52 protein-coding genes and 1 tRNA gene (1 of these 53 running past the window's edge) are annotated in these 57,671 nt (G+C 53.2%); 27 read left to right on the top strand and 26 right to left on the bottom strand.

Annotated features, from left to right (window positions below):
* The 5 genes from secD to G506_RS20930 form a co-directional block, all read right to left on the bottom strand.
* Positions 1-1,455: the 5' portion of a protein translocase subunit SecD gene (secD, locus tag G506_RS0110175; RefSeq protein WP_028116772.1), read on the bottom strand. 393 nt of this gene lie to the left of the window's left edge; only the first 1,455 of its 1,848 coding nucleotides appear in the window; the start codon lies at positions 1,453-1,455; the stop codon falls past the left edge of the window.
* Positions 1,456-1,490: 35 nt separating this feature from the next.
* Positions 1,491-1,814, bottom strand: a complete 324-nt coding sequence (gene yajC / locus G506_RS0110170; protein WP_028116771.1) for a preprotein translocase subunit YajC — start codon at positions 1,812-1,814, stop codon at positions 1,491-1,493.
* Between the two features lie 31 nt (positions 1,815-1,845).
* Positions 1,846-2,970: a tRNA guanosine(34) transglycosylase Tgt gene (gene tgt, locus G506_RS0110165; RefSeq protein WP_028116770.1), complete on the bottom strand. Its 1,125-nt coding sequence runs from the start codon at positions 2,968-2,970 to the stop codon at positions 1,846-1,848.
* 134 nt (positions 2,971-3,104) lie between these two features.
* On the bottom strand, positions 3,105-4,166 hold the full coding sequence (gene queA / locus G506_RS0110160) for a tRNA preQ1(34) S-adenosylmethionine ribosyltransferase-isomerase QueA (protein WP_028116769.1): 1,062 nt from the start codon (positions 4,164-4,166) through the stop codon (positions 3,105-3,107).
* A gap of 66 nt (positions 4,167-4,232) precedes the next feature.
* A complete protein-coding gene (locus tag G506_RS20930) occupies positions 4,233-4,415 on the bottom strand; it encodes a hypothetical protein (RefSeq protein WP_028116768.1) in 183 nt (60 codons plus the stop codon).
* 36 nt (positions 4,416-4,451) lie between these two features.
* Here G506_RS20930 and G506_RS19445 point away from each other — a divergent pair, with 36 nt between their 5' ends.
* Positions 4,452-5,039 carry an acyl carrier protein phosphodiesterase gene (locus tag G506_RS19445; RefSeq protein WP_051202045.1) on the top strand — a complete coding sequence of 196 codons (588 nt, stop codon included), beginning with the start codon at positions 4,452-4,454 and terminating at the stop codon, positions 5,037-5,039.
* Between the two features lie 91 nt (positions 5,040-5,130).
* On the opposite strand, the gene G506_RS0110145 is transcribed toward G506_RS19445, so the two are convergent.
* Positions 5,131-6,729 (bottom strand): isocitrate lyase, encoded by a 1,599-nt coding sequence (locus G506_RS0110145; RefSeq protein ID WP_028116767.1) that lies wholly within the window; start codon positions 6,727-6,729, stop codon positions 5,131-5,133.
* Positions 6,730-6,752: 23 nt separating this feature from the next.
* A complete protein-coding gene (aceB, locus tag G506_RS0110140; protein WP_028116766.1) occupies positions 6,753-8,369 on the bottom strand; it encodes a malate synthase A in 1,617 nt (538 codons plus the stop codon).
* 815 nt (positions 8,370-9,184) lie between these two features.
* On the opposite strand from aceB, the gene arrA reads away from it, so the two are divergent.
* From arrA to G506_RS0110105, 7 genes are all read left to right on the top strand, one after another.
* Positions 9,185-11,752 (top strand): arsenate respiratory reductase molybdopterin-containing subunit ArrA, encoded by a 2,568-nt coding sequence (arrA, locus tag G506_RS0110135; protein WP_028116765.1) that lies wholly within the window; start codon positions 9,185-9,187, stop codon positions 11,750-11,752.
* Positions 11,753-11,768: 16 nt separating this feature from the next.
* Complete coding sequence (locus G506_RS0110130; RefSeq protein ID WP_028116764.1) at positions 11,769-12,470, top strand: 4Fe-4S dicluster domain-containing protein; 702 nt, start codon at positions 11,769-11,771, stop codon at positions 12,468-12,470.
* A 153-nt stretch (positions 12,471-12,623) separates the two neighbouring features.
* On the top strand, positions 12,624-13,322 hold the full coding sequence (locus tag G506_RS0110125; RefSeq protein ID WP_028116763.1) for a spondin domain-containing protein: 699 nt from the start codon (positions 12,624-12,626) through the stop codon (positions 13,320-13,322).
* 12 nt (positions 13,323-13,334) lie between these two features.
* Entirely contained in the window at positions 13,335-14,048 is a 714-nt protein-coding gene (locus G506_RS0110120; RefSeq protein ID WP_028116762.1) for a spondin domain-containing protein, read from the top strand.
* Between the two features lie 46 nt (positions 14,049-14,094).
* A complete protein-coding gene (locus G506_RS0110115; RefSeq protein ID WP_028116761.1) occupies positions 14,095-14,796 on the top strand; it encodes a response regulator transcription factor in 702 nt (233 codons plus the stop codon).
* Complete coding sequence (locus G506_RS0110110; protein ID WP_169628097.1) at positions 14,777-16,267, top strand: sensor histidine kinase; 1,491 nt, start codon at positions 14,777-14,779, stop codon at positions 16,265-16,267. Before G506_RS0110115 ends, G506_RS0110110 begins: the two co-directional genes overlap by 20 nt.
* 102 nt (positions 16,268-16,369) lie before the next feature.
* Positions 16,370-17,146 (top strand): DsbC family protein, encoded by a 777-nt coding sequence (locus G506_RS0110105; RefSeq protein WP_169628096.1) that lies wholly within the window; start codon positions 16,370-16,372, stop codon positions 17,144-17,146.
* A gap of 35 nt (positions 17,147-17,181) precedes the next feature.
* Here the strand turns inward: G506_RS0110105 and G506_RS0110100 are convergent, their stop codons facing one another.
* On the bottom strand, positions 17,182-18,174 hold the full coding sequence (locus tag G506_RS0110100; RefSeq protein ID WP_028116758.1) for a LacI family DNA-binding transcriptional regulator: 993 nt from the start codon (positions 18,172-18,174) through the stop codon (positions 17,182-17,184).
* A 309-nt stretch (positions 18,175-18,483) separates the two neighbouring features.
* Between G506_RS0110100 and G506_RS0110095 the strand changes: the two genes are divergently transcribed.
* Genes G506_RS0110095 through G506_RS0110075 form a run of 5 tightly spaced genes read left to right on the top strand, consistent with a single transcriptional unit; the run spans position 18,484 to position 24,575 of the window.
* Positions 18,484-19,518, top strand: coding sequence for an NAD(P)-dependent alcohol dehydrogenase (locus G506_RS0110095; protein ID WP_028116757.1), 1,035 nt, complete (start codon positions 18,484-18,486; stop codon positions 19,516-19,518).
* A 3-nt stretch (positions 19,519-19,521) separates the two neighbouring features.
* The gene (xylB, locus tag G506_RS0110090; protein WP_028116756.1) at positions 19,522-21,015 is read left to right on the top strand and encodes a xylulokinase; all 1,494 of its coding nucleotides are present in this window, start codon (positions 19,522-19,524) and stop codon (positions 21,013-21,015) included.
* Positions 21,012-22,502: a sugar ABC transporter ATP-binding protein gene (locus tag G506_RS0110085; RefSeq protein WP_028116755.1), complete on the top strand. Its 1,491-nt coding sequence runs from the start codon at positions 21,012-21,014 to the stop codon at positions 22,500-22,502. The genes xylB and G506_RS0110085 overlap by 4 nt, the downstream gene beginning before the upstream one ends.
* 10 nt (positions 22,503-22,512) lie before the next feature.
* Complete coding sequence (locus G506_RS0110080) at positions 22,513-23,550, top strand: ABC transporter permease (protein ID WP_035387236.1); 1,038 nt, start codon at positions 22,513-22,515, stop codon at positions 23,548-23,550.
* A gap of 23 nt (positions 23,551-23,573) precedes the next feature.
* Positions 23,574-24,575, top strand: a complete 1,002-nt coding sequence (locus G506_RS0110075; RefSeq protein ID WP_028116753.1) for a substrate-binding domain-containing protein — start codon at positions 23,574-23,576, stop codon at positions 24,573-24,575.
* Positions 24,576-24,672: 97 nt separating this feature from the next.
* Here G506_RS0110075 and G506_RS0110070 read toward each other — a convergent pair whose 3' ends face one another.
* From G506_RS0110070 to G506_RS0110035, 7 genes are all read right to left on the bottom strand, one after another.
* Entirely contained in the window at positions 24,673-25,197 is a 525-nt protein-coding gene (locus tag G506_RS0110070) for a D-lyxose/D-mannose family sugar isomerase (protein ID WP_028116752.1), read from the bottom strand.
* Between the two features lie 185 nt (positions 25,198-25,382).
* Positions 25,383-25,814 (bottom strand): nucleoside-diphosphate kinase, encoded by a 432-nt coding sequence (gene ndk, locus G506_RS0110065; protein ID WP_028116751.1) that lies wholly within the window; start codon positions 25,812-25,814, stop codon positions 25,383-25,385.
* Between the two features lie 141 nt (positions 25,815-25,955).
* Positions 25,956-26,522, bottom strand: a complete 567-nt coding sequence (locus tag G506_RS0110060; RefSeq protein ID WP_028116750.1) for a hypothetical protein — start codon at positions 26,520-26,522, stop codon at positions 25,956-25,958.
* Positions 26,523-26,886: 364 nt separating this feature from the next.
* Positions 26,887-27,432, bottom strand: coding sequence for an adenine phosphoribosyltransferase (gene apt / locus G506_RS0110055; RefSeq protein WP_028116749.1), 546 nt, complete (start codon positions 27,430-27,432; stop codon positions 26,887-26,889).
* A 390-nt stretch (positions 27,433-27,822) separates the two neighbouring features.
* Positions 27,823-28,560 (bottom strand): HvfC family RiPP maturation protein, encoded by a 738-nt coding sequence (locus G506_RS0110045; RefSeq protein ID WP_028116747.1) that lies wholly within the window; start codon positions 28,558-28,560, stop codon positions 27,823-27,825.
* Positions 28,557-29,390 (bottom strand): HvfB family MNIO-type RiPP peptide maturase, encoded by an 834-nt coding sequence (locus tag G506_RS0110040; RefSeq protein ID WP_028116746.1) that lies wholly within the window; start codon positions 29,388-29,390, stop codon positions 28,557-28,559. Before G506_RS0110040 ends, G506_RS0110045 begins: the two co-directional genes overlap by 4 nt.
* An 87-nt stretch (positions 29,391-29,477) precedes the next feature.
* Positions 29,478-29,861: an HvfA family oxazolone/thioamide-modified RiPP metallophore gene (locus G506_RS0110035; RefSeq protein WP_028116745.1), complete on the bottom strand. Its 384-nt coding sequence runs from the start codon at positions 29,859-29,861 to the stop codon at positions 29,478-29,480.
* Between the two features lie 218 nt (positions 29,862-30,079).
* Between G506_RS0110035 and dusC the strand changes: the two genes are divergently transcribed.
* Positions 30,080-31,018, top strand: coding sequence for a tRNA dihydrouridine(16) synthase DusC (dusC, locus tag G506_RS0110030; protein ID WP_028116744.1), 939 nt, complete (start codon positions 30,080-30,082; stop codon positions 31,016-31,018).
* 52 nt (positions 31,019-31,070) lie between these two features.
* On the opposite strand, the gene G506_RS0110025 is transcribed toward dusC, so the two are convergent.
* Both G506_RS0110025 and ycfP read right to left on the bottom strand, forming a co-directional pair.
* On the bottom strand, positions 31,071-31,415 hold the full coding sequence (locus G506_RS0110025) for a hypothetical protein (protein ID WP_028116743.1): 345 nt from the start codon (positions 31,413-31,415) through the stop codon (positions 31,071-31,073).
* Between the two features lie 54 nt (positions 31,416-31,469).
* On the bottom strand, positions 31,470-32,033 hold the full coding sequence (ycfP, locus tag G506_RS0110020) for an alpha/beta hydrolase YcfP (protein ID WP_028116742.1): 564 nt from the start codon (positions 32,031-32,033) through the stop codon (positions 31,470-31,472).
* 167 nt (positions 32,034-32,200) lie between these two features.
* Here ycfP and G506_RS0110010 point away from each other — a divergent pair, with 167 nt between their 5' ends.
* Positions 32,201-33,577 (top strand): L-serine ammonia-lyase, encoded by a 1,377-nt coding sequence (locus G506_RS0110010; protein WP_028116741.1) that lies wholly within the window; start codon positions 32,201-32,203, stop codon positions 33,575-33,577.
* A gap of 27 nt (positions 33,578-33,604) precedes the next feature.
* On the opposite strand, the gene cysB is transcribed toward G506_RS0110010, so the two are convergent.
* Positions 33,605-34,576, bottom strand: coding sequence for an HTH-type transcriptional regulator CysB (gene cysB / locus G506_RS0110005; RefSeq protein WP_028116740.1), 972 nt, complete (start codon positions 34,574-34,576; stop codon positions 33,605-33,607).
* A 153-nt stretch (positions 34,577-34,729) separates the two neighbouring features.
* On the opposite strand from cysB, the gene G506_RS0110000 reads away from it, so the two are divergent.
* Positions 34,730-35,497: a hypothetical protein gene (locus G506_RS0110000; RefSeq protein WP_028116739.1), complete on the top strand. Its 768-nt coding sequence runs from the start codon at positions 34,730-34,732 to the stop codon at positions 35,495-35,497.
* A 927-nt stretch (positions 35,498-36,424) separates the two neighbouring features.
* Here the strand turns inward: G506_RS0110000 and G506_RS0109990 are convergent.
* The 3 genes from G506_RS0109990 to G506_RS0109980 all read right to left on the bottom strand — a co-directional run bounded on the left by G506_RS0109990 (position 36,425) and on the right by G506_RS0109980 (position 43,203).
* Positions 36,425-39,271, bottom strand: a complete 2,847-nt coding sequence (locus tag G506_RS0109990) for an FAD-binding and (Fe-S)-binding domain-containing protein (RefSeq protein WP_028116737.1) — start codon at positions 39,269-39,271, stop codon at positions 36,425-36,427.
* 279 nt (positions 39,272-39,550) lie between these two features.
* Entirely contained in the window at positions 39,551-41,197 is a 1,647-nt protein-coding gene (locus tag G506_RS19440) for an L-lactate permease (RefSeq protein WP_051202043.1), read from the bottom strand.
* Between the two features lie 788 nt (positions 41,198-41,985).
* Positions 41,986-43,203 carry an outer membrane protein transport protein gene (locus tag G506_RS0109980; protein ID WP_028116736.1) on the bottom strand — a complete coding sequence of 406 codons (1,218 nt, stop codon included), beginning with the start codon at positions 43,201-43,203 and terminating at the stop codon, positions 41,986-41,988.
* A gap of 509 nt (positions 43,204-43,712) precedes the next feature.
* Here G506_RS0109980 and G506_RS0109965 point away from each other — a divergent pair.
* The 3 genes from G506_RS0109965 to G506_RS0109955 all read left to right on the top strand — a co-directional run bounded on the left by G506_RS0109965 (position 43,713) and on the right by G506_RS0109955 (position 45,466).
* Positions 43,713-44,249, top strand: a complete 537-nt coding sequence (locus G506_RS0109965; RefSeq protein WP_035387235.1) for a lipocalin family protein — start codon at positions 43,713-43,715, stop codon at positions 44,247-44,249.
* 138 nt (positions 44,250-44,387) lie between these two features.
* A complete protein-coding gene (locus tag G506_RS0109960) occupies positions 44,388-44,738 on the top strand; it encodes an MGMT family protein (RefSeq protein WP_240473410.1) in 351 nt (116 codons plus the stop codon).
* A 35-nt stretch (positions 44,739-44,773) separates the two neighbouring features.
* Positions 44,774-45,466 carry a DUF3108 domain-containing protein gene (locus G506_RS0109955; RefSeq protein WP_028116733.1) on the top strand — a complete coding sequence of 231 codons (693 nt, stop codon included), beginning with the start codon at positions 44,774-44,776 and terminating at the stop codon, positions 45,464-45,466.
* Between the two features lie 86 nt (positions 45,467-45,552).
* Here G506_RS0109955 and G506_RS0109950 read toward each other — a convergent pair whose 3' ends face one another.
* Positions 45,553-46,332, bottom strand: a complete 780-nt coding sequence (locus G506_RS0109950) for a class II glutamine amidotransferase (protein ID WP_028116732.1) — start codon at positions 46,330-46,332, stop codon at positions 45,553-45,555.
* Between the two features lie 211 nt (positions 46,333-46,543).
* Between G506_RS0109950 and fadE the strand changes: the two genes are divergently transcribed.
* The 4 genes from fadE (at position 46,544) to G506_RS0109930 (ending at position 50,981) form a co-directional block, all read left to right on the top strand.
* Positions 46,544-48,985 carry an acyl-CoA dehydrogenase FadE gene (fadE, locus tag G506_RS0109945; RefSeq protein ID WP_035387233.1) on the top strand — a complete coding sequence of 814 codons (2,442 nt, stop codon included), beginning with the start codon at positions 46,544-46,546 and terminating at the stop codon, positions 48,983-48,985.
* A 130-nt stretch (positions 48,986-49,115) separates the two neighbouring features.
* Entirely contained in the window at positions 49,116-49,481 is a 366-nt protein-coding gene (locus G506_RS0109940; protein WP_028116730.1) for a DUF3622 domain-containing protein, read from the top strand.
* 152 nt (positions 49,482-49,633) lie between these two features.
* On the top strand, positions 49,634-50,305 hold the full coding sequence (locus G506_RS0109935; protein WP_028116729.1) for a helix-turn-helix transcriptional regulator: 672 nt from the start codon (positions 49,634-49,636) through the stop codon (positions 50,303-50,305).
* Entirely contained in the window at positions 50,262-50,981 is a 720-nt protein-coding gene (locus G506_RS0109930) for a DUF3307 domain-containing protein (RefSeq protein WP_028116728.1), read from the top strand. Before G506_RS0109935 ends, G506_RS0109930 begins: the two co-directional genes overlap by 44 nt.
* Here the strand turns inward: G506_RS0109930 and G506_RS0109925 are convergent.
* Positions 50,978-51,835: an OmpA family protein gene (locus tag G506_RS0109925; protein WP_035387232.1), complete on the bottom strand. Its 858-nt coding sequence runs from the start codon at positions 51,833-51,835 to the stop codon at positions 50,978-50,980. The two genes, G506_RS0109930 and G506_RS0109925, sit on opposite strands and share 4 nt — an antisense overlap.
* Positions 51,836-51,966: 131 nt before the next feature.
* On the opposite strand from G506_RS0109925, the gene rnt reads away from it, so the two are divergent.
* Positions 51,967-52,662 (top strand): ribonuclease T, encoded by a 696-nt coding sequence (rnt, locus tag G506_RS19435; protein WP_051202042.1) that lies wholly within the window; start codon positions 51,967-51,969, stop codon positions 52,660-52,662.
* Positions 52,663-52,715: 53 nt separating this feature from the next.
* On the opposite strand, the gene G506_RS0109915 is transcribed toward rnt, so the two are convergent.
* Positions 52,716-53,324: a peroxiredoxin C gene (locus G506_RS0109915; protein WP_028116726.1), complete on the bottom strand. Its 609-nt coding sequence runs from the start codon at positions 53,322-53,324 to the stop codon at positions 52,716-52,718.
* Positions 53,325-53,606: 282 nt separating this feature from the next.
* Here G506_RS0109915 and G506_RS0109905 point away from each other — a divergent pair, with 282 nt between their 5' ends.
* The 3 genes from G506_RS0109905 (at position 53,607) to G506_RS0109895 (ending at position 57,053) form a co-directional block, all read left to right on the top strand.
* Entirely contained in the window at positions 53,607-54,941 is a 1,335-nt protein-coding gene (locus G506_RS0109905; protein WP_028116724.1) for a Na+/H+ antiporter family protein, read from the top strand.
* A gap of 78 nt (positions 54,942-55,019) precedes the next feature.
* Entirely contained in the window at positions 55,020-56,744 is a 1,725-nt protein-coding gene (gene radD, locus G506_RS0109900; RefSeq protein WP_028116723.1) for a DNA repair helicase RadD, read from the top strand.
* 45 nt (positions 56,745-56,789) lie between these two features.
* Positions 56,790-57,053 (top strand): GrxA family glutaredoxin, encoded by a 264-nt coding sequence (locus tag G506_RS0109895; protein ID WP_028116722.1) that lies wholly within the window; start codon positions 56,790-56,792, stop codon positions 57,051-57,053.
* Positions 57,054-57,113: 60 nt separating this feature from the next.
* On the opposite strand, the gene G506_RS0109890 is transcribed toward G506_RS0109895, so the two are convergent.
* Positions 57,114-57,362: a hypothetical protein gene (locus G506_RS0109890; RefSeq protein ID WP_156904864.1), complete on the bottom strand. Its 249-nt coding sequence runs from the start codon at positions 57,360-57,362 to the stop codon at positions 57,114-57,116.
* A 220-nt stretch (positions 57,363-57,582) separates the two neighbouring features.
* Positions 57,583-57,658 (bottom strand) — tRNA-Lys (locus G506_RS0109885).
* Between the last annotated feature and the right edge of the window lie 13 nt (positions 57,659-57,671).

Here is a 57,671-nt window from a genome sequence, read left to right as displayed (position 1 = left end):
ACCGGCCAATGCCACCACCGAAACCACACCGAACTTGCGGTAGTAGATCGCCATAAACAGCACTACCGCCAGCATGCCGTACATCAATGCCGCTTTACCGTTGTCGATATTTTCTTGACCCAAAGATGGGCCAATGGTGCGTTCTTGGACGATGGTGATTGGCGCAATCAGCGCACCGGCACGCAGCAGCATCGCTAGGTTACGCGCTTCGGCAGGACTATCGATACCGGTGATCTGGAACGAACGACCCAGACGCGCCTGAATGGTAGCAACGTTGATCACTTCCTCAATCTTATCGAACTTCGGACGACCTTCTGCATCACGCTCGCCAGTGGCCTTGTATTCGATAAACACGGTCGCCATACCTTTACCAATCTTGTCTTTGGTAAAGTCAGCCATCTTGTTACCACCAACGGCATCCAAATCGATGCTCACATTTGGACGGCTGTCTTCTGGGTTAAACCCAGATTGCGCGCCAGTGATGTGATCACCGGTCAGAATTACCGCTTGCTTCAGGATCACCGGCTGACCATCACGATCTTGGTAGAGCTTGGCATCTGGCGGCACAATGCCACGCAGCGCTGCAGCAACGTCGGCGTTTTCCGCTAACTCGCGGAACTCCAGAGTCGCGGTCGCACCCAGAATCTCTTTGGCGCGGGCGGTGTCTTGAATACCAGGCAGTTCCACCGTGATGCGATCAGCACCCTGGCGCTGAACTACCGGCTCGGCCACCCCAAGTTCGTTTACACGGTTACGCAAAATGGTGATGTTTTGCGATAGCGCGTACTCTTTAACTTCTTTGAGGTACTGCTCAGTAAAGCTGGCAACAAAAGCGGTGCTATCACGTTCGGTAAACACCAAGTTCTGGTTGTTCTGCTTCAAGTAGGCCAACGCTTTGCTGGCTACCTCGGCATCGCGAAAACGCACTTCTACGCCAGTTGGCGCGATCCGTACCGATGAGTAACGCAGGCGCTGCTCACGCAGTTGCGCACGAAAATCGGTGACAATCTGCTCTTGCTGCTTGTTGATCGCCTCGCCCATGTCAACTTCCATCAGGAAGTTAACCCCGCCGCGAAGGTCAAGACCCAGCTTCATCGGGCTGCCGCCAACCGCTTTCAGCCAATCCGGAGTGGCTGGCGCCAGATTGATGGCAACGGTGTAATCGTCACCCAATGCGTCTTTTACCAACTCCTTTGCACGGCTCTGATCTTCGACGTTGTTGAAGCGCACTTCAATTAGGCCGTTTTCCATCACCAAGTTTTTGCTATCAATGTCAGCCTCGGTCAGCGCGTCCCGCACCTGATCCACAGTCGAGGTCGACAAAGTTGCATTCCGTCCTGCAGAGATCTGCAGCGCCGGATCTTCCCCATACACGTTGGGCAAGGCATACAGCAAACCCACAGAGATCATTAAGATCACCAGCAGGTTTTTCCACATCGGGTATTTATTCAACACACCGCTGCCCCTTCTTCAATTTATCGTTATTGCGATTACAGCGACTGAATTGAGCCTTTCGGCAGAACTGCAGTGATGAAATCTTTCTTCAGGGTCACTTCGGTGCTGTCGTTCAGAGCCAGTACCACGTAATCGCTGTCAGCGGTTACTTTGGTCACTTTACCCAGCAGACCGCCAGAGGTCAGCACTTCGTCGCCTTTAGCCAGCGCTTCAACCAAGCTCTTGTGTTCTTTTACACGCTTGTTCTGCGGGCGCAGAATCATGAAGTAGAACACCAGACCAAAAATGGCCAGCATAAACAGTGGCTCTAAACCACCCATTGGAGCACCTTCAGCGGCGTAAGCGTTTGCGATAAACATAATCGAGCTTCTCTCTTATTTTATTGATGAATTAATCGTTCAGCGGCGGCACTTCGCGGCCGAGTTTGGCGTAAAAGTCGGCAACAAAGTCGTCCAACTTACCCTGCTCAATTGCACTGCGCAAACCTTCCATAACGCGCTGATAATAACGCAAATTGTGAATGGTATTGAGACGCGCACCTAAGATTTCATTGCACTTGTCCAAGTGGTGCAAATATGCGCGGGAATAGTGCTTACAGGTGTAGCAATCACAGCCCTGCTCTAGCGGCGAGACATCGTCACGGTGCTTGGCGTTACGGATCTTAATTACGCCTTCGGCAGTGAACAGGTGACCATTACGGGCGTTACGGGTTGGCATTACGCAGTCGAACATATCGACGCCACGACGCACCCCTTCCACCAGATCTTCTGGCTTACCAACACCCATCAGGTAGCGCGGTTTGTCTTCAGGGATCTTCGGGCAGATGTGCTCCAGAATGCGGTGCATATCCTCTTTAGGCTCACCCACAGCCAAACCACCAACAGCGTAACCATCGAAGCCGATGTTCATCAGGCCTTCTAAGGATTCATCACGCAGGTGCTCGTAAACGCCACCTTGGATAATGCCGAACAGATTGTTTGGGTTTTGCAGACGATCGAACTCATCGCGAGAGCGCTGCGCCCAACGCAGAGACATCCGCATTGAGGTTGCCGCTTCCTCTTCGGTCGCAGGGTACGGGGTACACTCGTCGAAGATCATCACGATGTCGGAGCCCAAGTAGTATTGGATCTCCATCGATTTTTCTGGGTCTAGGAAGATTTTGTCGCCGTTAATTGGGTGACGGAAGTGCACCCCGGCTTCAGTGATCTTACGGATGTGACCCAAGCTGAATACTTGGAAGCCGCCGGAATCGGTCAAAATCGGCTTATGCCAGTTCATAAAACCGTGCAGATCACCGTGCTTCTGCATCACTTCGTTACCCGGACGCAGCCACAGGTGGAAGGTGTTGCCCAAGCAGATCTGAGCGCCAGTAGCCTCAACCTCTTCTGGGGTCATGCCTTTAACGGTGCCGTAAGTACCCACTGGCATAAATGCCGGGGTCTCTACCACGCCACGTTCAAAGGTCAAACGGCCACGACGGGCGCGGCCATCGGTGCCTAACAGGTCAAATTTCATTTTCATAGTTACACTCTCTCACCAGAGAAACAGTCCAGTGATGGCAAAGTCTAGCGTTTAACGCTGGGGTTTAACGCTAGATGGGGACAGACAGCGGTCACTTCAACCGCCGCCCAACAAAGCATTAGCCGATGTTAGATCTCGCTATCATCTTCGTCACGGCGAGTGACAAACATCGCATCGCCGTAGCTGTAGAAGCGGTAGCCCTGAGCGATCGCGTGCTGATAAGCGTTCATGGTGTGGTCTTGGCCAGCAAACGCTGACACCAACATGATCAGCGTTGATTCCGGCAGATGGAAATTGGTCACCATCGCATCAACGATGTGAAAGCGTTTACCTGGGTAGAGGAAGATCGAGGTCTCAGAGGCAAACGGTGCCAGTTGTTCACCGTGCTTGCGCGCTTCGGCAGCAGCCGATTCCAGCGAACGCACTGACGTAGTACCCACCGCCACCACGCGACCGCCATTGGCTTTGGTGCGGAAGATGGCGTCCACCACCGCTTGGTCAACTTCGGCGTATTCCGAGTGCATGTGGTGATCTTCAATCTTATCCACGCGCACCGGCTGAAAGGTGCCGGCACCGACGTGCAAGGTCACGTAGGCGATCTCAACCCCTTTGGCTTTCAGCGCCGCCAGCATCTCATCGTCGAAGTGCAGCCCCGCAGTTGGCGCGGCAACGGCACCTGGGCGTTTGTTATAGACGGTTTGGTAGCGTTCACGATCGGCCCCCTCATCTGGACGGTCGATGTAAGGTGGCAGTGGCATATGGCCAATGCGATCGAGAATGTTAAGCACGGTGTCATCACCATCAAAGGCGATCTCAAACAACGCATCATGACGCTGCACCATCGTGGCGGTGACACCTTCATCGAACTGCAGTTGGTTGCCCGGTTTCGGGGATTTTGAGCTGCGTACATGCGCCAGCACGCGCTTGTTATCCAGTACTCGCTCCACCAACATCTCAAACTTACCGCCAGAGGCTTTTTGGCCATAAACCCGAGCTGGGATCACGCGAGTGTTGTTGAACACCATCAGATCACCATCGTGCAGCTGTTCCAACAGATCGGCAAACTGACCATCGACCAATTTGCCGCTGTTGCCATCGAGCCGCAGCAAACGAGAGGCACGGCGTTCAGCGGTTGGGTAACGAGCGATCAATTCGTCAGGTAGATCAAAAGAGAAATCAGCAACTAGCATCAACAACTCACAAAGCCTTCTATAGCGGGGGCAACATTGTAAATGAGCCCCCGTCAGTTGCAAGTTTCAGCCCGGTTCGGTAGTGGTGGTTTTTGGCTTGGTTGACGGCAAACTTTGTAACGAGCGGTGATAGGCGCTGGGCACAGGTTGTAATTCAAAGTGAAGTTGCAGCTGTTTCGCCTTGTTGGCTGGCGCTGGCGCCGACGACAGTCTTGCGCTCTGCTGGCGCTGATGTGGATTCGTTGCCATGATCTCCTCCTTGAGATTGACGATGTAAGGCCGCTGATGAACTTCCTCTGTCACTTCTATGTGGCCGATAAAACCAATACCGATTTTGCCGGTGCCATCGCTGCCGATTTTGTCCGCGGTTCTCTGGCCCATTGGCCGGAACCGCTGCGTACCGGCATGCAACTGCATCGCCAAGTCGATGGCTGGGTAGATCATCACCCGTTAACGCTGGCGCTAAAGCAGCAGTTTGCTAGTGAACACCGCCGAGTTGCCGGGATCTTACTGGATATGGCATTTGATCACTGCTTAGCAAAACAGTTTCAACGATGGCACCCGCTCTCACTTAGTCAGTTCAGTGAAAAATGCTACCGAAGTTTGCAAGATAGTGAGCATCTGCCTGAAAAGCTCCAACATTTATCCCCACGGATCGCCGCCGAAAACTGGCTTATGCAATATCGCCAGCCGGCCAATATCAACCTGGCGCTAACGAGAATTGCCTTGCGGCTTAAACAGCCACAACGGCTAGTCAATGCAATTGATGAGATCTGGCGACTGCAGGGGCAGATCAGCACCAGTTTTGACCAGCTACTGCCTGACATTGTCGAACGCGGGCAACGTTGGGTCGCCAACAAGCCAGTAACATAAAAAAGGGCTAACCCGAGGGTTAGCCCAAAACGCATGTCACACACGACACGGCGGGAACAGTTGCCCAAGCAATAGCGTGGGCTGATTTGGCTTAGCCGAACTGGTTCATGGTGTTATCACTGCCAGCGGCTTTCAGGGCAGCATCACCAGAGAAGTACTCTTTGTGGTCATCACCCATGTCAGAACCTGCCATGTTCTGATGCTTAACGCAGGCAATTGACTGACGGATCTCTTGCCGTTGAACGTTCTTGACGTAACCCAGCATCCCTTGCTCGCCAAAGTACTCCTTGGCAAGGTTGTCGGTTGACAGTGCCGCGGTGTGGTAGGTTGGCAAAGTGATTAGGTGGTGGAAAATACCGGCTTCTCGAGCCGCATCGGCTTGGAAGGTGCGGATCTTCTCATCCGCTTCAACCGCAAGATCAGTAGCGTCGTAATCAACGCTCATCAGCTTGGCGCGATCGTACGCCGACACATCTTTACCTGCCTCTTGCCACGCATCAAACACCTGCTGACGGAAGTTTAAGGTCCAGTTAAAGGATGGGCTGTTGTTGTAAACCAGTTTGGCGTTCGGCACCACTTCACGAATGCGGTTGACCATCGCGGCAATTTGGCCAACGTGGGGCTTCTCGGTTTCAATCCACAACAGATCGGCGCCATTTTGCAGTGAGGTAATGCAATCCAATACCACTCGATCTTCACCGGTGCCTTTGCGGAACTGGAACAGGTTGGAAGGCAGGCGCTTAGGCTTCAGCAATTTGCCGTTGGCTTTGATCACCACATCGCCGTTGGCGATGTCATCGGCGCTGTCGATGTAATCGCCATCAAGGAAGCTGTTGTATTGATCGCCCAGATCGCCCGGCTCGTTGGTAATCGCGATCTGTTTGGTAAGCCCTGCACCCAGTGAATCGGTACGAGCGACAATCACACCATTATCAACGCCGAGCTCCAAGAAGGCGTAACGCACGGCGCGGATCTTGGCGAGGAAATCCTCATGAGGCACCGTCACCTTGCCATCTTGGTGACCACACTGCTTCTCATCAGACACTTGGTTTTCAATCTGAATACAGCAGGCGCCGGCTTCAATCATCTTTTTCGCCAGCAGATAGGTCGCTTCTTCGTTACCAAAACCGGCATCAATGTCGGCGACAATCGGCACAATATGGGTTTGATGATTGTCGATTGCAGCTTGGATTTCCGCTTGCTTAGCGCTGTCACCAGCAGCACGGGCCGCATCCAACTGGCGGAACAAGCCACCCAGTTCACGGGCGTCTGCTTGGCGCAGGAAGGTGTACAACTCTTCAATCAACGACGCCACTGAGGTCTTCTCATGCATCGACTGATCCGGCAGCGGCCCAAACTCACTGCGCAGCGCTGCGACCATCCAACCGGACAGGTACAGGTAGCGCCGGTCGGTGCTGTTAAAGTGCTTCTTAATCGAGATCAGCTTCTGTTGACCAATAAAGCCATGCCAGCAGCCCAACGATTGGGTGTACTGCGACGGATCGTTGTCGTAACGGGCCATATCAGCACGCATGATATCGGCGGTGTAGCGGGCGATATCAAGGCCGGTCTTAAACTTATTCTGGGCCTTCATTCGCGCCGCAAATTCTGGGTTAATGGCATTCCATGCCGAACCCATTGAGCCAATCAAATTGGCGGCTGAATCGATGTCTGATTTATAGGTAGACATTATTTACTCCTTTAAACGATGACTTAAGCGACCGTCTGGCGGGTCAGAATTTGGTAACCGGGCAACGTGAGAAAATCACTCAGTTGCTCGGCACTGGTAAGGCTGCGGAACAGTTCGGCGGCTTCATCAAAGCGACCGCCATCAAAGCGGGTCTGACCGAGCTCTTGTCGAACCACGGCTAGCTCTTGCTCGAGCATCTGTTCAAATAGCGCCACGGTCACCAGTTGGCCGTTATCCAGATGGGTACCGTGCTTGATCCACTGCCAAATTGAGGCGCGGGAGATCTCGGCGGTGGCGGCATCTTCCATCAAACCGTAGATCGGCACACAACCATTACCGGAGATCCACGCTTCGATGTATTGCACCGCGATACGAATGTTGGCGCGCATCCCCACTTCGGTCGCTTGGCCATCACACGGCGCCAGCAGATCGGCGGCGGTGATCGGCGCATCCTCGCTGCGGCTGATGGCCATCTGGTTAGGACTGTCGCCAAAGTATTGATTCATTACCGCCATGGCGGTATCCGCTAACCCCGGGTGGGCAACCCAAGTGCCATCATGGCCGTTCTTCGCCTCCAGCTCTTTATCCGCCTGCACCTTGGTTAGCACCGCTTGCTGCTTAGCGGGATCTTTGGCGGGAATAAACGCCGCCATACCACCCATCGCCAAGGCGCCGCGGTTGTGGCAGGTCTTAATCAACAATCGTGAGTAAGCGCTTAGGAACGGCTTGTCCATGGTCACTACTTGGCGATCCGGCAATACCCGATCGGGATGATTCCGCAGGGTTTTGATGTAGCTGAAAATGTAATCCCAACGGCCGCAGTTGAGGCCAACGATGTTGTTGCGCAGTTCGTAGAGGATCTCATCCATCTCGAACACCGCCGGTAGGGTTTCAATCAGGCACGTCACTTTAATGGTGCCTGGCTGCAAACCGAAACGCTCTTCGGTGTAAGCAAACAGATCGGCCCACCAACGTGCCTCTAGATGGCTTTGTAACTTGGGGATATAGAAGTAAGGCCCAGTGCCTTGTTCGAGGAGCGTCTGATGGTTGTGGAAGAAGTACAATGCAAAGTCGACGAGCGCGCCGGTGATTGGCTTGCCTTGCCAATGCAGGTGCACCTCATCCAGATGCAAACCACGAACTCGAGCGATCAGCACCGCCGGATCCTCGCATAACTGATACTGCTTGCCGGTTTCGGGGTGAGTAAAGTCAATCTGTCGGCGGATGGCATCACGCAGGTTAGCTTGCCCTTGCACCACCTTATCCCACGCCGGCGCCAACGAATCCTCGAAATCCGCCATAAACACTTTGACGTCGGCGTTTAAAGCGTTAATCACCATCTTGCGTTCAACCGGTCCGGTGATCTCCACTCGACGGTCTTGCAGATCCGCCGGAATGCCAAGGATCTGCCAATCGCCCTGGCGAATGTGGGCGGTTTCCGGCAAAAAGTCTGGCAACTTGCCCGCGTCAATCTGTGCCTGACGTTCACGCCGCAGTTCCAATAATTGCTCACGTCGGCTTTGGAATTGGCTCGCCAACTCAGCAATAAGTGTTAATGCCTCGGCGGTCAAAATCGCGCTGGACTCAGGCTGTTCCGGCCCAATGATGTCGATGTGATCAGCACCTAATGGATTACTCATCGGATCTCCCCTTAATCGAACTTTCAGTTGTAACTAAAAAACTTCCAGCGGCGCCAACATCCATTACGCCTAATTCGCTGAGTAAACTGTAGCCTTAAAACTGCAACATCGAACAAACAAAATCAACATTCAAATAAACAAGCGTTTATAACTTTAAGCTATCTGCATGTTTCAAAAGAGAAATACCAAACCAACTTACGCTGAGTATTTACTTAAAACAAACGTTTCATTGAATTGGTCAGTTGGTAAAACCGATTCACTAAATAGCGTTTTTTTATTACGTAACAATATTACACTTGGTCGCAGACTTGACTTGGTTGTTTTATTAACAATGACTACCAGAAGTAATTAAAAAGCGGTCGCTATGTTTAGGATTACCAGTGCGTTAAGCCTAAATGCGTTAAAATTCATTGACTCCGATATTTCCTGCAACGAACAACGCGCTGCGTATGTTTGATTTTGACGTTAACGTCAACTTTTCACTGCACCATCAACAAGATTCCAGTTTGGTTTTAAAAAGACAGCAAATCGCTGCCAGCGCGACCAGCGTAGTCCCTAGCGTGTCAATTCAACCACCTCAGTGACAACGATTTGATTGTCAGCGTCAGCACCATAGGCAATCCCCTCAACCATCCATCCCCCCATTCGATGAGACCGCATTCACAGCAGACCGCACTTTTGTCGAACTACCCACAAATTGGTAATGACGCCATTCAATGGCAATGAAGATGCGAAACAGCGCACAGACAAAATAACTCGCGACTTTATTGTTATGTGATTATTTGGATAAACGCATGTACAAATGAGGTTCCGTGATGTCATCGTTACAACCATCCGTTAACCATAGCCGCCGACGCTTTTTGCGCGCATCTGCGACCAGTGCGGCACTGGCTGGGATCACCGGCAGTTTGGTGTTAACCCCTCTCGCTGAAGCCATGGCCGCCAACCTACCCAAAATCGATCTGCGCACCGGCACTGGCCAATGGCACCCGACTACTTGTCAGGGCTGCACCTCCTGGTGTGCCAAGCAGGTGTACGTCATGGATGGCCGCGCCATCAAAGTCCGTGGTAACCCGCACTCCAAAATTCACGATACCGCCAGTTGCCCTCGTCAGCTGCTAGGGTTGCAACAGGTCTACGATCCGGATCGGCTCACAATGCCGATGATCCGCACTAACCCGAACAAAGGGCGCGATCAAGATCCACAGTTCCTGCCAATCAGTTGGGATGACGCGATGGGCTTGTTGGCCGATAAGATCATCGCTTTGCGCAACAATGGTGAAAGCCATAAATACGCTCTGCTGCGTGGCCGTTACTCAATCTTAAACGATCTGCTGTACAGCAAGATGACCAGCATGATCGGCTCCCCCAACAACATCTCTCACTCCGCCACCTGTGCCGAAGCCCACAAGATGGGGCCGTACTTTATGGACGGCAACTGGGGCTACAACCAATACGACGTTAAAAACAGCAAGTACATTTTGAGCTTTGGTGCCGATCCAATTGGGTCTAACCGCCAGGTAAGCTTTTACTCCAGCGCCTGGGGGGAAACCCTAGACCGCGCCAAAGTGGTGGTGGTTGATCCGCGACTGTCTGCTTCAGCGGCAAAAGCCCATAAATGGGTACCAATTGAAACCGGCCAAGATAGCGCTTTAGCCCTGGCTATTGCTCACCACGCCTTAGTGAAAGGCCTATGGCATAAGCCGTTTGTGGGTGACTTTAACGACGGCAACAATCGTTTCGTGGCCGGCCAGCAGGTGGATCCACAACTGTTCAGCGAAAAGCACACCTACGGCTTGGTACAGTGGTGGAACTTAGCGCTAAAAGACAACACCCCAGAATGGGCTGAACAATACGTTGGCATTAGCGCCGCGGAGATCCGCACCATCGCCGAAGAAATGGGCGCCGCAGCGCCAGCAGTACAGGTGTGGACTGCCCGTGGTTCAGTGATGCAGGTGCGCGGTACCTACACCTCGTTGGCTTGTCACGCCCTTAACGGTTTATTTGGTGGTATCGACAATAAAGGCGGCTTGTTCCCTTACAACAAAGCACCGTTAAACAAATCATTTCCAGCGCCGACCGATTACATGGATGCGATTGCCAAAGCCGGTGTTAAGCATGAAAAGATCGATCAACGTGGTCGCCTAACCTTCCCTGCCCTGAAAAAAGGCAAATCCGGCGGCGGCGTAGTCACCAACAACGTGGCCGACGCCATTCTCGCCAGCGATCCGTACGACATCAAAGTGATGGTCTCGTACTTCAACAACTTTGCCTTCTCGACCCCAGAATGTCAGCGCTGGGAAAAAGCCTTGGCCAAAGTTGAATTTATGGCCCACGTCACCACCCACATCAGTGAGTCCAGCTGGTTTGCCGATCTGCTGCTGCCCGCCAGCCACCATATGTTTGAAAAGTGGGGGGTATTGTCTGCCGCCGGTAACGGGGTTAGCCACGTGTCGTTGCAAAAGCCAATGATCAAACGCCTGCACGACAGTCGCCAAGATGAATCGGAAGTGCCGTACCTGCTGGCACAGAAACTGGCTGAGCGTGGCTTTGATCTGCCATGGCGTTACATCAACGAAATGCTGCTGGACCCAGAAACCGGCAAGCCAGCCAAAGACATTAGCGAGTTCCCAGAACTGCTGACCAAATACGTGACCGCCCCACTGTGGCATCAAGATGCCTCTAAGTACGGTGAAAAGTGCAGTGGCTGGCAAGAGTTCCAAGACAAAGGGGTTTGGAACAGCCACTCATACCAGTATCAGTCTCGCTGGGGTAAATACAAAACCGTCACCGGCAAATTTGAATTTTTCTCCAAGACCTTAGAAAAGGCGCTGGTAGGCCATGCTGACAAGCATAAGGTGGACGTCAATACCGTGGTTACCGCCTGTGAATACAGCGGAATCGATCAGCTTGCCTTTGTGCCGCACTACCAAGCGCCAGTGCGCGATGGCGATGCCAAAACCTACCCGCTGCTGCTGGTGGATCAAAAATCGCGCTTAAACCACGAAGGCCGCTCTGCTAACTCGCCGTGGTACTACGAGTTTAAAGATATCGATCCCGGCGATGAGGCATTCCAAGATGTCGCTAAGCTCAACCCGATTGATGGCCACAAGTTGGGTCTAAAAGATGGCGACCGCATTCGTTTAGTCAGCCCAGTCGGTGCCATTGAATGCACCGCTAAGCTATGGGAGGGGGTTCGTCCAGGTTCCGTGGCCAAGTGCTTTGGTCAAGGCCACTGGGCCTATGGCCGTCATGCCGCCGAACTGTTTGGTAAGGTTGCCCGCGGTGGCAACAACAACGAACTGATCTCAACTCGTTATGATCGTTTCAGTGGTGCATCGGCGTTCTACGGCCACATTCGCATCCGCGTCGAAAAAGTTTAATTAGAGGATCACCACAATGAAATTTGGCATGGTCATCGATCTGCAAAAATGCGTGGGTTGCGGCGCTTGTAACCTTGGCTGTAAAGCAGAAAACAACACCCCAGAAGGGATCAATTGGTCCCATCATAAGACCGAAACCGTCGGTAAATTTCCGAAGGTAAGCTACCACTACACCCCAACCCTGTGTAACCACTGCGATAACGCCGCCTGCGTTAACGTCTGTCCGAAACAGGCAATGTACAAAGCCGATAACGGCTTAACCCTGCACGATCCAGACAAATGCATCGGCTGCATGAAATGCGTGCGCGCCTGCCCTTATGGGGTGATTGGCTACAACAAGCAGGTTCCACATCGGCACTGGCAAGACGACCAACCACTGGCAGCGGGGTTGAGCTCTGGCCACGAGCTGTTGCAAAAAACCGGCGCGAAAAGCTCGCCCCATGAAAACCCAGAGCGCGCTGACAGCTACCCGCTGGCGCGCCGCCGTCGTACCGCCGAGAAGTGCACCGGCTGTGATCATCGCCAAGCGGTTGGCCTTCAGCCTGCTTGTGTTGAAAACTGCCCGTCTGGCGCGCGGATGATTGGCGATCTCAGCGATCCCAACAGCGAGATCAACCGCCTGATCAAACTGCACAACGCGAAAGTGCTGCAGCCAGAAGCGGGTACCAAGCCAAACGTCTACTACATTCGCAGCTTCTCACTGCTGAATCAGTCGTAAGCCGCCTGAATCTTGCAAACCACGCCGCTAGCATCCCGCTGGCGGCGTTTTTATTGGCCGTGATAAAAACGTGACAAGTTCGTGAAAGGGGCTTGATAAAGCCGCCCTAGTCTCTTTGGTGACAGCACTTATCGTCATCACCAGGAGACCGTTATGAACCTTAAACCGCTGCTGCTCACTGGCCTTATCGCCAGCACCCCAATTGCCCACGCGGCCACCGTCGATTTCACCCTGACCAATCTCACCCAAGGGATCTACTTCACGCCGTTGCTGATCACCGCCCATGACGCCCAGTACCAGTTGTTTAATGTTGGCCAAGCCGCCAGCGACGAACTGGCGGCGATGGCCGAAGGCGGCAGCATCGATGGTCTAGTAACCATTGCCGACAGCATCAGTGCGATTTCGGTCGCGAACCCTGCTGGCGGGTTATTACCACCGGCACAAAGCACCAGCGGCCAAATGAGCCTAGATGGCGACTACGTGCTGTCGGTCACCGCCATGGTACTGCCCAGTAACGATGGCTTTGTTGGCCTAAACAGTTGGCCGATCCCATCAGAGCCTGGCAGCTACACCGTTTATCTGAACGCTTATGACGCCGGCACCGAAGCCAACAATGAACTGTTGGTTGACGGCGGTGGTGCTCCAGGAGTTCTAGGGATGCCGGCAATCCCTGGCGGCCTGGGTGGCAGTGGTGGCAGTGGGGTAACCAACGACGAAGCCACTCAAGTGGTGCACATCCACCGCGGCAACTTAGGTGACAGCGACAACAGCGCCGGCAGCAGTGACATCAACAGCCGTGTTCATCGCTGGCTCAATCCGGTGGCGATGCTGACCGTAACCGTATCTGAGTAATGAGGAGGCCCCATGAAACGCATTGCAGCAGTGGCCGCAGCCACTTTGGTGTTAGCCGGCTGTCCGGGAGATAACGACCACGATCCGGTGGTTATCGCCCCAGCACCAGCGCCCAGCGCGCCAATCAGTGCCAGCTACGACATCACCGTTACCAATCTAAGTTACGCCCAACCGATGTCACCACTGGCGGCCTATCTGCATGATGGCTCACTCTCCGGTTGGCAGATTGGCAGTCCCGCCTCAGTCGGACTTGAAGAGTTGGCCGAAGGCGGCAGCCCCGCGGCATTTCTGGCCGAAGCCAACAGCGCCATGGCCAGTGGCAGTGGCGACGGCATTCTGCCGCCGGGGATGAGCCAAACCGTTAGCTTAACGGTCGCCAACGACGAGCCACTCTATCTGACCTTAGCCACCATGCTGGTCAATACCAATGACGCCTTCGCTGGTCGCGCCGCCATTAAGTTGCATCTGGCAATTGGCGAACAACTCAGCGGCATCGCCCCCAGCTATGACGCCGGCACCGAAGCCAACAGTGAACTGGCGGCCACCATTCCCGGTCCCGCCGGTGGCGGTGCCGGCTTTGACAGCAGCCGCGATGACATCGCCGACTACGTTACTCGTCACGGCGGTATTGTCGGCATCGAGGATGGCGCCAGCGATTCCGCCCTGACCCAAGCGCATCGGTTTGATAACCCGGTATTGCATTGGTCTGTAACACGAAGCCAATAACCTCGGTCTGTTGTTTACCACTCGGTAGATAACGTTGCATCGAACCATGGCCAAAGTGTTAGTGATCGAAGACCAAGAAGATATCAATGCGTTGGTAACGCTCAATCTGGAGGCGCTCAACCACCAGATTGAGCGCTGCCACAATGGCCGTGTCGGCTATCACAATGCGCTGTCGCAACAGTTTGATCTGATTGTGCTGGATCTGATGCTGCCAGATATGGATGGCTTAAGTATCTGCCAAGGGCTGCGGCAACAAGGCTGCGCGACCCCGATACTGATGCTGACTGCCCGCAGCAGTGAAATCGACCGCGTAGTGGGATTAGAGTCCGGCGCCGATGACTACCTCACCAAGCCTTTTAGCGTTCGCGAACTGCAGGCTCGGGTCAAAGCGCAACTGCGGCGCAATCAACTGCTGGATCAACGCCAACAGCAAAGCGAGGCAATCACCCATGGTGAGTTGATGTTATGCCCGCAGCGGCGTTTAGCTCAGCTGGCCGATATTGTCCTTAACCTCACCAGCACCGAGTTCGATCTGCTGCTGTATCTGGCCAAGCACCCGGGCCGAGTGTTTAGCCGCGACGAACTGCTGAATCAAGTCTGGGGCTATCAGCACAGCGGCTATCAGCATACCGTCAACTCCCATATCAACCGCTTACGAGCCAAACTGGAGCAAGCCAAACCGAACCAAACCTATGTGCAAACGGTTTGGGGGGTGGGCTACAAATTCAATGATCAACCCAGCCACTGAATCTCGCGGCGGTGTGTCGCTGTTTGCCCGCCTTGCCATCGTGCTACTGGCCAGCTTTCTGCTGTTTGCCACGGTACTGCTGTGTTTAAGCAAGCAGCTTAATGGCAACTACCAAGATGAACTGACTCAACGGCTACATCTGAATCTGGCCCAGCACATCGTGCACGAAGGGCCGCTGTTTATTGATGGCAAGCCCGATCCCGCCGCGGTCGAGCGAGCGTTTCACAATATGATGATCCTCGGTAAAGGGTTCGAATTTTATCTGCTCTCCCCTACCGGCGAATTGCTCAATTTCTCTGCCCCCGCCGATAAAATTCAGCGACAACGGCTGCCGATGACCGCCATCCAGCAATTTCTCGACGGCCACTACCAACTGCCGCTGCGTGGCCCCGATCCCCGCAGTGTGGATCGCAACAAGATCTTCTCGGTTGCCCCTGTCAACATCGATGGCAGTTTGATGGGCTACCTGTATATCGTCATCAATGGCGAGATCTACGACCAGTTAGCGGCATCAATCGCGCCGCAAACCACGGTAAACCAAGCGATGATCTTTGCCAGCAGCAGCGGTGGCTTCCTGTTATTGGCGTTGTTGGGGCTGCTGTTTTGGCTGACCAAACCATTGCAACGACTGGCCAGCGAACTGACCGAACTGAAGCGCAAAGGGTTTAATGGCAGCACCCTGCAACTGACTGACGGCCGCAGCCGTGAACTGAATCAGATCAACGCCGCCTTCAATGCCTTAAGCGATGAACTGCAGCGGCAATACCAGCAGGTCAAAAGCGTGGATGAGATGCGCCGCGAGCTGCTGGCTCATGTTAGCCACGATCTGCGCACCCCATTGGCTGCGCTGCAGGGCTATCTGGAGACGTGGCAGTTAAAACAGCAGCAGGGACAAACGGCCGATCCTCAGTACATCGAGATAGCCCGCCGTAATGCCGATAAAATCTACAAAATGGTTGAGCAATTGATGGAGTTAGCCCGGTTGGAATCGGCGCAAGTGCCGGTGACTATCGAAACCGTGGCGATTGCCGAACTGGTACAAGACGTATTGCAAAAGTACCAAGTGGCCGCCAACGACAAACAGGTGCTGTTGGATGTGCAGCCCAAAGATCCCAACCTGAAAGTAGCCGCCGACATCGAAAAACTTGATCGAGTGTTAACCAACTTAATCGACAATGCCCTGCGCCATTGCCAAGCCGGCGACACCATCAGCGTCCGCATCACCCCCAATCAGCACGATCAGTTGGCGATCATCGTCGGCGACAGCGGCATCGGCATTCCCGCCGCGGATCTGCCGCACATCTTTGACCCGCACTTTAAAGCCGCCAATTCGGTTCGCGGCGACAGCGCCCACAGCGGCTTGGGACTGGCGATCACCAAACGCTTGCTGGCGTTGCAGCAAGCTAATATTGAGGTACGCAGCCAAGTGCAGCAAGGCACCGAATTTGAATTTGCCTTACCACGGGCCTAAGCCAAATTGACAGCTCGCCGCACTGCCGTTAATTGCTGATACGTTGCTAATCCACTTACGGCATGAAAAGCTTAAGCCAACCAATGGATAGGGATGATAACCATGAAACGGACGTTACTCGCGACACTATTAAGTTGTTCAATGCCTCTGCTTGGCGCGACCACCAGCGACACCCTGATTGCCAATTTAAAAAAGGTCGCCGATGGCCGCTTCGCTAATGCCGACATTCAGGTGATTAGGCCACTGCCCGCCGCCACTTTGGCTGGTTTTTATGAAGTCAGCATTGATGGTCAACCGCTGATCGTTCATGAAAATGGCGTCGACGCGCTGATAGGTGATCTCTACAACTTGGAACAGATGGTCAATCTGAGCGAGCAATATCGACTTTCCCGGCAGGCCGACCACGCTAAAAAGGTGATCGCGATGCTCGCGCCAGAAAACTTTGTTAGCTACAGCCCTAACGGTGACAAGATCGGTACCGTCTATGTCTTTAGCGATCCGACCTGCGGCTACTGCCGCAAATTACATAGCGAATTGCAGCAATACCTAGATAGCCAAATCGAGGTGAAATATATCCCCTACCCTCGCAGCGGCATGGTCGAAGGTGAACAAGGCTACGAATTAGTTAAACAAATTATGTGTGCTGCCGATCCAAGCGCCGCCATGGATGAGATTAAAAAAGGCAGTGCCGGCGATAAATATCAGCAAGCCAACTACCCGCAAGCCTGTTTAGAGGTGTTACATCGCGGCATTGTCGCCACCGAAGCCATCGGTCTACGCGGCACGCCATTTATCTATCTTTCCAACGGCAGCGCCATCCCCGGTTATCAGGCGGCGGCCACCATCATTGAGATGTTAAAGTCACAGGGTGTCCGCTAGCGGCTATGCACGGATCTTGCCCGCAGGCTATCAGGCTAAGCCATGACCACGCCGCGAATAATGATCTCGGCGTGCTTTTCACTGTTATCGGATTCGATGGTACGAATTAACTGGGTCACCGCGTGATAACCAAACTCTTCGACATCGTGCTTGATGCAGGGAATGGTAACCCCAAAGTGTTTAGCGGTGGCGATCTCATCAATGCTGTAAAACGCCACATCCTGATCCGGTCTAAGCCCATGCTGAACGCAGGCTTCAAGTGCGCCAAGTGTGATCTGGTTATTCAAGCCAATAACCGCATCAGGCTGATTACCCAACAAATATTCGGCAGTCAGTTGCTGCGCTAAGGCACTGTTAAAGTCGGCTTTAATGATATCTAACTGAGCACCACTGGCGCACTCTTCCAGCGCCATCTTGATCCCCGCCAGACGGCTATTAGCCACCTTCGAATTGGCTGAGCCTGAGACCAACAAAATCCGTTGATGCCGCCCCTTTGCTACCGTTTTGCCAAGCTTGTAGCCCGAGTCGACGTTATCGAGGTAGACCCCACCGCTGTGTGGTGCCTCAATTTGACGATCCAGCAGCACCACCGGAATATTAAGCTTGGCTAAGGTCGCAAAATAGCTTGGTCGGTAATCCTCATCTTCAGAGATCACGGCAATGATGATGCCATCAACGTTGTAGCTGATCAGCGTATTAACCGCGTTTTGCTCCATCGCCGCTGATTCGTCAGAGCTAAAGAACAGGCAGGTATAACCGGTCTTGCTGGCGCTGCGAATGATCGACTTCAGCGCATTGGCAAAAAACGGGTTGATGATGGTCGGCACGATAACGCCAATGGTTTTCGAGCGCGCTTTTAATCCCTTTGCCATCAAATTGGGAATGTAGCCCAGTTCGGCGGCAATCCGCTGGATCTTATCGCAGGTCTCCGGTTTGACCTTGTCAGGCGTCGACAACGCCCGACTAACGGTGATGGCGGATACATTGGCCAGCTTGGCGATATCCGCCAGTTTTACTTTCTTTGTCATCGCTTTGATTGCACTCAGGGCTGCACGCGTGCGGCAGCGGATCGCCGCCAGTGTATGCGCATTATGGTTGTTTCTAACAGCTATTTTGAAAAGATAACAGCGACAAAGTGATAGCGATGTCATAACCAAACGCCATTTCACACCTCATTCCTGCAACTCTCACGCAACACAACAGCGTTCTTGGCGGTTTTATTCGCAGCAACCGGTAAAAGTGCGCAAAAGATCACAAACCGCCGCCATCCAAATCAGTACCATGTGAAAAACTGTTAATGACAACGATAACATTAAATCGTGCAAGAGGATCATCCGATGAAAGCGCTGGTACTGGAACAGGTCAACCAATTGGCACTAAAACAGGTGGCCGCCCCAACCGAAGTGGGGGCTAATGATGTCCAGATTAAGATCCAAGCGGTCGGCATTTGTGGCTCTGACGTGCACTACCTAACCCACGGTCGCATCGGCCACTTTGTGGTAGAGCAGCCAATGATCCTTGGCCATGAGGCCGCCGGTATCGTGACTGCCGTCGGCAGCAACGTTCAACACCTAAGCGTTGGCGATCGCGTCTGCATGGAGCCGGGCATTCCAAATCCATCCTCACCAGAGGTGATGGAGGGGATCTACAACCTCGATCCGGCAGTGCAGTTCTGGGCCACCCCACCGTACGACGGTTGCTGCTGCGAATACGTGGTACACCCTGCCGCCTTTACCTTTAAGATCCCGGCCCACATGAGCTACGCCGAGGGCGCCATGGTTGAGCCATTGGCAATTGGCATGCAAGCCGCCGCCAAAGCCAACATCAAACCTGGCGATATCGGCTTAGTCTATGGCGCTGGCACCATCGGCGTAATGTGCGCCCTAGCAGCATTGGCCGGTGGCTGTGCGGAGGTGATCGTGGTTGATGTGGTTGATGAGAAACTGGCAACCGTTAACGCCTACGCTGGCATTACCGCCGTTAACAGCCTGCGTGAAGACGTGGCCGCTATCGTCGCTGAGAAAACCGGCGGTCGTGGCGCCAACGTGGTGTTTGAATGCTGTGGCGTAGAAGCGGTGATCACCAACATCTGCGCCAATGCCGCCGCCAACAGCACCGTGGTATTGGTTGGCATGCCAGTGGCGCCGGTGAAATTCGATATCGTCGCCGCCCAAGTCAAAGAGATCACCTTTAAGACCATCTTCCGCTACGCCAACATGTACCCGAAGACCATCAACTTGATCGCGTCCGGCAAGTTGGATGTTAAACCTCTGATCAGCCAGACCTTTAAGTTTGACGATGCGTTGGCGGCCTACGATCGTGCCCTTGAGGCCAATCCGTCCGACGTTAAAATCATGATTGAGATGGAGTAATCGATGCGGATCGTCGCCGGTGTCGATTGCGGCACTCAAGCAACCAAAGTGATCTTGGTCGACACCGCCAGTGCTACGGTACTGGCGGAAGCCGCGGCCAGCCATGAGCTTATCTCTGACAGCAATGGCCGTCGCGAGCAACAACCGCAGTGGTGGATCGATGCCTTAGTCAGCGCCTTTACCCAAGCGCTGGCGCAGGCCGGCATCGACGCCGAGCAGGTGACTGCGATCGGGATCTCCGGTCAGCAACACGGTCTGGTGGTACTGGACAGCAACGGCGAGGTTATTCGCCCTGCGAAACTGTGGTGTGATACCGAAACCGCCCCACAAAATGCCGAACTGCTGGCGCTACTCGGCGGCGAGCAGAGCTGCATCGACCAGTTAGGTCTTCGCATCGAAACCGGCTACACCGCCTCAAAACTGCTGTGGTTGAAGCAGCAACATCCTGAGCAGTTTGCCCAAATTGCCCAAGTGCTGCTGCCGCACGATTACCTCAACTTCTGGCTGACTGGGGAATACTGCGCCGAATACGGCGACGCCTCCGGCACCGGTCTGTTTGATGTTCGTAAGCGCTGCTGGGATCAGCGGGTATGCGATCTGATCGATCCGAGCGGCCAGCTATTTAACGCCCTGCCGCCATTGCGATCCGCCGCCCAGCGCGCCGGTATTGTCCGCGGTCACGCCAAGGAACTGCTGGGTCTGAATGACAACGTCATTGTCTCCGTTGGCGGCGGTGACAACATGATGGGCGCCATCGGCACCGGTAACGTCAAAAATGGTATCGTTACCATGTCCCTTGGCACCTCCGGCACCATCTACACCTACTCGGATCAGCCAGTGGCGCTAAACCACCCAAGCATCGCCAACTTCTGCGCCAGTTCCGACGGTTGGATGCCGCTGATCTGCACCATGAACGTCACCTCCGCCAGCAGTTTGGTGCAAAACCTGCTGCAGATGGATTTGGCCGAGTTCAATCAGGCGCTGGCCAACAGTCCAATCGGCGCTGGCAACATCACCTTACTGCCGTTTTTCAACGGCGAGCGGGTACCAGCACTGCCACAAGGTACCGGCTCTATCCATGGCTTAGATGCAGCCAACTTTAACCGCGACAATCTGGTTCGAGCGGTGGTTGAAGGTGCCAGCTACGGCCTGCGTTACGGCGTTGAACTGCTGCGCGACGCGGGCATCGAAGTGAATCAAATCCGCTTGATTGGCGGCGGCGCAAAATCGCCGCTGTGGCGGCAGATGATCGCCGATGTGATGAACTGCGAGGTGATCTGCCCAGTGATTGGCGAAGCGGCGGCCTTAGGTGGGGTGATCCAAGCCTGTTGGGCGCTGGGTAACACCATCGATACTGACATCGTTGATGCGCTTGTGGCCTTGGATGCCAGCACCGCCACCGCCCCTATTGCGGCGCATGTTGCCCAATACCAGCAGGCCTATCAGCGCTACCTAACCACCCTCTCCGCCCAATACCCACAGCAGGTGAACGCATGAGCCGCGCCCCGTTGTTAGCCGTCTCGTCGGTGAAAAAATCCTTTGGTGAAGTGCAGGCGCTAAAAAACGTCAACTTCACTTTAGAAGCTGGCCAAATTCACGCCCTGTGTGGCGGCAATGGCGCCGGCAAAAGCACCTTTATGAGCATCGTCATGGGCTTCTTACAGCCAGACTCTGGCAGCATCTGCGTTAATGGCAAGCAGCAACACTTTGCCAACGCCAAAGAGGCACTGGATGCGGGCATTACCATCGTCCAGCAAGAGCTCAGCTTGGTGCCGAATCTGTCGGTGGCGGAAAACATCTATCTTGGCCAAGAGCCGCGCAACCGCTTTGGCATAGTCGACTTTAAGCAGTTGAATCAGCAAGCGCAGACGCTGCTGGATGAGCTTGAGTTTGAGATCCCAGTCAACGCCAAAATCCATCGTTTGAGTGTTGCCCAGCAGCAGTTGGTGGAGATAGCCAAGGCGCTGTCGCACGCCAACGCCAACATCGTGTTTATGGATGAGCCAACCTCAGCCATCGGCGAAGAGGACTCGAAAAAGCTGCTGAAAGTGATTAAGTCACTGGCGGCGAAAGGCAAAGGGATCGTTTACGTATCCCACCGTCTGTCGGAAATCTTCGACGTTTGCAGCCACTACACGGTGTTTCGTGACGGCACCTACATCCAAGAGGGTGAGATTGCCGACATCAACCGTGAAGAGTTGATTGAGCAGATCATCGGTGGCCAAATCGATGAAGAGTTTGCCAAGTTCAATCAACCTACCAACGATGTGCTGCTCAAGGTTAACCAGCTTAGCTCGGCCAAATTCAGCGACATCTCGTTTGAGGTGCATCGCGGCGAAATTTTGGGGATCTACGGTCTGGTTGGCTCTGGCCGCTCTGAGGTACTGAACGCACTATTCGGCGTAGATGACTATGACTCCGGCGATATTGAACTGCAGGGTCAGTCGTTTAACCGCGCCAAACATAAACCACGCAGTGCGATTAAAGCCGGTATGGCATACGTCACCGAAGACCGTAAGCACACCGGTTTGGTGCTAAGCAGCTCGGTGGGCGACAACATCTCAATCTCGTCGCTGGGCGATGTCGCCAATGGCTACGTGGTGAACAAGCAACAGGAACGTCAGCGCATCCGCGAGATGATCGATCTGTTCCGCGTCAAAACCCCCAACAAAAAACAGCTGGTCAAGAACCTTTCCGGCGGTAACCAACAAAAGGTGGTACTGGGACGCTGGTCGCTGACCAACCCAGAGCTGCTGATGCTGGATGAACCGACCCGTGGTATCGACGTCGGCGCCAAAAAAGAGATCTACCGCTACATGTCAGAACAGGCACAAGCGGGCAAAGGGATCATCATGGTGTCGTCGGAACTGCCGGAAATCATCGGCATGAGTGACCGCGTACTGGTCTTTAAAAATGGCCAACTCGTCAGCGAAGTCAGCCGCGCTGACGCCAGCCAACAACTGCTTTTAAGCCTCGCTTCTTAGGATTTTTACCATGACTACCACTGTTGTTTCCGGTATGCGCAGCCGCCTGCCTGCAACTCAGATCGCCCCACTGCTGCACAAATACGGCATCGTCTTCGCGTTTCTGGCGCTGTGCGCCATCATCGCCGTGCTGGGTGAATACTGCATCTACACCGGCCTATGGGACAGCAACTACTTCCTGACCCAAAGCAATTTCCTGTCGGTGCTGCGTCAGGTCTCAATCAACGGCATTTTGGCCATCGGCATGACCTTTGTGATCATCATCGCTGGGGTTGACCTATCGGTCGGCTCGGTGCTGGCACTGGCGGGGATCGTCGCCGCCCGCTTTGTCACCAATACCGCCGATATGGCCATCGGTGGCTTTGATTCGCCGATTTTGCTGCCACTGATGATCGCCATCATGATTGGCGCCGTGTGTGGTTTTATCAATGGCTACATCATCTCTAAATTCCGCCTGCAGGCGTTTATCGTCACCATGGGGATGCTCTCTGCTGCTCGCGGTATGGCGATGCTGACCACCGACGGCAACCCAGTGTCCTCGTTGGACCGTGGTTTCCGGGCGATTGGCAACAGCTACACCTTTGGCATTCCTACCCCAGTGCTGATCTTTGCGGTGATCTTTATCGCTTGCTGGTTCCTGCTAAATAAAACCGTATTTGGCCGTTACGTCTTTGCCGTTGGCGGCAATGAAAAATCCGCGCAAACCTCCGGCATCGACGTCCATAAAGTGAAAGTGGCGGTGTACACCCTCTGTGGTGTGTTGGCGGCGATTGCAGGCCTGATCCTGACTGCCCGCACCGGCTCAGCGCAAACTAGCGCCGGTTTCGGTTATGAACTGGACGCCATCGCGGCCGTGGTGATCGGTGGTACCTCGATGGCCGGCGGCCTCGGCACCCTAACTGGCACCCTGTTTGGCATCTTAATCATCGGCGTCATGAACAACGGTTTGGATCTGCTTGGCGTGCAGTCCTACTACCAACAGATCATCAAAGGCGGACTGATTGTCGCCGCGGTGATGCTTGACCCATCTCGTAAACAGACTCGTTAATCCCCACTTGGTTATTTAAGCAAATGAAAAAGAACCTAATCGCAACGTTGCTCGGCACCACCATGGCACTTTCCTCGGCCTCGGCGTTTGCCAAAGAGGACATCAAAATCGCCGTACTGATGTACGGCATGAAAGCCGAATTTGTGCAGCTGATGGAAAAAGCCGCCTACGAACACCCAATGGTGAAATCCGGTCAAGTCAAAATCACCATGTACGATGGCCGTTACGACGCGCTGGTACAGAACAACCAAGCAGAAACCGCTATTCGCACCAACCACGATGCGATCATCATCAACCCAATGGATTTTGATGCCAACATCGACGTAGTGGACATGGCCAACGACGCTGGCATTCCAGTGATTGTTACTAACGCCCGTTTGAACACCACCGAAATGACCGCGGAAGTGGTTTCCGATGACGTTAAAGGCGGCTACCTAGAAGCCAAATACGTGATGGATAAGATCGGCTGTAAAGGCAACGTGGTGATCTTGGAGGGTCCAAAAGGCGGCTCTGGCGAGATCCAGCGTGGCCAAGGTAACGAACAGGCCATCGGCGAATGTCCAGAAGGTGCGGTTAAGATCATCGAGCGCAAGACCGCTAACTGGTCTCGCGCCGAAGGCATGACCCTGATGGAAAACTGGCTGATGAAACATCAAGGTCGCATCGCTGGGATCATCGGTCAGAACGATGAGATGGCACTGGGCGCGATTGAAGCGATCGAAGGCACCGGTGGCAACGTTAACGATTACGTGATTGCTGGCATCGACGGCGTTACCGACGCCATCCACGCGGTTAAAGCCGGTCAGATGACCTCTATCCTGCAAGACGCTAACGGCCAGATGCAGGGCTCTATCGACGTGGCACTGCGCCATGTAATTGGTGCTGAATACCAACCGGCTTCTGGCCTGTGGCAGCAATACGCGGGTGAGTTGGAGTGGAACGACGGTCAATCCAAGCGTTACAACATTCCATGGACCATCGTTACCAACGACAACGCTGATCAGCTGCTGGAAATGCGCAAGTAAGCGGTAAATCAACTTAAAGCAAGGACGCTAACCCATAATCCAAGCCGAGCTCAACGCTCGGCTTGTTTGTCTCTGGCCATTGGGTTTTGTCAGCCCGTTAAGCGCTAACTCGACTGGCTCGGTCAACAGCCGGATCGGTAAAGCGATCGGTATCGTCGTTGGAGTGAGTAGAAAACTCCGACAACACCGCCCCTTGTGGATGGGCTTTAAACCAGTGCTTGCTGTTCGGCGCTAGGGTCAACTGCTGCCCTTGACGCAGCACCACTTCGTGAAACACGCTGAAATGCTGCAGCGAGGCTGGCAACGCCACCTGCGGCGCGATAGTGGCTTCTCCTTCGATAAAGATACTGACCGCCCCATAACGGCAGCGGAAGGTTTCCTCTTTACCAGGCTCACTGACGCCATCAGGGTGGTCGTGTTCAGGACAGATCTGATCCGGCAACATGATCAGCTCTTTGGCACAGCAGCGAGCGCTATTGATATAGGTGTGGATCGCCAAGCCACACGCGGCAAAATCACCCAGACCAAAATCGGTCAGTTCCAGATCCGCCAATTCCTGTGGGCTTAGATAGATGCCGGCTTGGCTCAATAATTCCGTTAATCGCGTCCGTAGTAGCGTCATGTGTCATCAACCGATGAGATTACGTTGCAGCGGCTATGGTAGCCGATCACGTCTGCCGCTCCTCGCCTAACGCTGACAAATTGTGACGTTGAATCAAGCGAACTCGGCAGCGACTCGGCTGTATTGAAAGGCATAAAAAAACCAGCACTGAAGTGCTGGTTTTCGTAGCAAGCGAGATGCTGCAATTAGCGAGTGCGTGGGCACAGTTCTTCGTTAGTGAAGAAGTACGCGATTTCACGCTCAGCGGAGGTTACGGCGTCAGAACCGTGTACCGCGTTTTCGTCGATGCTGTTAGCGTAATCTGCGCGCAGAGTGCCGCGAGTCGCTTCAGCTGGGTTGGTCGCACCCATGATTTCACGGTTAGCCAGAACCGCATTTTCACCTTCCAGAACCTGCACCATGATTGGGCCAGAGGTCATGAAAGAAACCAGCGCGTTGAAGAAAGGACGCTCAGCGTGTTCGGCGTAGAAACCTTCCGCTTGCTCTTTGCTCAGGTGAACCATCTTGGAAGCAACGATTTTCAGGCCCGCGGCTTCAAAACGAGAGTAGATAGCGCCAATCAGATTCTTGGCAACTGCGTCAGGCTTGATGATTGAAAAAGTGCGCTCTAAGGCCATTTTTCCGCTCCATGTGATTGTTGTTAGTCATTTTTCGGTGCGGAGTATATGCCAAACCTCAAGCAAAACACCACCCCAGTCACAACAACCTTCAACATTCGATGCGCCGATCGCACTTTTGAACCTTAATTGAGACCAACATCACCCTTTAGGGCAGTATTTCACTCCAACCCATGCCGTATGTTTTTCACAAATGCGTCTAAATCGTGATACAAATCCCTGTTTGCTGGCGGCTTCAATCAGTTCATGTAGACGCTGGCCATACTGTTCACCGGCTGGCAATACCAACATCAATCGCCCACCGGATAGCAATCGGCGCCATGCTTGTTCGAGTAACGGTTGGTATGGTGGCATTAGCCGGTCTGGTAGCACTATCAACGCATCAGCACGCTGTGATTCTAAGGTTGGCCCTAACTTACCAACACTAACTTGCGGTCGTTGCTCTGCCAGTTGCGTAACTTGGGCCAAGTACTCGCCCCGTTGGGCTAACTGCGCTTCAGTAAGCAGCACACTTACCCGGCCGTCAACGCCAACCGATTCTGCAACTTGCCGCACTGCATCCAGTTCGGGGGTACCAATAACCACCACTATTTGATTGCGGCGTAGGCTTAATTTGCGCAGCAAAAAACGCAATTGCACCGGTGCCATAGTGCTGGTGCTTTGCGGTTCATTGGCGCGAGTAAAGATACTGCGGACGGTTTGAGTCATTGTTGTCTCCGCATCGGATTTCGCTCGTCATTAACTGTTCAAGCAGCAGTCACATTACGAGCTTGCCAAAGGCTAATATTTCGACTAGTGGGCTACCAACATAAAAGGTCTGTTGGCTAAAAAAAACCCCTACGTGACAAAAATATGGCGGCTTGGTTCTTTTAGTGACACTGTTGGCATTTATCCACTGCACAGCCAGCCCGTTATTCCAGCAAAAGCCCTGACCAAAGCCGCTCAGGTTTGCGCTAATGGTTACCGCTAGCGAAGCTGGCTTGCGCGTAGTTCGTTACCGCTGACCCATAAAAAAGGCCACAACCTGTCAAGGTTGTGGCCGATAAATTGATAAATACCGCAGTTGCCTGGCTTAGTCGCCGTCAAACTCGCACAGCGACAGGCAGTTGATGCCCATCGCTGACAGGCGCTGTTCACCGCCCAGATCCGGCAGGTTGATAACGAACGCCGCATCAACCACATCACCGCCGAGATCGCGGATCAGCTTGGTAGTGGCTTCGATGGTGCCACCGGTGGCCAGCAGATCATCAACCATCAGAACTTTGTCGCCCTGTTGAATCGCATCTTGATGGATCTCAAGGGTATCAGTGCCGTATTCCAGCTCGTAGGATTGCGCGTTGGTAGGACGCGGCAACTTACCCGGCTTACGCACAGGCACAAAACCGATGCCCAGCTCATAGGCCAGCGGAGCGCCAAACAGGAAGCCACGAGCCTCAGTACCAACGATCTTGGTAAAGCCATGATCTTTGTAATGTTGCGCCAGCAACTCAATGCACAGACGGAAGGCTTTGCCATCTTCCAGCAGAGAAGTTACGTCACGGAACATAATGCCCGGCTTTGGGTAGCCTGGGATGGTCTTGATGCTGTTTTTCAACAGATCCAGAGAAGCTTGATTCATGATTTAAGTCTTGTCGTCTTAGTCAGTGGCAACGCCACAAACAAAAAAGCCCAGCTTGCTAAATTGCAATCTGAGCTTTCCAAACCGTATTGCTGGCTAAGCTTAAGCACCTTGCTTGGCAGATGCAACCGCAATCGCAGCGAAATTTGCGTTGACTAAAAACCGGCTAGACCCGCGGTCTGGGTTACTGGGTGAGGATCTTTATCCAGGTCAGCGACGCCGGCAGTGTTGGGATCAATAACACCAACAAAAAGCCTAAAAAGTGATAAATATTATACGGTTCCTTGAACTCTTTAGACGCCATAGCCAGCTACCTCATTGATAAATATGGCGTCATTGTATTTTGACCAAGATCACACAAAAACCGATAAACCGTAGGGTTTTAGCAATTCAGACGGAATTGCCTCTAACAATCCCTTTTGCCGCTAAATCAAGCAGTAATTGCCCTGCCCCTTGGGCGATCTGGGCAGGTTCAAGCTCTGGCAGGCTCGGCAACATCGCCTCTATCAGTTGCTCGGCGGTTTGTCCTGGCTGCTCTGCCAGTTGATTTAACAACCGAGCGCTGAGCGGGTTGAGCGCCATAAAGGCAACGTCATCATCAAGATCGCGGTACACCAACAGATAGGTCGGTTGCGGCTCGGGTTGGCTGTTGTGCTGACCGATTTGATGGACTGGATAGGGGTACTGCGCCAAGTACGCGGCACCGTACAGCTGCAATTGAGAGCGAAACAGTTGCTCGGGCTCGCTCAGCAATGGCTGATCGGTGATCTCTGGTAAGGTATCAATCCGCAGCTCTAATTGTTCGTAATCCGCCAGCGCCACCGCATAATCCGGCAACCCTTGCGCGCCATTTAAGAAGCGCACAAACTCCGCTGAGATATCGACAAACAGCGGCGAGCTGCAATCATGCTCGGCGAAGAACTGGCGCAATAAACCTTGCCACAGATCTGTGGCCAACAACGAACGCAATACCGGAAAGGCGGCGTCAACAAAGCCACTGACGTTATTGAACATCAACTCGCGATAGATGTTCATCCGCCGCGCTTCTAACCCCAGCGGTGCTGGCTGTTGTTGCTGCGCCCGGATGTGCGACATAAATTGCTGTTGCATCTGCCGTAGTTCACTCATGCACGCTCCTTGTTGGCTGACATGCGCACAGCTTGACCGATCTGGTTAATCCGTTCGACTTCGGTCATCAGTTGCGGCAACTTCGGCAAGTTAAAATCTCGCTCTAGCAGGGTTGGAAACACACCATGGTAGCGATAGCAATCCTCGAGCAACTGCCACACCGGTTCAATCACATCGGCGCCGTGGGTATCGATAATCAGGTCGTCAGCCTCGTTATAGTGACCGGCGATATGCAGATAACGGATCCGCTCGGTTGGCAGACCGTAGAGAAACTGCTGAGGATCATAACGATGATTGACGCTATTAACGTAGATGTTGTTGACGTCCAGCAGCAGCTCACAGTCAGCCCGTTCTAACACCGCATTGATAAACTCAAGCTCGCTCATCTGCGCGCCAGGTTCGGCGTAATAGGAAACATTTTCCAGCACCAGTTTACGCTCAAGAATATCCTGTACTCGCCGCACCCGTGCTGCAACATGCTCGACCGCCTCTTCGGTAAAGGGTATCGGCATCAAATCGTATAGATGAGCATTGCCAGAGCAGTAGGACAGGTGCTCGGAATAGATCTCGATATTATGCGCATCAAGGAACCCCTTAACCTGTTTGACGAACGCTTCATCCAACGCAGCCGGCGCCCCTATCGACAGCGATAAGCCATGACAAACAAAGGGCAGTCGCTCCGTCAGCGCACGAAACTGACGAGCCAGCTTGGGGTTAACCCGCAACCAGTTCTCCGGCGCTACCTCCATAAAACCCAGTCCTTGCGGCAGTGCCGCTTGCAACTCTGGTAACATTTCGCGTCGTAAACCGACTCCAGCTCCGCTGACCATTGGCGCCTCCTTGGTTGGGGTGAGGTAAAAGTACACAAAGGCAGCGATGCTGCCTTTGTGTCATATCAAACAGCGAGAGGGTTTAGCTTACGCGGCACCGCATTTGCCTTCGCCACATTTGCCCTCTTTGCCTTTGGCTTCGCCGCCGCACTTACCTTCACCGCATTTGCCCTCTTTGCCTTTGGCTTCGCCGCCACACTTGCCTTCACCACATTTGCCCTCGTGTGACTTGGCCTCGCCACCGCACTTACCTTCACCGCATTTGCCTTCGTGCGACTTACCTTCACCACCGCACTTGCCTTCGCCACATTTACCTTCAGCGCCTTTATGACCGCCCATCAGAGACGACACTTCGTAACCTTGCACCAACTCTTCAGCGGCAAATGGGTTGGCTTGTGCAGCCACCAACGAACCACCAACAACCAACGCGCCCAGTGCTGCTGCTACAGAAGTTTTGTTTACGGTTTTCATAGTGTTGTTCCTTCTTGCTTGTTTAAACCTGTGGTTACCAACGCCACCGCGCTGGCTTGCAATAGAAGACCTAGCGCCCTGCCATGATATTTCACAGTTGGCTAACTTTTTTTCAAACTACGACATTAGAACTGTAGTGAATCCCAGCGACGCTGGTGTTTTCAGCGCAGATTGATAGAATCGGCGCCCGCTTAAATTTGCTGCGAGAGAACGACCGAATGAGAGTGCTTTTGGCCCCGATGGAAGGGGTAATGGATGCGCTGATGCGCGATATGCTGACCCGAATGCCGGGGGTTGACGGCTGCGTATCCGAATTCGTCCGAGTGGTTGATCAACTGCTGCCGGTGCGTACCTTCCATCGCCTCTGTCCTGAATTGCAGCACGGTGGCCTCACCCCATCGGGTGTACCGGTGCGAGTGCAACTGCTTGGCCAATCCCCACAATGGTTGGCTGAAAATGCGGTTCGCGCGGTAGAGATGGGCTCCGACGGCGTCGATCTGAACTTTGGTTGTCCGGCCAAACAAGTGAATCAGTCCAAAGGCGGCGCAGTGCTGCTAAAGGACCCAGAAGCGATCTACCAGATTGTCAGTGCGGTGCGTGCCGCCGTGCCTGCTGATAAGCCGGTGACCGCCAAAATCCGCCTTGGCTTTGCCGATAAGAGCCTGATGCTGGATAACGCCTTTGCCGCCCAAGATGCCGGCGCCGCAGAGTTATGTGTCCATGGCCGCACCAAAGAGGATGGCTACAAAGCGGACAAGATCGACTGGCAATCGATCCGCATCATCAATGACGCCTTAACCATCCCGGTGATCGCCAATGGCGAGATTTGGAACGCCGAAGACGCCAAGCGCTGTCGCCAGATCACCGGTTGTGAAGACCTAATGATCGGTCGTGGGGTGTTGTCGCTGCCTAATCTGGCCGACTGCATCGCTAACGACGCCGAACCATTAAGCTGGGCGCAGATGACCCAGTTGCTGATCGACTACTCCGCCTTTGAACTCGATGGCGAAAAAGGGATCTACTACCCCAATCGGATCAAGCAGTGGTTTGCCTCTCTAAAGCGGCAGTACCCGGAAGCCAACGAGGTGTTTCGTGAACTGCGAGTGATGAAAAAACCGGCTGAAATTGTCGCATACCTGCAATCGCTGCAGCACTAACCAAGCGACTGAAAGCACAACGCCAGCGTGATAACGCTGGCGTTTTTTTACGTTACTCCGGTGACGACGGCAGCAATCCTCGAAACAGTAATGGAAAACGGCGTAAACGCTGGCCACTGCGAGTCTCGGCCAGCACCGCTTGTTCAACCTCGGCGATGCTGCAGTTGGCTTCAATCAACCACCCCAGATCCCGCAACGCCCGCTGGTTACTGCGCGACAGATGCGCACGTGTTAGAAAGTACTGGTAGTTATCGACCACTTGCTGCCAGCACTTGGGCTCGGCGCGCAGTCGCGCAAACACCTGAGTAAAATAGTGCTGTTCACGCGGGCTTACGGTCAGGCTGCGGCCACGGCGTCGTGGCGAAGCGCGAGACGTTGACTCAAAACTAGAAGGCATTGCACAGGCCAAACAGTGGGTTTTGACAAGCTACGCATGACCCAACAGCAAGGTTTAGCTGGATGCAGTTAGTGCATCAGACGGCTGGCGAAATTGATCGATACGGCTCAAGTGCAGACTCAATTCTGGGAACTTATGCGGTTGCTGTTCATCCCAAACAATCGGATAAAACGACTTAAGCGTGCGTTCGGTAACCTTGTTATCTAACACTTCATCGAAGCGCGACAGCAACACCAGTGATTGGCCACGGTTTTGACTGCGAAAATCGACCACGCATTTATCACTGATATGCTCGTACTCTTCTGGTCGGTCAATCAGCCCCACCATATTGTGTTGCGGCCACAGGTTCGGGTTAATTTGCACCGACTTTAAGCCACACAAAAAACCGATCCGTTCCACCCAGTAACCGCCAAGCCCAACGCCAATCAACAACGGCTTGGGATCATCACTGAACTTGAGCTGCTTGTTAACCTCGTTCAGCAAGTGCTGCATATCATGCTTGGGGTGCATGGTGGAGTAGTTAATCATCCGCACATCATCGTCAATCATCTGCAGTTGCAGCACTTTTTGATGATTGCCAGGGCTGGTGGCATCAAAACCGTGGAAGTAGAGAATCATCCGTTGGCTCCTACTGATCGTTACTAAACCGTGGTGGAAAACCGTGGTGGCAAACCGTTACGCCGATCAACTCTAAAGCATTGCTGGCAATTTGCCCAACAGTTGGGGCTTTGCTGATCATCACGCTACTATCGAGTAATTGGATTGCCCCGCAGCTAGGATGAGTGATGATCAGCGTTTTTGATATGTTCAGTATCGGCATTGGCCCGTCAAGTTCCCACACCGTCGGCCCAATGCGTGCCGCCAACCGCTTTATCAACGATTTGCACCAGCAACAACGGTTTAATCAAGTGACCGAAGTGCAAGCAGAACTGTTCGGCTCATTAGGGCAAACTGGTAAAGGCCACGGCACTGGCAAGGCGGTGGTGCTGGGGTTGCTTGGCGAAACCCCAGAGCAGTGCGATCCCGATACGGTTGAAGCCAAGCTTGCCGAGGTAGCGGATGACCAAAGTCTGCTGTTGGATGGCAAACGCACGGTCGCTTTTCCGCGCAAGGCCGGGATCATCTACCACCGCCGTAAATCACTGCCACAGCACGCCAACGCGATGACCCTAAAAGCGCTCGGCAGCGATGGCAACCCAATATATCAACGAACCTACTTCTCAATTGGTGGCGGTTTTGTCGTTGATGAAGATGAAATTGCCGCGCAAACCAGCATCAATCAAATTAGTTCAACCCAGCCCTATCCATTTAGTAGCGCTACCGAATTGCTGAGCTTGTGCAACCAACATGGGCTGTCGATCGCCTCGCTAATGATGGCCAATGAAAAGGTGTTGCGCAGCGAAACGGAGATCACCGAACAGCTGTGGCAGATCTGGCAAACCATGTTGGCCTGCGTTGAGCGCGGCTGCCGGATGGAGGGCATTTTAGCCGGCGGTTTGAAACTGCGCCGTCGTGCTCCGGCACTGCATCGACGTTTGCAGGCAGAAGGCGGCACCAGTCACGATCCGCTTAATGCCATGGATTGGGTTAACTTGTTTGCGATGGCCGTCAACGAGGAAAACGCCGCCGGCGGGCGGGTGGTAACCGCCCCAACCAATGGCGCAGCCGGGATCATCCCTGCGGTACTGTGTTATTACGATCGCTTTATTCAGCCCGTTAACCGCGATACCGCCGCTCGCTATCTGCTAACCGCGGCCGCCATCGGCATTTTGTATAAGAAAAACGCCTCGATATCTGGCGCCGAGGTTGGCTGTCAGGGTGAGGTTGGAGTCGCCTGCTCAATGGCCGCAGGCGCCCTGACTGAACTGCTGGGCGGCACCGTCGCCAACGTTGAAAACGCCGCTGAAATTGGCATGGAGCACAACCTGGGCTTAACCTGCGATCCGGTTGGCGGCTTAGTGCAAGTGCCGTGTATTGAACGCAACGCCATGGGCGCCGTGAAAGCGATCAACGCCTCGCGACTGGCGATGCGCGGCGATGGCCAACATAAGGTATCGCTAGATAAAGTAATCAAAACCATGTGGGATACCGGCAAAGACATGCGCAGTAAATACAAAGAGACCGCCAAAGGCGGCCTCGCGGTCAATATTGTCGAATGCTGAAGCTCTCGGCCTAGCGAATGCCGATGCCTAGCGCATCGGCAGTTCCATATCAGCAAACATCGCATCAATCCCCTCTTGGTCACGCAGAGCCAGCGCCTTTTCTACCGTCATCTTGGTCAGATGCGGGGCAAAGCCCTCTAAAAACTCATACATGTACGAGCGCAGGAAACTGCCCTTACGAAAGCCGATTTTGGTGGTGCTGGGTTCAAACAGATGCGACGCGTCTCGCACCACCAGATCGTCATCCAACCCATCCAGTGCCATGGTTGCCATGACCCCAACCCCAAGACCAAGGCGCACATAGGTTTTCAGCACATCGGCGCTGGTAGCGGAAAATACCACTCGCGGCTCGCCCTCCACGGTAGCAAAGGCTTTTTCCAACGCGCTTTGACGATTAAAGCCAAATACGTAGGTCACCAGCGGGTATTTCACCAGTTGCTCTAGGGTGATGGTCTTTTGCTTTGCCAGCGGATGATCTTTGGGAAACACCACCGAACGGTTCCAGTGATAGCACGGCAGCATCACTAAATCGTGATACAGGTGCATCCCTTCAGTAGCGATGGCAAAGTCGGCATCTCCTCGAACCGCCATTTCACAGATCTGATCTGGGGTCCCCTGATGCATATGCAAATTCACGTCGGGGTAGCGGCGAATAAATTGGCTGATCACCTGCGGCAAGGCATAGCGGGCTTGGGTGTGGGTGGTGGCGATATTCAGATCGCCGCGATCCGGCTGAGTGTATTCCGAGGCGACCTTTTTGATCCCCTCGACCTTACCCAGAATATCGCTGGCAATATCGATAATTTGTTGCCCGGCAGGGGTGACATGGGTCAGATGTTTGCCGGCGCGGCCAAAGATCTGCACGCCCAGCTCATCTTCCAGCATCCGTACCTGTTTCGAGATCCCAGGCTGCGAGGTATACAAACTGTCGGCGGTGGCAGAAACATTAAGGTTGTTGTTCACTACCTCAACAATGTATCGAAGTTGCTGCAGCTTCATGGTCGGCGCCCCACTTCAGGCGATATAGAAAGTTATATAGATATCACAACTTTACCAAAAAATAGAATAACTGCACCTTGACCCACCTCAGCAATACTGTGACCTCTGCAACTTTGGTGTAGCATGGCCAAGCTAAGAGAGTAAGGGCAAGGGATGTCGCTGCAAATTCTGCTGATATTGGTCGCGTTATTGCTGCTGGTGATCATCGGTTTCAATCTGTTTCAACAGTATCGCTGGAAAGTCGAACATCAACGTCGACAAGAGATAGGCAAACACAAAGCAGCCGTCAGCGAGTTAGAACGACTGCTGTCGTTCGGCGCCTTTTTACCGCTAACCAATCGCATGGTGCAGTTACTTAATCAGCGCATCATCGCTAATCTCAAACAGATCATCGCCATCGATCCAAGCCGCAGTGACGTGCTCACCCAACTGCGAAACATGCAGCACCAACTGGCACAAACGCCGCCGCAAGAGCGTACCATCGATAGCTTCAGTTCCCCCTCGGCCGAAGGCCAAGTAATCGCCATCATCAAGGTGCTCAAACGCCTGAAGGATTTCGCTCGCATCGAGCAAAGCCGCGGCACCTTGGCACACGACGACTACGTCACCGAATGCCAACGGGTGGAACAGTTACTGCTGCGGATCAACGTTACGGTACAGTTTGATAGAGCCCGTGTTGCCGCCAGCAAGAACCAAATTGGCTCTGCCCGTCAGCACTTAAACCAACTGCATAAACTGCTGATTAATCACAGCAGTGACGACAGCTACAGTCAGCTAATCCTAGCCAAAGCCAGCGCCATGCAGGATGAGTTAACCAACCGTGCGATGCGACAACTGCCGCCTCAAGCTGCCTCTGCTGCCGGCGCAGATGAGGACGATTGCGAGCTAGACCAGCTGTTTTCCCCTAAGCGTAAGTGGTAAGTCGCGACCTTTTATACTAGGGCGTGTTGACCTTTGCTGTATATTTTTGCGCCCATTATTGGTTGTTTTTTAAAGTAAATTGAACCTGCCCGGTTTGTTGTGCTGTTCCGTCGTCACTGTGGGGCGCCTTGCAGAGTCGGACTAGCAGCTGTCACTCTTCGTCATACGATTTCGACGTAGAGCCACTATGCCTTCAATCGCAATCCTCGATTGACAGCTGCTATCCTCGACCAAATTCTGAACACCAAACGTCAACACGCCCTAGCCAGATTAATGTCGTGGTCTTCTGCTGCGAAGTCGAAGCCACTATATAACTGTACCGATTGGTATTCGCCTCCGGCGGGAAAGGGTTCCACCCTTTTCAAACCCAACTGCCTCCAGCACGGCGAAGTCCCCTCGCTCCTTGTGCTACTCCTTTCGGCACTGCGCAGATTCATCGTCCCTGATTTAGCCGCGCACTCCAGCCATCCATGGCCTCCGGCCTCAAAGCGTAGCACACCGCTCAGCGCCGCGAGTCGGCTAAAGCCCGTTGGCGCAACCGATAGTGGTTCAATCGTAGCCGCGAACACGTTCGCGGAAATTTAGCTAATTCAAACCGCAAACTGAATGTCTCATGGTGACGGTTATTCGGAGTGCTCTAAGCCGACTGGTTGACGCCGAGTGAAACCGCAAACGCAGCGGCAAGCTGAGGGCAAGATGCCCGAGAGGCCGGTGAGGGCATGGATGCCGCCTCGGGCCGGTGCTGCTGGGTAGCACGGTGAGAACGAGGGGTTTTCGTCAATCTTGGAGGCGAAGGGGATTTCAAAGGGCACCGCCCTTGACTGCCGGAGGCTAAAACTTACGGCAAAAAGCTGGATAGACCAGATGATTAGGCAAACAAAAGGCCAGCTGTTTCCAGCTGGCCTTAGTTAGCATCTAAGAGTCAGATTACGCTTTCTTGGTAGAAACGCGATCCAGCAGGCTCAGGATGTTTTTGTATGGGATACCAGAGTGAGTGGTCAGACCGATCTCACAGGTTGCAGAAACGGAGTAACCGCTGGTGCAGCCCTTGTCTTTGGTTTCCGCTTTCAGGTTACGCAGACCGTGCGCGTTCAGCTCTGGGTAGTTCATACCGCGGTTACCCGCCATACCACAACAGCCCACTTTGTCTGCATCTGGAACCACCACGTCGGTAACACACAGTTGCGCCAGACCAACCAGATCACCAACGATGCCCATCTTGCGACAGGTACAGGTTGGGTGGATGGCGATCTTCTCTTCCACCTTAGTGATCTCCAGACGGTCAACCATGTACTTCATGGCGAACTCTTCTGGACCCATCAGCTTCAGACGGCTGTCACAAGCGCGCTGCATACGCTCCAGACACGCGGTGGTTTCAACCAGAATTGGGTGCTCACCGTTGTTGGATACTTCCAGCAACCACTCAGACAGTTCCGCAGACTTGCGATCAGCTTGTTCGTTGTGACCGTAAGATTCCCAAGACTGACCACAGCACAGACCTTGCGGCTTGATGCCAGACAGCATTTCGATGTTGGCTTTTTCAAACAGCGACTGGATGGTCTCTGGGATCGACTTCTGATCTGGGTTCTTTGGCGAGGTGCCCAGCATACGGTTCAAACAGGCAGGGAAGTAAACCGCTTTAACATCACCGCTGGTCTTCAGCGATGGCAGCGCTTTACCTCGCTTTGGCATGCCTTCGGTCCACTGTGGGATTGGCATGCTTGGCATCACTTTACGCGCTACCTTGGTGATGCCGCTCATGCCGCCTTCACCGATTACCGCACGAGCGATGTCAGTTGCGCCCAGCGCAAAACGAGCAACGCCTTCTAAGGTGTCGTACTTATCGGCGGTGAAGTTAGCCACTTTCTTATCAAAGTCAGTAGCCATCTCAGCGCGCATCGCTTTAACGAACTTACCGGTGTCGATGCCCATTGGACAGGCCAGCTTACACAGGCCGTCAGCGGCACAGGTGTCGATGGCGAAGTACTGGTAGTTCTTCTTCAGATCAGCCAGTACTTCTGGCTCAGCACCGGTGCGCTCCAAAGTCTTGATCACACGGGTAACCGCAGTACGTTGACGTGGGGACAAGGTCAGGGAGTGCGCAACACAGTGCTGCTCACAGAAACCACACTCAATACATTTATCAACGATCTCGTGTACCTGTGGCAGTGGCTTAAAGCCTTTGGCGTGACAGCTTGGATCGTCGTTGATGATAACGCCTGGGTTCAGGATACCAGCAGGATCGATAACGTCCTTAACGCGCTTCATCATGTTGTAGATGTCGCTGCCCCACTCTTTCTCAACGAAAGAGGCCATACCGAAACCGGTACCGTGTTCCGCTTTCAAAGAACCGTCGTACTTCACCGCAACCAGATCAACCATCTCTTGCATGAAGTTATCGAAACGTTCGATCTCTTCGATGGTGCCAAAGTTTTGCGAGAAGATTACGTGGTAGTTACCTTCCAGCGCGTGGCCGTAGATAACCGCATCGTTGTAGCCGTGCTTAAACGACAGATCCTGCAGATCGATGGTGGCTTGTGGCAGTACATCGATTGGGAACGCGATATCTTCAATAACGCAAGAGGTACCCGCAGGGCGCATGGAGCCAGCCAGTGGGAATACCGCTTTACGGATCGCCCACATGTTGTAGATTTCCGCTGCGTCTTGGGTGAACTCAACGTCTTTGTACAGGCCATGCTTAGCCATGATCGCGGTCATCTTAGCGATGTTAGCGTCGATCTGCTCTTGGCTCATGCCGAAGGTTTCGAACAGTACTGCCGTTACGTCAGCGTGGATGTCGTTCAAAAACTCTGGAGTCTGGTACTTAGATGCCGCTACCGCTTTCAGTGCGAAGTTATCCAGCAGTTCCGCCGCGTTGGTTTCGTCAAATGCTTCGTGACGCAGGTCAACGATCGCTTCACAAGCGCCGCGCAGAGAATCAAAGTACACCATTGCAGAGGCAGAGTGAGTGGCTTTAACCACAGACTTCATGGTGATTTCGGACAGGAAGCCCAGAGTACCCTCAGAGCCCACCATCAGGTGCAGCAGGATGTCGAACGGATCGGAGAAGTCCACGAAGGAGTTCATGCCGAAACCAGTTACGTTCTTGATCGAGTACTTACGCTTGATACGCGCAACCATCGCTTCGTCAGCCATGATCTCGTCACGGATCTGCTCGATGCCTGCGATGATTTCGCCATGCTTGGCTTTAAATTCAGCGCGGGACGCTTCAGAAGCGGTATCCAGTACGAAACCGTCCGCCAGAATGATGCGTGCAGATTCAATCAGCTGGTACGAGTTAGAGTGAACACCACAGTTCATACCAGAAGCGTTGTTAGCGACGATACCACCAGCCATCGCCGAGGTGATGGTCGCTGGATCTGGGCCGAACTTCCAGCCCAGTGGGTTCAGAATGGCGTTGATTTTGGAACCAATCAGGCCTGGCTGCATACGCATGCGCGCGCCGCCATCCAGCACTTCGTATTTGTTCCAATCAGCACCAGCCACCATCAGTACTGAGTCAGAGATCGCCTGACCACACAGTGCGGTACCCGCAGCACGGAAGGTAACTGGTGTTTTCGCCGCGTGACATTCCGCCAGCGCAGCGGCAACTTCAGCTTCATTTTTTGGATGCACAACCACTTGAGGACGCTTCTGATAGAAAGAAGCATCGGTACCCCACGCCACGCGGCGAAGGTTATCGGTATGAACGCGAGTTGGCTCAAGGATTTCAGCCAATTTGCTAGTTAGCGCACTAATGTTAGAAGTTAACATGTGATCTTTTCCCTATGGTCAGAAACGACAAACCGAGCATGAAGCTCGGTTAAATCAGTCGGTTACAGGCTATAAAATGCGCTATCGCTATACTGCGACTGACGCCACAAACATCGTTGAAATTACTCAAAAATATTTGTAATGAGCGGTCTAACTCATTGCTACCAAGGTCACCGGTAGCGTTACAGCCTATTCCCTAAATCGGTTGTTGATGCCAGCTGGCAGCACCAACCAAATCTGTTACAAGCCGAGCGTGACGCTCGGCTTGTTTGTTGGGGCTTAGTAGCCGCCCCAGAAGAATGCGATGGTGCCAGCGATCAGCGCGTAAGCCAGTGCCACAGGCAGGGTCTTACGGATAATCTCGGACTCACGGCCGGCCATGCCAACCACAGTCGCTGCTGCTACTACGTTCATTACACACATCATGTTACCGGCGTTCGCACCGATACCTTGCAGTGCCATTACCAGTGCAGGCGCCAAATCGGCCTGAGTCGCAACTTCGAACTGCAAAGAGGAGAACATCATGTTGGAGAAGGTGGCAGAACCAGACAGGAAGGCACCGAAGATACCAACGATTGGCGCAACCCACTCCCACACAGAACCAGCAGTAGAAGCCATCAGGCCTGCCAATGCTTTTGGCATCGCTTCCAGACCTGCGCTGTTAGCACCGGAGTTCAGGAAGATCTTCACCATCGGTACCGAAGCACCCAGAGAGATGATGGTTGGGATCAGCGCTTTGCAAGAGTCAGTGAAAGCACCAGTGAACGCCTTTGGCTTCATCTTGAAGATAAAGAAGCCCAACACACACACGGTCACGAAGAAGATGCCTGGAGCGTACAGGGTGCTAAAGCCAGACTTCAGCTCGGTACCCAGCAGGTTGCTCCAAGACAGGTTGAAGCTAAGCAGGAAGCTCTTCAATGGGGCAACAGTACGGGACAGCACCAGCAGCGCCGCCATTACCAGGTAAGGAGTCCAAGCCGCCAGCTGAGAGAATTTCACTTCGCCAGCAACTTCAGCGGTGTCTTTCTTCTCTACGCCTTCAAAATCGAACCATGGGGTCGCCGGCAGCAGGAAGCCTTTCTTCGCCGCAGGGATAACGATCGCCATACCGATCAGAGAACCAATCACTGATGGGAATTCTGGACCGGCGAAGTAGTTGATGGTGAACGCCGGTACGGTGAACGCCAGACCCGCAAAGATCGCGAATTTCCAGATCGCCAGGCCTTCTGCGAAGGACTTGTTGCGACCGAAGAAACCAGTAAGCACAGCAACCAGAACCAGTGGGATCAGGGTGCCAGTCACCATGTCGATGGTGATCATGTGCATCGCAATGTACTGCGCGTACTGTGGGAAGCCTTCGAAGCCCAGACGAGCCATTTCAGCCGCCGCCATAGAAGTGCCGCCTACATCCAGGCCTTTTTCCATACCAAACAGTACTGGCAGACCGATGGCGCCGAATGATACTGAAGTGGAGTCAGCAATCAGTGCCACTACTGCAGCCGCCAATGGTGGTACGCCCAGCAGCACCAGCAGTGGCGCGCCAATCGCAGCAGGAGTACCGAAGCCAGCAGAGCCTTCGATGAAAGAACCGAACAACCAACAGATGATGATTACCTGTACACGGGCGTCAGCAGAGATGTTGGTGAAACCAGCGCGGATGGTGTCCATTGCACCGGAAGCCGCCAGCGTCTTCAGCAGGAAGATTGCACCGAAGATAATGGTCAGCGGGGTGATTGCATCCAGCATACCTTGAACGACAGACGCGCCCAGGATGGTGGTATCCATCTGCCACACGAATGCAGCAGCCAGAGCGGTCAGCACGGCGGAGATAGGCATGGCGCGGGAAGCAGGCATGCGCATCAACACCAGGAACACCAGCACCGAAATAATCGGCGTCAAGGTGGCAAGGGTTTGAATAAAGGTCACGTTCGGATCCTCGTTAATGTCGAAATTGCGTCAGCAGCGTCGCTCCAACACTCATCTAAAGCGAACTGTGCAGCAGTTCAGTGACTTAGATGAATGCACAAAGGGCGATGGTGGGCATTGTAAGTATTTGTAAACAGTGCGCTGTGACATGAATCACCAAGATGTTCGGATGAAGAACTTTCAATAAAGGCAGCAGGATAGGACACAAAACCTGCTAAAAAACCGACATTTATGTGAACCATTTTGCTGTTTCAACGAATTTTTTCATGGCAAACCAAATTCACAACCCTGCGCGCTCAAAAAGCCACCATTTGAACATCATTCAACTGCGAGTTGAATATAGCCTTATAACCAAATCACCGAGAAAAGTTGCGATTTGAATCACCTCTTTAGAGGTATATGTGACCATAACTTGCCATATCCAGCCTATACCGCTGCCGCTGTCGATTAACGTCATAAAGCGGTGAGTTACCCCGCAAACAGAGCAAAATGTGTCGATTTGGGATGTTTTGTTAAAGCGCTGCCACAACCATCAGCGATTACAGCCCTTTCCTGCCCTCCGTAACCTAGCTGACATCGCACCGTCATCTGCCTGCCATCAATTTGCCCAAAAACGCCGCTAGGTTTACTCAGCAACAGAGAGCGTCAAAGCCACTGTTGACCAAATTGGTTGAGCCAATGTTGGCGTTTTCTCCCCTTCAAGCAGCAAAAAGCCCTCGATGCCATTGATGGCACGAGGGCTTTTTTTCACCTTTCGAAGTTGATAGTTATCAGCTATCAGCTAGAGCTTAGAAGCGGTAGCTGGCTTGCACACCAACTAGGTAAACGTCACCGGAGATTTCGCCGTTGTAAACGGCACCGGTAGTCTTATCTTTTTCATTAGTGATGCTGGCGTCTTTGGCCTTAATGTAGGTCAGCGACAAGTCCAAGTTCAGATTCTCAGTAGCTTGATAACCAACACCGGCAGAGAACCACAGGCGATCAGAGTCTGGAATGCTCAGGGTGCGATACTCGTCGGTCGCAGCACCTTCATCCAGTGCCACACCAGTGCGAGCGACCAGTTTATCGTTTACTTGGTAGGTCGCGCCCAACGCATAACGCCAGTTATCTTTAAAGTTTTCATCTTTCAGCTTATCTGAAACGCCGGAATCAAGATCCACAGTCAGGGTCTTAAACGCGCTCCAATTGGTCCAATTGACCGACGCGTGCATCGCAAACTTATCGGTCAACTGATGGAAGCCAGCCAGTTCCGCAGTGGCAGGCAATGGTAGCGTCAAAGAGCCGCTTTTATCCGCCATGCCAACAGCATTGCCTTCCAGCTTTAGATCAACTTCTGAACGGTAGTTAAAACCCAACCGACGATCGGCGCTTGGTTGCCAAGTCGCGCCTAATTGATAGCCAAAATCAAAACCGTCACCATCAACCGATTTCAATTCTGTACCTGCAGGTACCAATGGGAACCAAGTCGGCGCAGTCGCAGTCACATGGCCTTTGCCATAAATCACACGCACACCAGCGCCAACGGCCACGGTGTCAGTCAGTTGGTAAGCAACAGCCGGCACCAGCTCAATAGCTTCGATACCAACATCGGAACCAAAAATGGCAGCAGCATGATCTTTAGGAAGCTCAGTCGCCATGCCATGTGAAGCATTCAGAGAGATACCGTAAGCCCAGTTATCGTTGACTTTGTTGCTGTAGTAAAAGTTTGGCAGTACTGCCGATGGCGCAAAGTCATCAGCATCAGCGGGAATCTTACCGTTCACTTTCCCTTCAGAGTCAATGTTCGGATCTACGTAAACCAAACCCGCAGACAGTTGACGACCTTCCAAATGCATCAGCAGTGCAGGGTTACGGCCTTGTGAGGAGGCGTTATCGGCCATTGCCGCTTCACCAGCGTAGGCACGGCCTAGACCAGTTGCAGAGTATTCAGCCAGCTGGAAACCAGCGGCGTTAGCTTGGGCGCTCAGCGCCCCCATTACCACAGCGGCAACAACACGAATTTTCATACTTCCCTATCCGTATAAATGTCAGAAATTAGCGCGCATCATAGGGACTGAGAAAATTAGTGCAATTACTCAAATCAAAACCAAATAAAATTCCAAACCAGTTAAACTCCAAAGAACAAAACACCAGCCGAGCTGTCACATCCAAAAGCATTGGGCGAACAGAACACCAAAAAACACCATCTAGATTCGCTAAAGCCACAAGATAAAAAACATCTACCATTCAAAATCAACAACTTACTAAAGACTTTCAGCGTACAAGTGAACTTTCGCCAACGACAGCAGCTCCAGCGTGATCCACTGCCTGCGAACAACCATCACAGCAACTAAGGTTAACCAGTTGAATTTAATAACAAATAGAGGTCAGACCAGACAGCAACAACTATCAATTAGCGAACAGCTGTATCTGATCTGACCAGTATCAAGGCAGCTTGCTGATGATCCGCGTTAGGCTGCCATTACGTAATTGCCCGCACTGCACCTCGACCAATAACAGCAACAAGGAGTGTTCAATGAAGTTCATCAAAGCCTGCCAGCAACTGCTGTTGGTGACTGCAACCGTACTTGGCTTAAGCGCTTGTACTGGCCTTCCGGATAACGTCACCCCGGTGGACGACTTCGAGCTCAACCGTTATCTCGGTCAATGGCATGAAATTGCTCGCCTCGATCACAGCTTCGAGCGGGGGTTAAATCAAATCAGTGCCACCTATACCCTGCGCGAAGATGGTGGTGTGCGGGTACTCAATCGGGGTTTTGATATAGCTAAGGGAGAGTGGCGCACAGCCGAAGGCAAGGCTTACTTTGCCGATGAAGCCGATATAGGCCACCTGAAGGTTTCGTTCTTTGGCCCGTTCTATGGCAGCTACGTGGTGTTTGAACTGGATGACGATTACCAATACGCCTTTGTTAGCGGCTACGACCACAAATGGCTGTGGCTTTTGGCACGCACCCCAAGCGTCAGCGACGAACTGAAGCAGCACTTTATCAAGCGCAGCGCCGAGCTTGGTTTTGACAGCAGCCAGCTGATTTGGGTTGAACAAGCGCCATAACTCGCGCTGTAAGCTGCACCATGCCTTTGCCTCGAATCGCCCTGTCGGTTCGAGGTTTTTTATGTTGTTCAATTGGTTAACCGCTGAACATGCGATAGTTACAATTGGTGATAAACTCAGTGCAACAGTAATTAATTGATGACAATAGCCATGTCGGACTCGATGACTCGGATCTGGAATACTCTGCTTGCGGTGCCGGTTGGCAAGGTTGTCAGCTACGGCCAACTGGCGGATTTAGCCGGTTTGCCCCGAGGGCATCGGCAAGCGGCACGAGCACTGCGGCTCGCTCCAGAGGCGCTACAACTGCCGTGGCATCGGGTGATCAGCGCCAATGGCAAAATCGCACTGGAAAAAGACAGCGACGGTTATCGGCAACAGATGGAATTACTGCGCGCCGATGGGGTCGAAGTGATTAATGGCCGCATCAATATGACGCGTTTTCGTTGGCAGCCGGATTTGGCTGAACTGCTGTTCACCCTTAAACACTGACCGCTAGGCGCAAACGTAATAAAGAAGGAAACTGCATGTACCGATTCGTCATGCTACTGACGCTGCTGTGTGGCAGTGTGCTGGCAAGCCCATTCACCCCCTATGACGCGCACTATGAACTGAGTCACGGTGACAGCGTCTTGGGCGAAGGCCGGATCTCGCTAACCGCGATGGGCGATCAACAATACCAAGTCGGTTACGTCAGCGACGCCAGCTTTATGTTCTTAAGCGATAAACGCTCAGAGCAAAGCCTATTCCGTTGGCAGGACGAACAAATTGTACCGCTGCGCTATTTTATGGAGCGCACCGGCAGCGGCCCGGACTTCAGCGAGGAATCGGTGTTTGATCAGGTGGCCGCCCAGATCCACAGCCGCTACAAAGATGAAGCGGCCGATCTGCCGCTGACACTGCCGGTATACGACAACATTCTGTACATGGTGCAGTTGACGTTAGATCTAACCGCTGGCAAGCAGCGGATGGAGTACCAATACATCCGCAAACTAAAACAGCGGGATATGATCTACGAAGTGATCGGCAACGATACCTTAACCCTGCCCTACGGCACCGTTGAGGCGGTGAAACTGCAACGGGTACGCAGCAACAACAAACGCCAAACCTATCTTTGGATTGCCCCACAATTGGCCAACGCCATTGTTAAAATCGAACACTACAAGGAAGGTAAGCTGCAAGGTGGCATCGCCCTTAAGACGCTAGCTATTGAGCAATAACGCAATAACCCGTCAATAGCAGTTAGTGGTTAGTAAGAGCCGAGCAACGGCTCGAGCTCTTACTGCCAACTAATCACTAATAGCGGTTAACGCCCCTCAGCTACCACTTCGCCATCACGAAATAAGATCCAACTGCCAGCATCCATCTGCTGCCATTGTTCGTTACTGGTGAGCGGCTTAGTGGCTATCACCGTCACCACATCGTTAGGGGTGGTTTCCTGCTTAAAGTCGATCACCACTTCAGTGTCTATCAGTTTGGCTTCACCAAACGGCGCCCGGCGGGTTAACCAATGCAGGTTATTGCCGCACAGCGCCAACAGATAGCGGCCATCCGACAGCAACATATTGAACACCCCAAGTTGCTGCAGAGTTTTCCCCTCTTTTGCCAGATAGCGAAACGCCCGCTCACGGCTTGGCGGCGTGTCGCCATAATGATTTGCGAGCCGATCCAGCAACGTACAAAACGCCAATTCACTGTCGGTGGTGCCAACCGGGCGAAATCGTTGCGGTACTAACACCGATTTGTAGTCTGACAACTGGCCGTTGTGGGCGAAGGTCCAGTTGCGCCCCCACAACTCTCGAGAAAATGGGTGAGTATTCTCCAAGCTAATCCGACCACGATTAGCCTGCCGAATGTGGCTGATAACCGCCTTCGACTTGATCGGGTAACTTTTTAACATGCTGGCCACTTCACTGTGGCAACTGGGATCGGAATCTTTAAAGGTACGACTGCCTGGGCCATCGTAAAAGGTGATACCCCAGCCATCGCGGTGCGGACCGGTTTTGCCGCCCCGCTCTACTAATCCAGTAAAACTAAAGACAATGTCGGTGGGGACATTGGCGCTCATCGCTAGCAGTTCACACATCGCTCTACGACTTTTTCTATCCAACTATTCTGCAAAACAGAATACCCGTGGTGTTGCCTACTCCCAAGCGGTTTTCGCTGCAACCTTGCAACAAACTTCAAACGATTGTTTAATTTTTTCGTGACAGAGGTCAGACCACCACATAGACTGTGATTCATCACACGTGTTCACAACCACGGTTGCGAACCACCCCAAGTTAAGGAGTAACACCGTGATCACTATCTGGGGCATTACTGCCATTGCTGTATTAGGAGCGCTGATTTACAACCGCCGCTCACTAGCCATCTTTACCAGCTTTGCCGCGCTATTCCTTGCCGCCGGCTCGGCGCTTGGCGTCGTCGGCTTATGGAGCTGGTTCATCTTTGCCGCCATCGCCATCCCGGTTAACGCCGTCAACCTGCGTAAGCAGTACCTGACCAAGCCAATGCTGAAAGCGTTCCAAGGCGTGATGCCGGAAATGTCAGAGACCGAAAAGGACGCCATTGAAGCGGGCACCACCTGGTGGGACGCCGATCTGTTCTCCGGCGCTCCGGATTGGAAAAAGCTGCACGACTTCGCCAAGCCAACCTTAACCGCCGAAGAGCAAGCGTTCTTGGATGGCCCCTGTGAAGAAGTGATGAAGATGGTGGATGACTTTGAGGTGACTCACAAACTGGCGGACATGACCCCAGAAGTGTGGCAGTACCTTAAAGACAACAAGTTCTTCGCGATGATCATCAAGAAGAAATATGGCGGTCTGGAATTTAGCCCGTACGCGCAATCACAAGTGTTACAAAAACTGTCCGGTCAGTCGGCGGTGCTCTCTTCGACGGTTGGTGTACCCAACTCGTTAGGCCCAGGCGAGCTGCTGCAACACTACGGCACCGAAGAGCAAAAGGACTACTACCTACCACGTTTAGCGGTCGGTAAAGAGATCCCGTGTTTTGCCCTAACCAGCCCAGAAGCCGGTTCTGACGCCGGTGCCATCCCAGACTTTGGTATTGTTACCAAAGGCACTTGGGAAGGCGAAGAGGTGCTGGGTATGGAGTTAACCTGGAATAAGCGCTACATCACCCTAGCACCGGTAGCGACCGTTTTAGGCCTGGCCTTTAAACTGCGCGACCCCGACGGCCTGCTTGGCGATAAGAAAGAGGTGGGGATCACCGCCGCCTTGATCCCAACCGATCTGCCGGGGGTTGAGATCGGCCGTCGCCACTTCCCGCTCAACACCATGTTCCAAAATGGTCCTACTCGCGGCAATAAAGTGTTTGTGCCGCTCGACTTCATCATCGGTGGACCAAAGATGGCCGGTCAAGGCTGGCGTATGCTGGTGGAATGTCTGTCAGTAGGCCGTGGTATCACCCTGCCGTCTAACTCTGCTGGTGGCATGAAAACCGTTGCCGGTCTCACTGGCGCCTACGCTCGTATCCGTCGCCAGTTCAAACTACCAATTGGTAAGATGGAAGGGATTGAAGAGCCATTAGCACGCATTGGCGGTAACGCCTATCTGATGGATGGGGTATCAACGCTTACCACCACCGCGCTGAATCTAGGCGAAAAGCCATCGGTGATCTCCGCCATCGTTAAGATGCACCTGACCGACCGGATGCAAAAGGGTCTGATCGACTCGATGGATATCCATGGCGGTAAAGGGATCTGCTTAGGGCCAAACAACTACTTGGGCCGTGGCTACCAAGGCGCACCGATCGCCATCACCGTAGAAGGGGCCAACATCCTGACCCGTACCATGATCATCTACGGTCAAGGTGCGATCCGCTGTCACCCATACATCCTAAAAGAGATGGAAGCGGCCTTTAGCGATGACAAACAACAGGGCTTGGATCAGTTCGATAAAGCGATCTGGGGTCACGTTGGCTTTGTGTTTAGCAACCTAGTACGCAGCGTCTGGCTGGGAGTAACCGGTGCTCGCTTCAGCGCCAGTCCATATCGCGATCAAACCAAACGCTACTACCAACAGATGAATCGCTTCTCGGCCAACTTGGCATTGCTGTCTGATGTCGCTATGGCGGTACTGGGTGGCGGTCTTAAGCGTAAAGAGCGTGTTTCTGCTCGCTTAGGCGATCTGCTGAGTCAACTTTACCTCAGCTCTGGCGCCCTGAAGCGTTACAACGACGATGGTCGGATGGCGGACGATCTGCCGCTGCTGCAGTGGGCCGTTGAAGATTCGCTGTATCAGTTGCAAACCGCGCAGCTAGAACTGCTGGAAAACTTCGGTGTGCTTGGCAAGGTGCTTAAGGTATTGCTGTTCCCATTTGGTCGTGCGGTGAAACGTCCATCGGATGTTACCGACCATCGAGTAGCCCGCATTATGCAAACCCCAAGTGCCACCCGTGACCGCCTGATTGCCGGCCAGTGGACCGAGAATCACCCAGCCAACGCCTTGGGTCGACTGGAGCACGCGTTGCAGTTGATCCTTAAAGCCGAGCCGCTGTACGACAAAGTGATGGCCGAAACTGACAAGAAGATGCCATTTATGTTCTTGGATAAGGTGGCTGACAAAGGGTTGGAGCTCGGGGTGTTGTCAGACACCGAAGCCCAGTTGCTGCGCGATGCTGAACAGGCACGCTTGGATACTATCAATGTCGATGACTTCGACAGTGCCGAACTGATGGCCAACAACGTGGTTAGCCACAACAACGAGCAAGCCGCCTAACCTTGCTGGTGGTTGCAACCACGATTATCGAGGGAGCCTGACGGCTCCCTTTTTTGATCTGGTTAATTGCCGCAATCGGCGTATACTGTGCGACCTTAAATTTTTAGTCCGACCGGTGGGAACTGACACCATGGCGCAAAGCAAAAAATTCTCGCTCTTGGTAGAGCAAACTGAAGAACAGTGGACTGCGAAGATCGTCCGCAAGGTATCTAACCGTCGCACCATGGTGTCCAAGAAAAAAGGCCGTTTTGCTACTGAGGCTGAAGCACAAGCTTGGGGCGAGCAGACTCTGGCTGAGTTCCAGCAAAACCAAGCGCAGCGTAACGAACGCCACGCCAAGGCACGCATTGAACGCCAAGCGATTGCTGAGCAAAAAGCGGAACGCGCCGAGCAAAAAGCAGCTGAGCGTCGTGCCGCTCGTGCTGCCGCCCAGCAAGAAGAGGGTGAGTTCGAATTTGATGAATTCGATGATTTCGAAGACGACTTCGAAGAATAAACCCGACATAGAAATGCCGCTCTGATGAGCGGCATTTTTGTAGCTGCAATGCAATATGTATAAATTTGTGCATTATTTTATTTATGCGTAAATTTGCACATTAATTGATTTGTTCGTAGCCTTATCCCATTACCCACTGCTGGTTGCCGTTTATGACTATTGCCGTAATCAGTGGCGATCTGGTTCGCTCCCGCGCCATGTCCGACGCCGAGCTTTCTAACGCCATCAGCACTATTAAGCGCACCATCGCTGACTATTCCGCACACCACCACTTTGCCCGTGGTGATGGCTTTCAGATCCGCCTTACGAACGTCGCTGATGCCCTGCCCTGTGCGCTGGCCATTAAGCTGGCGCTGATCGCCCAGCGCCACAACAAACAAGGCAGCGATTGTCGCTTGGCTATCGGCATTGGCGAGGAACGGATGGTACGCGCTGACAACGCCACCAACAGTGGCGCTGCATATGAGCGCTCCGGGCTTGGTCTGGATCGCCTTAAAGGCAATCAACTGGAGCTGTTTGGCGAATCGGGGCTAACCGGTCGGCAGGCGCAACTGCTGCAGATCACCACACTATTGGTGCGCTGGCTCAGCCTACAAGTGAACGATCTCACCCCTAAGCAAGCTCAAGTGCTGCAGTTGTGGCTTGCCAACCCCAGCATCGAACAAAGCAAGATTGCTCAACAATTGGGCATTGACCAATCCAACGTCAGTCGCCACCTTAACCGCTGCAATGCCAACCTAATTTGGCAAACCATCGAACAGGTGACACGGACGATTACCGATGACCTTACTGCTACTGCTGTTGTTAAGCCACCTGCTGGCTGATTTCTTTTTGCAACCCAATCGCTGGATCCTATGCCGGCAAAGCAACGGCTGGCGTTCACCGGCGCTGTACCAGCATGCGGCGGTACATGGCTTAGTCGTGCTGCTGTTACTCGCGCCGCTGGGCTTGGGCCTGCAGTGGCCAGCCATCGCCGCCATCATTGCCACTAGTCACCTGCTGATCGATGGCATTAAAAGCCGGTATGTTGACAGTTTGACCACCTTCATCGCCGATCAAGTTGCCCATCTGTTGGTGATTGGGCTGCTGTGGCTCAGTCTAGCCAGTAGTCATTGGCAAGCGCTATTAGCCCAACTGGGCCAACAGCAACAACCGCTATTACTGCTAAGTTTGCTGTATCTAAGCTGCCTAACCCCTGCCTCTGTCTGCATCAGTAAGCTGCTTAGCCGCTGGTCGCATCAAAGCCTCAATGAGCGCCCTAGCTTGTTGGCCGCCGGGCAGACCATTGGTTATTTGGAGCGACTGCTGATTGTCAGCCTGATCCTTGCCGATCAATTTGTTGGCGTCGGATTCCTGTTGGCCGCCAAAAGCATCTTTCGCTTTGGCGATCTGTCAAAACAGCACGATCGCAGCCTAACTGAATACGTCATGCTGGGCAGCCTTGCCAGCGTCAGTTGGGCACTGGTAACCGGCATTATTGGTCGCAGTGCACTGTCTTAAAACGGTTCTATTCGCATCACTACGCGGCGGTTTAGCTGGCGACCAAACTCGCTGTCATTGCCAGCCACATGACGCTTTTCTCCATGAGCGGTAGCGGTGATCCGCTGCTCTGGAATGCCATTGGCGATCAGCTTCTCTTTCAAGCTTTGAGCCTGCTGCCGAGTCAGAGCATTGTTGGTACTTTCAGTACCATAGGCATCGGTGTAAAAGTCCATCAACACCACTTCCAACAGCGGATCTAGGCTCAAGTAGTTCACGACCCGCTGCAGTTGCTGCAACGAATGGGCGGTTAACTCACCGTACTTATCGTGATGCAATACGGTAAAGGCGATATCGTCAAAGCCATAAGGCAGTAACTGATCCAAACACGCCGAAAACTCGACGAATCGCGGCGCAAACTTCACCGATGACAAGCCAACTTCGACAGTCTGCTTATCTTGCCAATCTTGGTAATAAAACGTTGGCTGCATCCCTCGCTCTAGCTCGTTGAGCATCAACCACGCATCCTGCTTACCCAGTTCGCCATCGAACTGACGGTAAAAGGTCAATTCCGTAATCGGTAAGGTCGAGTGACCAGGGCGCCAAGCCGGTGGAACTGACTTTAACAGCACCGGGGTGGCGGCATCGGGCTTACGCAGCATCTGCAAGCTAAAACGCAGATTCAGCTGCTTCGAGGCATCACTGATAAAGCGGGCGCTACCAAAACCGGGAATTTGATGACGCAACTCACAGCGCAGCGGCGTGGCCTCGGCCAGTTGCCACTCGGCATTGTCTAAATTGGCTTGATAGCTGCGAATACCGGCGTGGCTTGGCGCCAGCAGTAACGTCAACAGCAAAGTCAGTGCTAATCGCATGAGAAGTCTCTAAAACCGCTAATAGTTGGGTTATCGACTGGTCAAGCAAACTCTTTACTGAAAAGCCAATCCCCCCATTGCCAACAGACTGGGGTATAATGCGCGGCTATTTATTCTGCCCAAAGATTTGCATGACCGACACTGAACACAACCTGCTATCGCAACGTTTTCGTGGCTACTACCCAGTGGTTATCGATGTTGAAACCGCTGGCTTTAACGCCAACACCGATGCGCTGCTGGAGATTGCCGCCGTCACCCTAAAGATGGATGACGCCGGCTGGTTGCAGATCGATCAAACTTTTCACTACCACGTCACCCCATTTGAGGGAGCCAACCTAGAGCAAGCGGCGCTGGAATTTAACGGCATCCGCGATCCGTTCTCGCCGCTGCGCGGTGCGGTCAGTGAAAAAGAAGCGCTGTCCGAGATCTTTAAAGGGGTGCGAAAGGGGCAAAAGGCGGCCGGTTGTAATCGCTCGATCATTGTCGCCCACAACGCCAATTTTGATCAAAGCTTTGTCAACGCCGCCAGTGAGCGCACCAAGATGAAACGGGTGCCGTTTCATCCATTTGCCAGCTTTGATACTGCATCATTGGCCGGCCTAGCGCTGGGACAAACGGTGCTGGCTAAAGCCTGTCGCGCCGCACATATCCCGTTTGATAACAAAGAAGCCCACAGTGCCCTGTACGATACCTTGCGTACCGCCGAGCTATTCTGTTTTATCGTCAATCGCTTTAAGCAACTGGGTGGTTGGCCGTTGCCATTGGAACAGCCGGATCTGCCGTCGCCGTTACCTGCCTCAGCAGTAACAACCAGCGCTGGCGAATAAACGCCAAAAGGCCGCTCATTGAGCGGCCTTTTGCTTAACTAACGGACTGGAGCTTAGGCCAGATCGTCGCTGTTCTCAGACAGGAAGCGAGCAACGCCGTCTGGAGACGCGTCCATGCCCTTCTTACCTTGTTCCCACTGAGCTGGGCACACTTCACCGTGCTCTTCGTGGAACTGCAGAGCGTCAACCATACGCAGCATTTCGTCGATGTTGCGGCCCAGTGGCAGGTCGTTGATCACTTGGTGACGAACCATGCCGTCTTTGTCGATCAGGAAAGAACCACGGAACGCTACGCCCGCTTCTGGGTGCTCTACGTCGTAAGCTTTGCAGATTTCGTGCTTAACGTCGGCTACCAATGGGTATTTCACTGGACCAATGCCACCCGCTTCAATCGCGGTGTTACGCCATGCGTTGTGGCTGAACTGAGAATCGATGGAAACACCGATCACTTCAACACCGCGCTTTTGGAACTCTTCGTAACGCTTGTCGAACGCAATCAGCTCAGAAGGACAAACGAAGGTGAAATCCAGTGGGTAAAAGAATACTACCGCTGGCTTGCCTTTAATGGCGTCAGACAGGGTGAAAGAATCAACGATTTCGCCGTTGCCCAGTACCGCTGCGGCAGTGAAATCAGGTGCCTGACGGCCTACTAATACGCTCATGTTCCATCTCCGATGTATGGTTAGAAATTCCGTTAGGTTGGCCGTTCGCCAACCGAATCATTGCATTATAAATCGAGTTTTCCATCTGACAATGGCTAAGCTGGTCGACTTAGCCGATTGAGCTGTCAGGAAATTTGAATCGCTGCCAAAGCGAGCAAAGGTGGCATAGATCACCAATTTTAGTTTTTTGGCGATACAAACGCATTGACTGATGGGAACCAAGTCAAAATTCAGCATAAGATGGCTGGATTCGAATAATCAAAAACTAGGAAGTAAGCGTTTATGAATGCTGTGATTCTCGCCGTAACGCTGATGCTGGGCTTAAGCCTCATCAGGGTTAACGTGGTGATCGCGTTGATCATCTCGGCGCTGGTGGCCGGTTTAAGCTCAGGCATGAGCGTTGCCGATACCATCTCGACTTTTAATGCAGGTCTTGGCGGCGGTGCCGAAGTGGCACTGGCTTATGCGCTACTGGGCGCTTTTGCGGTAGCACTGGCGCACACTGGCATCACCGAACTGCTGTCGCGCAAAATCGTTGCTCGTCTTGGCGGTGATCCCGATAGCAGTGCCGTGGGCCATGTCAAAGTGCTGGTGCTGGTCGCCATCTTAGCGATGGCGGTGATGTCGCAGAACTTGATCCCGGTGCACATCGCCTTTATCCCAATTCTGATCCCGCCACTGTTGCACGTGATGGAACAGTTAAAGCTTGACCGTCGTTTGGTGGCCTGTGTCATCACCTTTGGTCTGGTAACCACCTACATGGCAGTACCACTGGGTTTTGGTTTGATTTACCAAGAAGGGCTGCTGCTGTCGAATCTGGTGAGCAATGGCCTTAGTGGCGATCTAACCGTGGCTGACGTTGCCATCTCGATGATCATTCCCGCGCTTGGGATGATTGCCGGTCTGCTGATTGCCATCTTCTTTAGCTACAACAAACCACGTCACTACGATGCCGCCAAAACCTTAGAGGTGGCACCGCAAAACAATGGTGAGTTGAACAAGCGCCGGATCATTGTTGCCTTCGCCGCCATCGGTCTTACCCTGGCCGTACAGTTGCTGACCGGCTCAATGCTGTTTGGGGCGCTAATCGGTTTTGTGGTGCTGTCACTGGCGGGCATCGACCGCAGTGAAATCACCGCCCAGGATGCGTTTACCCGTGGCGTACATATGATGGCCACCATCGGCTTTATTATGATCTCTGCCAAAGGCTTTGCCGATGTGGTTAAAGCGACCGGTGAAGTGCCGATGTTGATCGATTCAATCAAAGCCTTTATCGGCGACAGCAAAGCCCTCGCGGCGATGCTGATGCTGGTGGTTGGCTTGATCATCACCTTGGGTATCGGCTCATCGTTTTCGACCATTCCGATCATCGCCACCATCTACGTGCCACTAGGTCTCGCCTTTGGCTTCTCCACCATGGCGATCATCGCGCTGGTGGGCACCGCTGCAGCCTTGGGCGATGCCGGTTCACCGGCGTCAGACTCCACCTTGGGGCCAACCTCTGGCCTTAATGCCGACGGCCAGCACGATCACATTCGCGATTCGGTGATCCCAACCTTTATCCACTTCAACCTGCCACTGCTGGTCTCAGGTTGGGTGGCGGCGATGATCTTGTAATCAGGTTCACCGCTAGCAATACTGCAAACCCCGCTTTATGCGGGGTTTATTATATTTAGTTATCCTGAAACTGTGCTTATGAGTTACACCCTTCGACCTTACCAACAACAAGCGGTTGATGCCGTCCTGCGCCATTTTCGTCAGCACCGCGCCCCCGCCGTGGTGGTGCTGCCAACCGGCGCAGGCAAGAGCTTGGTAATCGCTGAATTAGCCCGTATCGCCAAAGGACGGGTATTGGTGTTGACCCATGTGCAGGAGTTGGTCGAACAGAACCAACAAAAATTTGCCAGCTTCAGCGACCAAAGTGCCATCTACAGTGCTGGCCTTGGCCAAAAAGATCTTAATGCCAAAGTGGTCTTTGCCTCGGTGCAATCCTTGGCGGTCGTGGCCGAGCAACTGATCGAGCCGTACTCCATCGTCATCATCGATGAGTGCCACCGCATCAGCCTTAATGACGACAGTCAGTACCAAACCCTGCTAGCCAAACTTAATCAGCTCAATCCGCGCTTGTGCACCCTTGGGCTTACTGCCACCCCCTATCGTCTCGATGGCGGCTGGATCTACCAACGCCATCAAAACGGCACCGTGCGCAGCACCGAACCCAAGCCGTTTCGCGATTGCGTGTTTGAATTGCCAATTAGCCAGCTGATTAAAGAGGGCTTTCTAACCCCACCGCAGATGGTTGATGGCGCCGTGGCCAGTTGGTTGTTACCCGGTGCCGATGGCAAATTGCCACAGATTAATCCTGAGTTGCGCGGCCGTGCCACCAAACTGATATGCGAACAGATCATTGATGAGGCGCAGCAGCGCCAAGGGGTAATCATCTTTGCGGCCACGGTGCGTCACGGCGAAGAGATCGTCAGCTATCTGCCAGCGGGGGAAACTGCGCTGATCACCGGTGCAACCAGCAAGCAAGTGCGGGCAACATTGATCGAACAATTTAAATCGAAACAGCTGAAGTACTTGGTCAATGTCTCGGTATTGACCACCGGTTTTGATGCCCCCCATGTCGATCTGATCGCGCTGTTGCGACGCACCGATTCCGCCGCACTGTTTCAACAGATGGTGGGGCGTGGTCTGCGCTTAGCCGCCGGCAAAACCGACTGCTTGGTGTTGGATTACGCCGGCAATGGCTATTCCATCTATTCGCCAGAAGTCGGTGAACCACGGCCACACAGCGACACCGTGCCGGTGACCATTCCATGCCCCAAATGTGGCCACCACAACGCCTTTTGGGGACGCACCGACGAACAAGGTATGGTGATCGAGCACTTCGGTCGCCGTTGCCAGGGCTCCGAGCAGTTCGATAATCACACCGTGCAGTGCGACTACCGTTTTCGCTTTAAAGAGTGCCCTGACTGCATGGCAGAGAACGACATCGCCGCTCGTCATTGCCATCAATGCGATAAAGCCTTAGTTGACCCGGATAAACGGCTACAAGAGGTGCTGCGTTTAAAGGATTACAAGGTGATCCGCTGTAGCGGCGTGCTGATCAGTGACGGTGGCAACAACCGCATTAAGGTCAGTTGGTTTGATGAAGATGGCGATGAACTTAATCGAACCTTCAACTTTGACTCCCCCGGACAAAAGGGGCACTTTTACCATCAGTTTGTCCGTGGCCATCTTAAAAACCCCGGACAACCGCTAAAACTCAACGACGTAGCGGCGGTGATTAATGCACAATCGCTGTTTCGCCACCCTGATTTTGTGATCGCTCGGCTAGAGAAAAAGCGCTTTTGGCGAGTAATCGAGACGATATTTGATTACAACGGCCGCTACCGTACTGCCGACAGCGCTTACTAGCGCCGGATTGTGGTATAACAGAGCCGTTCAAACTAAGGAGCAATGATGTTTGTTGTAATTTTTGGCCGCCCAGGCTGCCCATACTGCGTTCGCGCTAAAGAGATCGCCGCTAACCTGCAAGAGCAGCGCGACGACTTTAAATTCCGTTACGTAGACATGCACGCGGAAGGTGTTACCAAGGAAGAGCTGGAAAAAACCGTTGGTAAACCAGTTCACACCGTGCCGCAGATCTTTATCGATCAGCAGCATATCGGTGGCTGTGACGACTTCGAAGCTTACGCCAAAGCAAACTTAGGCCTGTACGCCTAAGCCTTGCCAAAATAATAAAAGCGGCCATTGGCCGCTTTTTTTGTCACTGAATTTAATCAATCACTTACCAAATAAGAACTTTGGCTTGTGCTGCAATAACCACGAAGGTTGCTCTGGCGCTTGCTGCTGTATCTGCGCTTGCCGTTCAAAGGTTTGCTGACGTTCAATCATCTTCACGCGCTCTGCGATTTGAGCCACCAATCGTTCCAATGAATACAGCTCGAACTCCCGATCGCGCTGCAAACGCAACTGAATAAGCTTGCGCTGGTGGTACTCAAGGATGGAAACGACGTTGTTTGTTACCTGCATCATCTCTCCTTGGAGTGTTTTGACCTTGCTCAAATTTTAGTGAGCCAATGTGACATCAACAAGGAATGAATCTGATTCTGGCAAATTAACCGCATTCCGCAGTTATTGGGGCAGCCCGGCAGAAGATCTGACTATCACAGCGACCGATAACAATCAGATCTGTGGATCATTTTTGCCGTTAATGCGAAAAACCCGCCGTAAAGGCGGGTTTTTCTAAAGATGGTGGGTCGTGAAGGATTCGAACCTTCGACCAATTGGTTAAAAGCCAACTGCTCTACCGACTGAGCTAACGACCCATCGTGGTTGCCT

Origin of the sequence: Ferrimonas senticii DSM 18821, from assembly GCF_000422665.1 — a bacterium.
Taxonomy (GTDB): domain Bacteria; phylum Pseudomonadota; class Gammaproteobacteria; order Enterobacterales; family Shewanellaceae; genus Ferrimonas; species Ferrimonas senticii.
The sequence above is the reverse complement of the archived record's forward strand: the minus strand, read 5'-3'. Positions and strand labels throughout refer to the sequence as shown.

Bases quoted from the DNA above. Each gene is read 5' to 3' on its own strand.
- G506_RS0110130 (WP_028116764.1), top strand. From the start codon at position 11,769: ATGAAATTTGGCATGGTCATCGATCTGCAAAAATGCGTGGGTTGCGGC.
- ndk (WP_028116751.1), bottom strand. From the start codon at position 25,814: ATGGCCTTAGAGCGCACTTTTTCAATCATCAAGCCTGACGCAGTTGCC.
- G506_RS0110035 (WP_028116745.1), bottom strand. From the start codon at position 29,861: ATGAAAACCGTAAACAAAACTTCTGTAGCAGCAGCACTGGGCGCGTTG.
- G506_RS0110105 (WP_169628096.1), top strand. From the start codon at position 16,370: ATGAAACGGACGTTACTCGCGACACTATTAAGTTGTTCAATGCCTCTG.
- aceB (WP_028116766.1), bottom strand. From the start codon at position 8,369: ATGAGTAATCCATTAGGTGCTGATCACATCGACATCATTGGGCCGGAA.
- G506_RS0109930 (WP_028116728.1), top strand. From the start codon at position 50,262: ATGACCTTACTGCTACTGCTGTTGTTAAGCCACCTGCTGGCTGATTTC.
- G506_RS0109925 (WP_035387232.1), bottom strand. From the start codon at position 51,835: ATGCGATTAGCACTGACTTTGCTGTTGACGTTACTGCTGGCGCCAAGC.
- G506_RS0109915 (WP_028116726.1), bottom strand. From the start codon at position 53,324: ATGAGCGTATTAGTAGGCCGTCAGGCACCTGATTTCACTGCCGCAGCG.
- G506_RS0110000 (WP_028116739.1), top strand. From the start codon at position 34,730: ATGTCGCTGCAAATTCTGCTGATATTGGTCGCGTTATTGCTGCTGGTG.
- G506_RS0109950 (WP_028116732.1), bottom strand. From the start codon at position 46,332: ATGTGTGAACTGCTAGCGATGAGCGCCAATGTCCCCACCGACATTGTC.
- yajC (WP_028116771.1), bottom strand. From the start codon at position 1,814: ATGTTTATCGCAAACGCTTACGCCGCTGAAGGTGCTCCAATGGGTGGT.
- cysB (WP_028116740.1), bottom strand. From the start codon at position 34,576: ATGAAGCTGCAGCAACTTCGATACATTGTTGAGGTAGTGAACAACAAC.
- G506_RS0110110 (WP_169628097.1), top strand. From the start codon at position 14,777: ATGATCAACCCAGCCACTGAATCTCGCGGCGGTGTGTCGCTGTTTGCC.
- G506_RS0109895 (WP_028116722.1), top strand. From the start codon at position 56,790: ATGTTTGTTGTAATTTTTGGCCGCCCAGGCTGCCCATACTGCGTTCGC.
- G506_RS0110045 (WP_028116747.1), bottom strand. From the start codon at position 28,560: ATGAGTGAACTACGGCAGATGCAACAGCAATTTATGTCGCACATCCGG.
- G506_RS0110115 (WP_028116761.1), top strand. From the start codon at position 14,095: ATGGCCAAAGTGTTAGTGATCGAAGACCAAGAAGATATCAATGCGTTG.
- G506_RS0109965 (WP_035387235.1), top strand. From the start codon at position 43,713: ATGAAGTTCATCAAAGCCTGCCAGCAACTGCTGTTGGTGACTGCAACC.
- G506_RS0109990 (WP_028116737.1), bottom strand. From the start codon at position 39,271: ATGTTAACTTCTAACATTAGTGCGCTAACTAGCAAATTGGCTGAAATC.
- G506_RS0110145 (WP_028116767.1), bottom strand. From the start codon at position 6,729: ATGTCTACCTATAAATCAGACATCGATTCAGCCGCCAATTTGATTGGC.
- G506_RS0110080 (WP_035387236.1), top strand. From the start codon at position 22,513: ATGACTACCACTGTTGTTTCCGGTATGCGCAGCCGCCTGCCTGCAACT.
- G506_RS0110025 (WP_028116743.1), bottom strand. From the start codon at position 31,415: ATGCCTTCTAGTTTTGAGTCAACGTCTCGCGCTTCGCCACGACGCCGT.
- apt (WP_028116749.1), bottom strand. From the start codon at position 27,432: ATGAATCAAGCTTCTCTGGATCTGTTGAAAAACAGCATCAAGACCATC.
- G506_RS0110010 (WP_028116741.1), top strand. From the start codon at position 32,201: ATGATCAGCGTTTTTGATATGTTCAGTATCGGCATTGGCCCGTCAAGT.
- xylB (WP_028116756.1), top strand. From the start codon at position 19,522: ATGCGGATCGTCGCCGGTGTCGATTGCGGCACTCAAGCAACCAAAGTG.
- G506_RS0109980 (WP_028116736.1), bottom strand. From the start codon at position 43,203: ATGAAAATTCGTGTTGTTGCCGCTGTGGTAATGGGGGCGCTGAGCGCC.
- G506_RS0109960 (WP_240473410.1), top strand. From the start codon at position 44,388: ATGACAATAGCCATGTCGGACTCGATGACTCGGATCTGGAATACTCTG.
- ycfP (WP_028116742.1), bottom strand. From the start codon at position 32,033: ATGATTCTCTACTTCCACGGTTTTGATGCCACCAGCCCTGGCAATCAT.
- G506_RS0110060 (WP_028116750.1), bottom strand. From the start codon at position 26,522: ATGACTCAAACCGTCCGCAGTATCTTTACTCGCGCCAATGAACCGCAA.
- G506_RS20930 (WP_028116768.1), bottom strand. From the start codon at position 4,415: ATGGCAACGAATCCACATCAGCGCCAGCAGAGCGCAAGACTGTCGTCG.
- queA (WP_028116769.1), bottom strand. From the start codon at position 4,166: ATGCTAGTTGCTGATTTCTCTTTTGATCTACCTGACGAATTGATCGCT.
- G506_RS19445 (WP_051202045.1), top strand. From the start codon at position 4,452: ATGAACTTCCTCTGTCACTTCTATGTGGCCGATAAAACCAATACCGAT.
- dusC (WP_028116744.1), top strand. From the start codon at position 30,080: ATGAGAGTGCTTTTGGCCCCGATGGAAGGGGTAATGGATGCGCTGATG.
- G506_RS0110085 (WP_028116755.1), top strand. From the start codon at position 21,012: ATGAGCCGCGCCCCGTTGTTAGCCGTCTCGTCGGTGAAAAAATCCTTT.
- rnt (WP_051202042.1), top strand. From the start codon at position 51,967: ATGACCGACACTGAACACAACCTGCTATCGCAACGTTTTCGTGGCTAC.
- G506_RS0110040 (WP_028116746.1), bottom strand. From the start codon at position 29,390: ATGGTCAGCGGAGCTGGAGTCGGTTTACGACGCGAAATGTTACCAGAG.
- G506_RS0109940 (WP_028116730.1), top strand. From the start codon at position 49,116: ATGGCGCAAAGCAAAAAATTCTCGCTCTTGGTAGAGCAAACTGAAGAA.
- G506_RS0109890 (WP_156904864.1), bottom strand. From the start codon at position 57,362: ATGCAGGTAACAAACAACGTCGTTTCCATCCTTGAGTACCACCAGCGC.
- G506_RS0110075 (WP_028116753.1), top strand. From the start codon at position 23,574: ATGAAAAAGAACCTAATCGCAACGTTGCTCGGCACCACCATGGCACTT.
- tgt (WP_028116770.1), bottom strand. From the start codon at position 2,970: ATGAAATTTGACCTGTTAGGCACCGATGGCCGCGCCCGTCGTGGCCGT.
- G506_RS0109955 (WP_028116733.1), top strand. From the start codon at position 44,774: ATGTACCGATTCGTCATGCTACTGACGCTGCTGTGTGGCAGTGTGCTG.
- G506_RS0110095 (WP_028116757.1), top strand. From the start codon at position 18,484: ATGAAAGCGCTGGTACTGGAACAGGTCAACCAATTGGCACTAAAACAG.
- G506_RS0109935 (WP_028116729.1), top strand. From the start codon at position 49,634: ATGACTATTGCCGTAATCAGTGGCGATCTGGTTCGCTCCCGCGCCATG.
- G506_RS0110120 (WP_028116762.1), top strand. From the start codon at position 13,335: ATGAAACGCATTGCAGCAGTGGCCGCAGCCACTTTGGTGTTAGCCGGC.
- G506_RS0110070 (WP_028116752.1), bottom strand. From the start codon at position 25,197: ATGACGCTACTACGGACGCGATTAACGGAATTATTGAGCCAAGCCGGC.
- arrA (WP_028116765.1), top strand. From the start codon at position 9,185: ATGTCATCGTTACAACCATCCGTTAACCATAGCCGCCGACGCTTTTTG.
- G506_RS0110125 (WP_028116763.1), top strand. From the start codon at position 12,624: ATGAACCTTAAACCGCTGCTGCTCACTGGCCTTATCGCCAGCACCCCA.
- G506_RS0110100 (WP_028116758.1), bottom strand. From the start codon at position 18,174: ATGACAAAGAAAGTAAAACTGGCGGATATCGCCAAGCTGGCCAATGTA.
- radD (WP_028116723.1), top strand. From the start codon at position 55,020: ATGAGTTACACCCTTCGACCTTACCAACAACAAGCGGTTGATGCCGTC.
- G506_RS0109905 (WP_028116724.1), top strand. From the start codon at position 53,607: ATGAATGCTGTGATTCTCGCCGTAACGCTGATGCTGGGCTTAAGCCTC.